We start from the raw sequence: 57,671 nt of genomic DNA, 5'->3' as shown, positions 1-57,671 counted from the left end.
TGATAAATCCGTTTCTTAATTGAGAAACTAATTTGAAAAGTCCTGGTTTTCCAGAAATTGAAATTATTTTTTCTAACAGCATAATTTTATTTTTTGTAAATTCTGCAATCAGCACTAGCTTTTTGCTTTTTATTATTTCTTTTTAATCCTTGTTTAATTATTTTGGAAATCTCATTTTGTAACCGATGTTTACGTCACCCTGAGAGATTTTCGTCAGCTTACCTTTTACCAGTTTCTTCTTCAGAGCACTCAGGTGGTCGGTAAATAAAATCCCTTCAATGTGGTCATATTCATGCTGAATTACGCGGGCTCTAATATCGGAAAAAGTTTCTGTATGTTTCACAAAATTTTCGTCATAATATTCAATAACGATTGTTCCTTTTCTTTTCACATCTTCTCTTACATCCGGAATAGAAAGGCAGCCCTCATTGAACTTCCATTCTTCACCTGATTCTTCAAGAATCTGAGCGTTGATGAATACTTTTTTGAACTCTGCCAACTCATCTTTAATATCCTCATAATCCTCATCTTCTGCAAGAGGCGTCACATCTATTACAAACAGACGGATATCCAAACCAATCTGTGGCGCTGCAAGACCTATGCCATTTGCGCTGTACATGGTTTCGAACATGTTATCTATCAGTTCCTGTAATTCGGGATAGTCTTTGTCTATATCTTTTCCTACTTTTCTCAAAACAGGATCCCCAAAAGCTCTTATCGGTAATATCATCTTAATCTTTGTTCTAAAAAATTCTGCAATATAATTGTTGCGCTTACTTTATCTATTAATCCTTTTTCCTGCCTCTTTTTCTTGTTTTTTCCACTTTGGGAAATAAAAAAAGAAGCCATTTTGGATGTAAATCTTTCATCGAAACGGTGAACTGCAATATCCGAAAATTCTTTTTTAAATTCTTCTATAAATTTTAAAATATCGGTTTCCACTTCCGAAACATTTCCTTTCAAATCTATGGGAAGTCCAATCACTACTTCATCTACCTTATTTTCACTGAAATATTTTTTCAAAAATTCCATTAAAAAGCGATTCTCCACAGTCTCCAGCCCACTGGCTATAATCTGCATATCATCGGTTGCAGCGATACCACAACGAGCCTTTCCGTAGTCTATTGCAAGGATTTGTCCCATAAGTCTGCAAATTTAGTAAAATTTACTGATTTTATTCATAACGCAGTTTTTTTATATAAATCATGTTTTATTCCATTATTTTTTTTATAATTTTAATCTTCCAAAAAACAATTATATGAAGAAACTCATCCTCGTAAGACATGCGAAAAGCGACTGGCCGGAGGAAACGGAGGACTTTGACAGACCTTTGGCAGACAAAGGTTTGGAGGATGCTATGCACATGTCCAGATTCCTGAAAAGCAATAATATTTCTATTGATCATTTTGTGTCCAGCCCTGCGGTTCGTGCACTGAATACCTGTAAGATTTTCAATCAGGCCTATCAGCTGAACTGTTCAACTGATGAAAAACTATATAACCCTTCGGAAAGAAGCTTTGAATCTGTAATTTATGATCTGGATGACAACCTGACTTCGGTGGCGTTCTTCTCTCACAATAATGGAATTTCCAATTTTGCCAATTCCATTTCTGAGGATATTTTCCATTTCCCCACTTGCGGAGTGGCGGGTTTTGAGGTAGACTGTGATTCCTGGTCAGAGTTCGACGGTGCCAAAAAGAAACTGCTATTCTTTTATGAACCGGGGAAAATATAATTTCACTTTTCTGTTTTTTTATGTTACAATAATTACCCTTCTTTTCTCTTGTCAGAAACAGAAGAAAAATTACTATGAATCTATTGCATTCAATGACATCAAACTTTCCTCTTCTCCAAAACCCGGAAGCTGGCGGTATAATCATGATGAGCAATTCCAGACATTTGAAGATTTTCAAAAATTAAAAAAGATAAAACCACAACCCGGAAAAAATATCATTTATCTTCAGCCTATAGGAACATTCGATGAACTTCAGAAAAAAGAAATAGCACTTACCCAACACTATTTAAAAACCTATTTTCAGCAGGAAACAAAGGTTCTTCCTGTTTTACCCAACACTATTTTCCCTGAAAAAGTTAAAAGAATTTCAAAGGAAGGACAGGAACAGGTTCTTGCAGGATATGTACTGGACAGTATTCTGATCAAAAGAAAACCTAAAGATGCTATTGTATTAATGGGTATTACGGAGAAAGACCTTTTTCCATTACCGGAATGGAATTACGTATTCGGACTGGCTTCATATGAGGATGGCGTGGGAATAACCTCTATATACCGATTTGCAGACGGACAATTAACAGATTCTAATTTTAACAAAAGTCTTTTAAGATTAATAAAAATCAGTTCACACGAGATCGGGCATATGTTTGGAATAAGCCATTGTCTGAATGCCAACTGCGTGATGAACGGAACCAATTCATTAAGTGAAACTGATTATCATCTTGCCAGAGCATGTTCACTCTGCCAAAGAAAACTGAATTCAAGTATTCATTATGATAATAAAAAAAGATTACTTGAACTAAAAAATTTCTTTGAAAAGCAACATCTTAACACAGAACTTTCCCTGTCACAGCAAGACCTGAATCTTGTACAATAAACCAACATTCCTGTTACCGACTGCCTATTCCCCTCCACCGGAGGGGTGGCAAAAATTCAAAGAATTTTTGACGGGGTGGTCTTTCGGCTAAAGCCATTATCGCTGTAAACATGAAAAAACGACCTTTAGCCCGTTCCTATTGAATTATTTCAGTTTTAATTTTCAATAATCATTAAAATGAGTGTTATCTGAATAAATTAGTGGCATTCGTAGTTAACAAACAAAAAAAGAACGGACCCACGCCCGTTCTCCATAGAATATTTTATAATCTCTATTTTATTTCTTCTTCAAATCCAGATCATCAAAATCAAAACTGAAATCTGTTACATCAGAAATCGCCTTTAATTTTGCAGATTCTGCTTTTCCGTTTTCGTCATAGCTGAAAATGATATAGGCATCCGCATCATAGCTTCTGTCGTCCCATTTGATAATGAAAGAATTATTGGAATAAGGAAGCAGCTCTCCTTTTAACCTTGGAGAGTTTTTGCACGAAATTCTGTAGCTATTTCCCTGTTGTGTAATTTCTACATCACCAAACCAAATATCATTGTAAGTTCCTGTAAACTGTTCTGCTTTTGGCTGCTGCGCTTTTTCTTTTTTGAAGGCTTCAGATTTTGCAAAAGCATCTTTCTTTTGTTTGCTGAATTCAGCTTCCATTTTAGACATTCTTTCGCTATAGGTTTTCAGCCAGTTTCTGTCGGCAACCCCAAGATAAGAATCTTTAACGGTATTCGTAATGGTATTGAAAGCTGCTCCGGACTGTTGGTTCGTCAATACTACAATTCCCAGTTTCATATCGGGAATTAAAGTAAATTGAGTAACTGTTCCGATCAATCCACCGGTATGCTGTACCTGTTTATGTCCTTTCACATCACTCAGAAACCATCCTAAACCGTATCCGTAGAAACTTGTATCATAAGGATTTTTCGCAGCCACTCTATCTGGAATCTGCAAGCTCCAAAGTTGTTGAACATTCTTATCCGAAACCAGTTTTTTACCATCTTTTGTGGTGAAATTATTTAGGAGACATTCTGCCCACGTGGTCATGTCTTTAATGTTACTCATAATTCCTCCTGCAGCATTACCCGTTTCGTTCCAGTCGTGGGGAACAGCAATTGCTTTTCCGTCTACCGGAGCGTGTGCATCAATTTTATTGGCAACAGCCTTTGCTCTGCTGTAGCTTCCGAAACTTGAAGTCATTCCTACAGGTTTCATAATTCGCTGTTCAATAAATTCCGCCCAGCTTAATCCGGAAATTCTGTGGATAACTTCTCCGGCTACAATAAACATGATATTGTTATAATCCAGTTTCGTTCTGAAAGGATTTTCCGGTTTCAGATATCTCACATTGTGCACAATATCATTAACGGTTAAATTTCCTCCTTCCGGAAAAAACATAAGATCTCCCTGTCCAAGTCCTAAGCCGGCTCTGTGGGTAACAAGATCCTTGATCGTAACATTTTGAGAAACGTAGGGATCGTACATTTGAAATTCAGGAATATACTTTGAAACTTTATCATCCCAGTTCAGTTTTCCTTCATCTGCTAAGATGGCTAATGCTGTACAGGTAAAGCCTTTTGAGTTAGAAGCAATCCCTACCAGCGTATTGTCATCCATTGGCTGCTTTGTTGTAAGAGAACGTACTCCAAACCCTTTGGAATAGATCATTTTACCATCTTTCACAATTCCTACCGACATTCCCGGTACATCAAAGGTTTTCAGGGTATTTTGGATCAGTTCGTCCAGTTTTTTTTCTTCAACCTGCGCATTGGCTAATCCTACGGTTAAAAGAAAAATGAAAAAAGAAAGTTTCTGTTTCATTGTTTATTTTAATTTTCCCAAATTTACTAAATATTAAGAGATGCTAATTTTAGCGTTGTTAAAACTTTACAATAAATCAGTTGTATTCATGAAAAAGCCTATTTGTATCTGTATTTTCTTTCTTTTCACAGTCAGCGGTATCAAAGCCCAGGACAGAACTGCCAATCCTTTGCTTTTGCAAACCTGGAATCTCAGTAAAATGGATACTTATATTTATACTTATGAAAAACAGGATGGTTTTGAATCGAGAAGAGAAGGAATCAGATTTCAGAAAAACGGAAAAATTACAGGGAATCTGATTAAATCAACCTTAAGATATGATACGCTGGAAGAGCCTGTTACCAAAAAAAATGAAAAGCCGGACCGTTACATCGGAAGCTGGAAAAAAGCTTCAGACTCTACAGTAACGTTAGTTTTTCCTTCTAATACTAATATGACCGGCACTTTTGTTATTTCAAAGCTTACGGAGAATCAACTGAAACTGAAAAAGGTTTTCAGTGCGGATATAGAAAAGAAACTGGATTCCATCAGGAAAACAAGAAATATTACCGATTAGGATCTCCTATAAATTGATAAAAGCTTCTTTATATTTGCACTCTTAAAAATGGCAGTACATGACAAAAATTCTTCTTCTTTCCGATTCCCATTCTTATATTGATGACCGTATCCTGGAATATGTTTCTCAGGCTGACGAAGTATGGCATTGCGGAGATTTCGGAAGTCTGGATGTCATTGAACAGCTGGAAAAAATAAAACCTCTGAAGGGCGTTTACGGAAACATTGATAATGCTAAAATTCAGGCAGAATTTCCGGAAGTGAACCGTTTCTTTTGTGAAAAACTGGAAGTTCTCATGATTCACATCGGAGGGTATCCGGGAAAATATACACCACTTACTAAAAAAGAAATGGCAGAAAAGGCTCCGAAATTATTTATTTCCGGTCATTCTCATATTTTGAAAGCGATGTATGATGAAAAAAATGAGCTCCTCCATCTGAATCCCGGAGCCTGTGGAAAACAAGGCTGGCATAAAGTGAGAACAATGATGCGCTTTGTGGTGGATGGTGAAGAAATCAGAGATCTTGAAGTGATTGAACTGGGACCGAGAGTATGACAGGCGAAAGGGTTTGAGAGTTTGAGGGTTTAAAGGTAAAGGAGTTTGTGTTCATCCATTTTACTTTCTACCTTTGCACAAATATTGGTTCATACAAACCTTTAAAAAATTATGAAGATCGGTGATAAGGTTTCGGTAGTAGACGAGGATTTAAGCGGGGTAATTACTTCCGTGAAGGTTAATATTGTCGTTTTTAAAGATGAATATGGCTTTACCCATCAATATCCCAAAGAAAAACTGGTTCCGAAAGATGCTGATCTGTATGAAAATATAAGAGTTGTAAGAAAAGCAGAACCTAAAAAAATCATTTCCAAGAAACATCAGAAAAATCATTTGGTTTTAGACCTGCATTTTCATAATTTGGTAAAGAATCCCAATGACTATGACAGCTTTGAAAGATTGTTTATACAAAAGGAAAAACTGATTGAAGTGATTGAGTTTTGCAGAAAAAACAACCTGAAGAGACTGGAAATTGTTCACGGTATTGGTGACGGTACTTTACAGAGGATGGTTCGAGATGTATTGGAAAGCCAGGTTAATATTGATTTTTATAATAAGGAAATACTTCACCATCAATCGGGTGCGGTAATGGTAGAATTTCACTAAATTTGCAGGAATTGAAATATGAACGTACTTAATTTACTTTTTACCAAAGACGGATTGATCTGCCAGATTGTTAAAAACAAAAACATTCTGGAGGAAAAGTCTTATTTCGTTACTGAAGAGACACCAGCCAATCTTATTGACCAAAAGCTGGACGAAGTTCTTATTAAGCAGCGCTACGACGAGATCCATGTGATTTCAGCATTGAATCATTTTACCCTGATGCCGGAAGGCTTCTCTGAGCATGAGGCAGGATTTGATCTGATTGCTTTCAACGCTCCGACTGACAGAGAAAAAGAAGAGCTGATGCTTTCGATCAACAAAAAATTCAATATTCAGTTTTATTATACTTTCCCGAAAAACTATTATAAGAAAATAAAAGAGCTGGCATTACCGGTTCATTTTAATTTCTCCGGGGAAAAGTTTCTAAGTTCGATCAATAATAAAACCAGTAAGGAAATTCATATTAATCTGTACCATAACCAGTGTGAATTTTTTGCGATCGATAATAAGAAAATTATTCTTTATAATAACCTGGATGTCAATTCTGAAGTAGATTTCCTTTACTTCATTATGTTTACATTGAGCAAGATAGGTTTCGGAATCAATGAAACCAGTTTTTATGCTTATGGAGAAACTACGGAAAATGAAACGTTTATTTCCGAACTTCAGAAATTTGTTAAAAACCTGAAAATTGTTTTTGACAATATTCCCAACAAAAATTTTATACTTAATTAGGTTACAGGCTGCAGGTAACAGCAATTAAAACACATTCACCTGCCTCCTATAATCTACTACCTAAACCCTAACAACAATATGTTCAGAATCATATCAGGCAAATGGAAAGCCAAAAAAATTGCCGCTCCTAAAAACTTTGAAGTAAGACCTACCACCGATTTTGCGAAAGAGGCTTTATTCAGCATTCTGGAAAATAAATACGATATGCAGTCGATTTCCGTACTTGATCTTTTTGCAGGAATTGGCTCTATCACCTTTGAATTTGCTTCCAGAGGATGTCAAAATGTAACGTCTGTAGAATTGAATCCGAAGCATACCGCCTTTATAAACACCACTGCATCTGAGCTTGACATGGCACTTCAGATCAATGTACAGCGAGGAGATGTTTTCGACTGGCTAAAAAAATTCAGAAATAAAAAATCTTTTGAGATTGTTTTTTCTGATGCTCCTTTTGAAATGGAAGAGAAAAAATACCACGAGCTGATTTCTCTTGTTTTAAACAATAAATACCTTAAGGAAAACGGAGTTCTTATTGTAGAGCACCAAAGTCGTATGAAACTTGACCATCCCAATTTAATAGATACCCGAAAATACGGAAACGTAAGTTTCAGTTTTTTTGAACCCAATAAAGAAGATAATCAGGAACTTTAATTCCTGATTATTTTTTTGGAGATAACCGGAGACTCTTCACCCCATTTTGTTATGGCTTCCAAAACAGGTAAAAGCGTCTTTCCAAAGTCCGTTAATTCATATTCTACCACTAAAGGAGGTTTTTCTGTAAAAACTTTTCTGTCAACAATTCCATCTTCCTCCAATTGCTTTAGCTGCAAACTCAATGTTCTTTCCGTAATGGTAGGAATAGACTTTCTTATCTCGTTATAGCGCTTAGCACCGCCAATAAGGTGATGTAAAATTACTGCTTTCCATTTCCCTCCGATAAATTTCATCGTAACGCTGGTACAGCAGGGATAGGATTTATTATCTATTGTATACATTTTTATACTATCATTTTTTACCGTTATTGCAAAGTTAGGAAACTTAAATTAATTTTGTAACTATAAAAATGATAGTATAAAATTATGAACTTTTTAGACCAAATGAAAAACAGGTATACTGTAAAAAAGTATAATCCACAGGGAAAAATCAGTGAAGAACAAATTGCAATGCTTCAGGAGATTTTAAACTTAAGTCCTTCCTCCATTAACAGCCAGCCATGGAATTTTATTTTCGTTAATGATCCGCAACTGAAAAAGGAATTGGGTGACAAGTCTTATTTTAATAAAGAAAAAGTACTGGATAGTAGTCATGTAATTGTTTTTCAAGTGATCAGAAATATAGAAAACTTTGAAAAGCAAATTGAAGAAAACCTTCCTGAAGGTTCTGTTAATTATTACCGAACGATGGTAAAACCTAAGGGAGAAGAAGCAATAAAATCATGGCTTGGTCATCAGGTATATTTATCATTAGGAGTTCTTTTGTCTGCATGCGCAGCAATGGGAATAGATTCTACTCCAATGGAAGGAATTGAACCGGAGGGTTATGATGCTGTTCTGAATAATGAAAAATATGAAACCTTATTTGCCGTAGCCATCGGACAGAGAGATGAAGCAGATGCTAATCAGCCGAAATTCAATCCGAAGAAAAGGCTGAATGCTGAAAAAGTAATTATAGAGGCGTAACATAAACACAAATTTCACAATCTCTTTCACAAAGGCCTAATAAAAAAGTCTGCTTCAATATGAGGCAGACTTTTTATTTATAATACTTTCAATTCTAAGTCAATGGATTTTCCGAAGAACTTCTTTGAAATTTTCTCAAAATTCTTGGTAATATCCGAAAGATAGAAATGATAATTAGGCTTTGAGTTATGATCATGTAAAAGATTATACTTATCAAGAATGATCTTCAGATGATTGGCTACAATATTCGGAGAGTCAATAACACGGACTCTGTTTCCATAATACTGTTTAATCTCATCAATTAAAAGAGGATAATGCGTACAGCCAAGAATCAGAGTTTCAATATTTTTTAATTTATTATTACTTAAATAATTATAAATAATAGCATGGGTGATGGGATGGTTTTTAAACCCTTCTTCAATAGCAGGAACCAATAATGGTGTTGCCAGTTCGTCTACTTTGATCCATTTATTATGCTTTCGGATACTCTTTTTGTAGAGCCCTGAATTTACGGTTGCTTTGGTAGCAATTACGCCTACATTATTATGGATTTCATATGATACTTTTTCGGCCACAGGATTAATAACGTCTATGACAGGAACTCTTCCTGCAACGGACTGCATCACTTCATTCAAAGCATTTGCCGTTGCCGTATTACAGGCAATTACAATCGCTTTACAGTTCTGCTCAAGCAGGAAATTGGTGATCTTTGTAGAATATTCAATAATCGCATCTTTGGATTTTTCTCCATAAGGAAGGTGCTTTGTATCTCCAAAATAGATCAGATCTTCGTTAGGAAGAAGTCTCTTGATTTCTTTGGCAACGGTAAGACCTCCTACTCCGCTGTCGAAAATTCCGATAGGCTGGTTGGGTGAAAGATGTGAATAATCTTGTTTTTTTGTTTTCAAATGAGTTGAAATTTTATACAAAAATAGTGAATTTTATGGCATGCTGTATACATACAAACATTATACAATAAACAAATCCGAAGCAATTCCGTCTGCCATAAACCAATGTTTTTCAGGAATTTTTAAATGTTCATTCTCAATGATTAAAATACCTTCCTCCATTTTAGCTTTGATTTCTCTATGAAAATGTTCTAACAATCTCTCTGAAAATTTATTTTTTAAACTTTCCAGATCTACACCCCAGATGGTTCGTAAGCCTATCATAATCATTTCATTAAACTGATCTTCCTGGGAAAGAATTTCTTCTTCTTTGGCAAGAAGTTTATCATTCAGTTTTTTGATGTACTGCTGATTATTGGCGACATTCCAGCTTCGGACATCAAATCCGTTATAGGAATGTGCTGACGGTCCTATTCCAAGATATTCATTGTATTTCCAGTAAGCAGAATTGTGGCGTGAGTAAAAGCCAGGTTTGGCAAAATTGGAAACTTCATAATGTTCAAAACCATGATCTTTTAAAAAGTCGGATAGATAATAGAATTCCCTGTTTTGCTCTTCTTCCCGGGGACTTTTTATTTTCCCTTTGGAGATCCAGTTTTCTAAAGCTGTTTTAGGCTCAACAGTTAATGCATAAGATGAAATATGAGGAACTTCTAAAGCAATTGTCTTATTCAGGTTTTCTTTCCAGATTTCAAGATTGGATGTGGGCGAACCATAGATCAGGTCAATACTCAGGTTTTCAAAACCGGAATCCTGAGCCCGTTTGATGGAGCTTTCTGCTTCTGAAGCACTGTGAGCCCTGTTCATCAGTTTCAGATCTTCTTCAAAAAAGCTTTGTGTGCCAATGGACAATCTGTTTACAGGTGTTCCGGCAAGCTGTTTTAAAAAATTTTTATCTAAATCATCGGGATTGGCTTCCAAGGTAACTTCTATATCTTTTTCAAAACTGAAATACCGTAATACTTCGTCTATTAAAGAATTAATTTCATCCACAGAAAGAATAGAAGGAGTTCCTCCTCCGAAATACAGGGATTTCAGGTTTTTGTTCTGCAATTCATCTTTTCTCAGCAGTATTTCAGTTTTCATGGCACGAAGCATTTGATCCTTGAAATTCAGGGATGTTGAAAAGTGAAAGTTGCAGTAACTGCATTTTTGTTTACAGAACGGAATGTGAATATATATCATAAAAAAAGCTCTGAAAAATTTCAGAGCTCAAATTTATTTAAATTAAATTAATTAGTATCTAAATCCTCTAGCATTAATAAAGTTGTCGAAGTTATATCCAAGACCGATCATGAAGCTGTTTCCTCCATAGCTCTGGATATCAGATAATCCAAGGTTATAAGTAGCTCCGATCATGAATTTGTTGAATCTTACCTTTACAATTGGAGAGATACTCAGGTCCTGATTGTCAAATCTGTTCTGAACCGTTCTGTAGCTTACCCCGAAAGAGAATGCGTTGATATCGTTAGAGAATGTCGCCATCAGGTTCCAGTCGATCATTCTTGTTGAATTTGTGTTAAGGTTGATCAATGCTGACGGTGCAATGGTAATATTATCAGCAATGTTCCAGTTGTATCCTAAATTTAAGAAGAATTTAATTGGAGAAGGCTCGTAGTTGTTTACGATAGAGGCATCATTACTTAATGCGATATCATTTACGGAAACACCCCCGAATAATCCTCTGTAGGTAGCGGCCAAACCGAAGTTGGCATACACCATGAAGATGTTACTTTCTTCACCTCTCAATAATGGGTCTCCTCCTTCTTCAGTATTGATTTTTGAATAATCAAAATTCATGTTATAGAAGTTAACACTTGTACCGAAAGAGAACTGGTCTTTTCTGTCTCCTTCACTACTTAGCGGAATAAAATATGAAGCACCAGCCGTGATACCACCCGCAGAGATCGGTCCGTTACTGTCTCTGAACACGGAAATACCAGCACCTACTCTATCAAAGATATTCGCATTGATCCCGATTGACTGCACATTCGGAGAATTACTAAATTTTGAAAATTGTTGTTGATAATTGGCGTTGAGCTGTACGTAATCTGTTTTTCCGTATTGAGCTGGGTTGAACAGGAACTCACCATCCAAAAGATATTGCTGATAGTATGGTAGTGATTCTTGTGCTTTGTATGCATTTGACAAAAGAGCTAAACATACGATAGCATATAGTTTTCTCATAACAAATCTTGATTTCAATTCAACAAATATAAAAAAAATCTCAATATATTTTTAGTTTTCCAAATAATTTCTCCATTTTTTTACAGCATCCGCCATATCTTTGGGCATTGGGCTCTCAAAATATAATTCCTTCTTTGTTGTTGGGTGTATAAATCCAAGGGTATGGGCATGAAGGGCATGTCTTGGCAAAATTTCAAAAACATTTTTAATAAATTGCTTGTATTTGGGAAGATTTACCCCTCTCAAAGGTGTATGTCCCTCATATCTTTCATCATTAAACAAAGTATGGCCAATATGTCTGAAATGCGCTCTGATCTGATGGGTCCTCCCCGTTTCCAGCTTACATTCTACCCAGGTCATATATTTGAATCTCTCAAGGACTTTATAATGGGTCACAGCGTGTTTCCCCTGGCTGCCGTCTTCATAAACGGACATCTGCATTCTGTTTTTAGGATGTCTTCCGATGTGGCCTCTGATGGTCCCCTCATCATCCTGCATATTTCCCCACACAAAAGCCCAGTACAGTCTCTTTGTAGTTCTGTTAAAGAACTGTTTGGCAAGGAAGCTCAATGCATATTCATTCTTGGCAATCACCAACAGTCCTGATGTATCTTTATCAATCCTGTGTACAAGCCCTACTCTGTCAAGATCGGATTTCTCACCGTTCTTTTCAAAATGGAAAGCAAGCGCATTCACCAATGTTCCGTCCCAGTTTCCGAATCCGGGGTGTACTACCATTCCTGCTTCTTTATCTACTACTACAAGATCATCATCTTCATAAACAATATTCACCGGAATATCCTGTGGAATTATGACATTTTCTCTTGGAGGGTGCGTAAGCAAAACTGAAATCTGATCTCCCGGTTTCACCCGGTAATTCTGTTTCACCGCAGTTCCGTTCACGATAACATTTCCGGCTCTGCAGGTCTGTGAAATTTTATTCCTTGAAGAATTCTGTCTGTATATTAAAAGGAACTTATCAATTCTTAATGGTTCCTGTTTACTGTCAACAGTGATATTAAGATGTTCATATAAACCTTTATTTTCCTCATCAATATCGATGTTTTCGATACTGTTGGAATCTAATAATTCTTCATCTAAAAAATCTTCGTTATCTTCTGACATTGTTTTATATTTTTTACACAAAAGGCCTCAACATTTTGCAGTTGAAGCCTGTATTTTTGATATTAATCTGATTTTATTCTACGACAACCTTCTTAGCTTTCGGCTTTTGTGAAGGCTGCTGAGTGGTTGTTGCAGCCGGCTTGGCTGTACTTCCTGCTGCAGAGGTAGTGGTGGAAGTTTTAGGCTTCTCTGTACTTTGGGCTGCAGGTTTAGAAGTGGTAGTCTGAGGTTTTGGAGTCTCAGTTTTCGGTACTTCAGGTTTTGGAGTTTCTCTTCTAGGAGCTGGTACTACCGGAGCTTCATAACTTGGCTCACTATGTACTTCTTCATATCGTACCGGAGGAAGTGAAGTATCTACTTTCATACGATAGATAGAATTCAGCTGCTCTACTTTAGCTCTTAATTCGGCAGGAGTCCTCTTACTTGCCCAAAGATCGATCTGCATTCCCTGATCACGAACATCACCGGAAGCAGGATCCTGATAATAGATAATATCAGACTCATCTTTACCTCCATCTTCATGCTCTACCAATCCTACTTCAAACATACTTTTGGTAATGACAGCTCTTGCTTCTTTTACTGTAAGTCCTACAACATTAGGAATCGAGATATTTCTCATCGGCCCGGATCCTACTACCACATCAATAGTAGAGAATCTTGGTAAACGGGTACCCGGATTTACCGCATTTCCTTTATATAATATTCTTAAAAGAGCATCTTTCTGAATACTAGGCTCATAAATCGTATCTCCGATTTTAAGGCCTACCTGATCCAATCTCTGGAATGCCAGTCCTGAATATTTATTGATCACATTCGGCACCGCAATAGGAGCCCATGTTCTCGGATTTACTTTTAGCGTTACCGTTCTTCCGTCTTTTACACGGGAACCTGGCGCAGGATATACCTGCAATACCTGGAATGGTCTGTATTTAGGATCATAATTGGCACTGTCTACTTCATATTCCAGCCCCGTATCATCTAATATTTTAACGGCATCATGCACTGATTTATTTACAACATTGGGAACAGGAATTTCCTGACCGTGATTAGTATGGTACTCCAACCAGCGAAATGTAAGCCATACAAGCCCCACGAAAACACCGATGGCTACTACTAAATTCAGTAAAACTTTCCAATTGAAAAGTGATTTAAGCATACTTAAAAATACTTTAATTATAACCGCAAATATAGCTAATAATTTTAGAATGGACTTTTTATTTAACACAATTCATTTTTGATTTTAAAATTTGCCGATTTCCCATATTGCATTGCATAAAATGATTAAATTTGCCTTAATTGATACTATATGGTTATGAATAAAAAAAGTGTTGCCGTAGTAATGGGAGGCTATTCCGATGAATATGTTGTTTCCTTAAAAAGCGGACAATTGATTTATGATTCTCTGGACAGAAATCTCTATGATGTATATAAGGTAGTAGTCCTTAAAGATAAATGGTATTTTTTAGGGGAAAATGACACAAAATATGCCATCAACAGAGGAGATTTTTCTGTGACTTTAGATAATGGTGAAAACTTAAAATTTGATGTTTGTTTCAATATCATCCACGGAACTCCGGGAGAAAACGGAGTTCTTCAGGCATATTGGGATGCTATTGGACAAAAATATACAGGCTGCGATTTTTATCAGAGTGCTCTTACTTTCAATAAAAAAGACACTCTTGCCGTATTATCAAAATACGGAATTCCTTCTGCTAAAAGTATTTATTTAAGAAAAGGGGAAGACATCAATGTGGATGAAATTGTAGCAGAATTGAATCTCCCACTATTTGTAAAACCTAACCAGTCCGGTTCTTCTCTGGGAATTTCAAAAGTAAAAGAAAAATCAGAACTTATTGCTGCCACTGAAATTGCATTCAAGGAAGATGACGAAATCCTGATCGAAAGTTTCTTAGATGGAATGGAAGTTTCCGTAGGCGTTATTGATTTTAAAGGAGAAACCATTGTTTTGGGAATCACAGAAATTGTTCCTACCAATGAGTTTTTTGATTATGAGGCAAAATATGAAGGTGCTTCTGAAGAAATTACACCGGCAAGAATTGACGAGGAAACCACAAAAAGAGTGGAAGAAATCGCTAAAAGAGCTTATAATTCATTAGGAATGAGTGGTTTTTCCAGAAGTGAATACATTCTGATGAACGGAATTCCTTATATGCTTGAAATGAATACCAACCCAGGATTCTCTCCTGCAAGTATTCTTCCTCAACAGGCAAGGCATTATGGAATTTCCATCATGGATCTGTGTGGAAATGAAGTTGAAAAAGCACTTAATAAATAAATAGAAGTTAGAAATTAGAGGTTAGAAGTTAGAGATTGAATACACTTTTAACAAATAATTCACTACTCAAAATCATAACTCGTACAACATGAAAATTGCTGTTTTCCCAGGGTCTTTTGACCCTATTACACTAGGACATTACGACATTATAGAAAGAGCGGCACCGCTATTTGATAAATTAATCATTGCTATAGGGCAAAATTCTCAGAAAAAATATATGTTCCCTCTTGAAAAAAGAATGGAATTTATCCAGAATTCTGTAGCAGAATTTCCCAATGTGGAAGTAGATTATTTTGAAGGACTTACCGTTGATTACTGTTTTGAAAAAAACGCACAATACATCATCAGAGGACTGAGGAATCCGGCTGATTTCGAGTTTGAAAAAGCAATTGCCCATACCAACAGAACTTTAGCCCATAAAAAACTGGAAACGGTATTTTTACTGACTTCTTCCGGAAAATCATTCATCAGCAGCAGTATTGTAAGAGAGATCCTTAACCATGGAGGGGAATACGAACTGCTGGTTCCTGAATCCGTGAGAGTAGAGCGATAAAAAAATATAATTGATGAGCGATAAATGATAATTGATATAATGGCCAAGAATTTGCTTAAGCAGAAATCATTCATCAATTATCATTTATCAACAATCATTTATAATTATATATGCACGAACAGTTCAATTTTGCAATAGAAGTCCTTGGGACCATTGCCTTTTCCATGTCCGGAAGTTTTGCAGCAATGCAGAAACGGCTGGATCCGTTCGGGGTGCTTATTATTGCATTTGTAACTTCTGTAGGAGGAGGAACTGTAAGAGACCTGCTGCTTGATATCCCTGTTTTCTGGATGCATGATATTCTGATGTGTACCCTGATTCTGGTGACCAGTATTTTTTCAATGATCTTCAAATCTCTTGAGAAAAACTTTAAAGTCACTTTATTTATCTTCGACAGCTTCGGGCTCGGATTATTTACCATAATTGGTGTACAAAAAGGTTTAAATGCAGGAATCCACCCCATGATCTGTATTGCATTAGGAACCATAACCGGCTGTTTTGGCGGTATCATCCGGGATATATTGCTCAACAGGATTCCTTTGATTTTCAGAAAGGAAATTTATGCTACTGCATGTATTGTGGGAGGAGCTGTATTTCTGTTGATGACCAAATATTCTGTACTTTCCTATACTTTTGTACAGATTCTCACCATTCTCCTTATTGTTGCCATACGGACACTTGCTGTAAAATACCACTGGCAGATGCCTAAATTTTACGGCTATGATCATAATAATTCGGAAATGTAATTTAAAAAGACACTTTTTATCTCCACTATAAAAAACAAAAAGTCCTGAAAAATTCAGGACTTTTATAGTATATGTTAGGATGACTAGAAGAATTTTCCTCTGTTTCTCATATTCGGGTTATGCATATGCTTCTGCATGGTTGGCATTTTCAACTGTTCTTTCATCATTTTGATCTGATCGGTCATCATTCCAGCACTGTCTAATCTCTTTGCTTCTTCCAACAGCTTCTGCCCTTCCTGTTTTCTTCCTTTGGAAATAGCGGCTGCCGCCAGATTCAAAGTAGCCATTGCTCTGTCGTGTTTCATATTCAAACCATATTCCAACGCTTTTTTCATGAAAGGTTCTACTTTCGCAGGGTGATCCTGAGCTTGTGTCAACCCTGATAAATAGTGGAAATATCCGTATTGAGTCTTATGAAGCTGTGTTTTATAGTCTGTAATTTTTGATAACCATTCTCCGGCTTTCTCCATATTCTGCTTTCTTAATTGCCAGAATGCCAAAAGGATATATTCATTTTTAAAGAATAGCAAGATCGGAAATGCAGCCAAAAGAAAAACAACAATACCCCATCCCAGATTTCTTGTGAAAATCATCATATAAAGTCCTAACAGGATAAGAAGTGCTGCTACTGCAATTTTTATGTATTTATTCATTATTAAATTTTAGAAGTGCAAAGATAATAAATTTAAGGCTTAAAGTTCAAAAAGTCAATGGTGAATGGTCAATTCGCTGTGCCTGTTAATTTTTATAGCTGTGAGAAATTCACGTTTCACTTTGCAAAGCAAAAATTGACTATTGGCTCTACGCTTCGCTTTTTATTTTTTCAAACGTCTGGAAACAGAAATCATAACCGTTCTTTTCATCTTTCTCATGGCAGATTTCGTTGGTCATTTTCCAGATTTTCGGATCTATTTCCGGAAAGAATGTATCAGCCTGAAGGTCTGCTTTCACCAAAGTAACTTCAAGTTTGTCCACTACATCCATAGTCTGCTCATAGATATTTCCGCCACCAATAACAAAAACTTCTTCATCAATCTTCCTGGCAAATTTCAATGCTTCTTTGATGCTTCCTACAATAAGAATTCCTTCCTCAAACCAATCTTTCTTTCTTGACACAACAATGTTGGTACGGTTCGGAAGAGCTTTTCCAATACTTTCATAGGTCTTTCTCCCCATAATAACCGGATGTCCGGAAGTAATATCTTTAAAATGTTTCAAATCTTTAGGAAGATGCCAAAGCAACTGGTTTTCAAAACCAATTTCATTTTTCTCTCCCATTGCCACCACTATTGTTGTCATTCAAATAATTTTTTACAAAATTAGCACATAATTTGTATATTTGGTTAGCACAAAAAATTTAAAAAAATAAACTATGAAAAATAAAGGATGTCTGGGTGCAGGAACCATTGGTATTGCCCTTCTTATTATTGTTGCAATTCTATTCTTCTGGGGAAAAAGCGGATATAACAGCTTTGTCAACAAAGAACAGACTGTGAACGCAAAATGGTCTAATGTAGAGACTGTTTATCAGAAAAGAGCCAACCTTATTCCTAACCTGGAAAGAACCGTAAAATCGTATTCAAAATTTGAGCAGGAAACTTTAACACAAGTTGTGGAAGCCCGTTCCAAAGCTACTTCCATCAATATTGATCCTACGAATATGACCGAAGCTGATCTGGCTAAATTCCAGGCAGCACAAGGAGAATTATCGGGGGCATTAAGCAGATTGATGGCCGTGGTGGAATCTTATCCTAACCTGAAAGCAGACCAGCAGTATATCAACTTCCAGAGAGAATACACTGCTATTGAAAATAGTATCAGAACTGAAACGGTTTACTATAATGATGCTGCAAAGGATTATAATACTTCCATCAAGACTTTCCCGAATAATATTCTGGCGAATTTCACCAACTTCAAAGAAAAACCTTATTTCAAAGCTGACGCAGGCGCTCAAAAAGCTCCTGAAGTATTCAAATAATAATGGGTAATTTCCTAACAAATCAACAGATCGCTTCCCTTGTGGAAGCGATTCAGTCTGCGGAAGATCATTCTACGGGAGAGATCAGAGTGCATATTGATTCCAATACGGAAAACCGCGATGCCAAGACTGCATTTGAAGTTTTCAAAAAACTGGCTATGGATAAAACAGCAGACAGAAATGCAGTACTCTTCCATGTCAATTTTGAACAGAAATATCTTACCATCATTGGAGATACCGGCATTCATGAAAAAGTAAAACAGTCTTACTGGGATCATCTTCACGATTATATCACCGCAGAATTTGCCAAAGGAAATTATTATCAGGCTCTGAAAAGTGCCATCCTGGAAACAGGACTTGAACTCAAAAAACATTTTCCTGTAGAAGGAGAAAACCCAAACCAACTTCCAAATGAAATTACGTTCTCTTAAAATAGTATTTTCATTTTTACTGCTCTGCTTTTACACTTTTGTATCAGCACAATATACCATTCCTGAAAAGCCAGCAGTGCTTTATCCTGTTTTTGATGAAGCCGGATTACTTTCCCAGCAGGAAAAAGATGCACTTAATCATAAACTGATCAAGTTTGCAGATTCTACCTCAACGGAAATTGAAGTTGTCATCATCCGTTCTACCAAAGGAGAAGATGTAAATTTTCTGGCCACCATGTTTGGTGAAAAATGGAAAATCGGAAAAAAAGGAGTAGACAACGGAGTGGTTTTCCTTATCGCAACAGAAGACAGAACGATGTCTATCCAACAGGGGCGTGCCGTAGAGCAATACCTTACCGCTTCAGTAGCTGGACAGATCTTAGATTACATCGTCACCCCAAATTTCAAAAAAGGACTTTGGTATGAAGGGATCAATGGTGGAACCTCAGCGATTATGGAGGCTGTTGAGGGAAAATTCAAACCTGTAGCTACAACGGCTCCTTCCGGTAATGGAAGTGCCTTTAAAGTTCTTATCATTGCTTTTATTATTTTCATCATCATTGCTATCCTTTTTGGAAACAGAGGTGGTGGACGTGGCGGAAATAATGACGACGATGATGATGTGATCATCACCAGAAGAGGACGCAGAAATTATCCTGGCGGTTTCTTCCCATTCCCTGGCAGCTTCGGAGGAGGTGGCTTTGGCGGTGGAAGTTCAGGTGGCGGAGGCGGATTCGGAGGCTTCGGCGGCGGTGGAAGTTTCGGAGGAGGCGGTGCATCCGGTGGATGGTAATCAAGAAATATTCAAAAATGATATAGAATCAGATCATCACGATCTGATTTTTTTTATTTAAAAACCAAAATAATACTGATTTATTAACTTTTATTAATGTTAAATTGATATTTAGCTGTTAAAAAGTTAATAAAACATCATAAAAACCACCTTTTATTCAATATTTTTTCACTATATTTACGGAAAACAGGATTATGAAGAAGACGCTGGTAGTATTTGCACACCCTTATCTGGAGCACTCCAATTCGAATGTAGAGCTCATCAATTTCTACGTTCGCCACCAGCATTATACCCTGAGAGATCTTTACGAAGAATATCCTGACTTTCATATCGCAGCTTTCCGGGAAAGGAAACGCCTTAAAAACTATGAACGTTTTATCTTCCAGTTTCCCCTGATATGGTTCGGAATGCCTCCTCTTCTCAGATTATGGATTGATGAAGTTTTCGACAGAGACTGGCTGAAAGAGGGCGAACATAATCCACTCGAAGGAAAAGAAGTCTATATTCTGGTAACCACCGGCGGAAAAGAAAGATCTTTCAGCAAAACCGGAACTTATCAATATACCATAGATGAACTCATCAGCGGGCTTATTGTTTCATTAAAAGTTTTTAAAGCGGATATCAAACATATCAAAATTGTATACGAAGCCAATAAGCTCTCTAAAAAAGAAATTATTTTACACAAAAAAGAATTTACAGAACTACTCAATCAATAGCATATGGAATCCAGCTTAGCGATGAACACATTAATTTTCCTGGGTGTAGCCATTATCATGGTTCCATTGGCCAGGAAATTAGGGCTGAGTTCTGTCATCGGTTATATTTTAGGAGGAATTATCATAGGCCCTTATGTCCTTAAACTTACAGGAAACAATGTTAACGATATTATGCATGCCAGCGAGTTTGGCGTGATCATGCTTTTATTTTTGGTAGGTTTGGAACTGGAGCCACGGAAGTTCTGGGAAATGCGAAAGAAGATAATGGGATTGGGACTGTCACAGATGGCTCTTACCATTCTGCTGCTTTTCCTGGTATTCACAAGCGTAGGCTGGAGAGTAGACAAAGCCATTGCTATTGCCATGTGTTTTGCCCTATCTTCTACAGCTATTGTTCTGCAGACTTTACAAGAAAAAAACAACCTCAAGACTACCGCTGGAGAAGCTTCATTTTCTACCCTGCTGTTTCAGGATATTTCGGTAATTCCTATTCTGGCCATATTGCCTATTCTGGCCAATTATAAAGCCAAGCATCATGACAATGAAATTCAGATTCTGATCCAGAAACTCCCGGAATGGCTTCAGGCCGGGACGGTTATTTTCGGAGTAGCATTGCTTATTTTATTGGGGCGATATGTATTTGTTCCTTTTCTGCGCTATGTTTCAAAATCGGGAATGTCAGAGCTATTGACTGCTTCTTCATTATTTCTGGTTATTGGGGTTTCGGAGCTGATGGTGGTGATCGGCCTTTCACCTGCTTTAGGTGCTTTCCTGGCAGGAGTAATGCTTGCCAACAGTGAATTCCGTCATGAGCTGGAAGCACAGATTGATCCGTTCAAAGGCTTGCTTTTAGCTGTTTTCTTTGTGAGTGTAGGGTCTACCATTAATTTTAATATTATCCAGCAAGATCCCTTATTTATCTTCAGTACTGTTTTTGCCGTGCTGGCTGTAAAATTCGTGGTTTTATACACCATTGGAAAATTCTTCAGGATAGATACTCCCCAAAGTCTTTTTTATGCATTTGCCCTTTCTCAGGTAGGAGAATTTGCATTTGTACTGCTTAATTATGCATCGGATCTTTATCTTTTAGGGCCGGAGATGAATGCACAGATGATGGCTGTTACGGCAATTACCATGTGTATCACTCCTATTCTTCTCATCATCAATGACAAATTTATTACTCCGACATTTATCAAAGAAATTCCTGAAGAGGAACATGACTATAATATTCTTGACAGCAATGTTACTCAAAAGAAAATCATCATTGTAGGTTTCGGGCATTTTGGAAGTACCGTAGGACGTCTTTTAAAAGCCAATAAAATATCAGCTACCGTTTTGGACCGGGATTCTGACCGTGTGAAGCTTCTCAGAAGCTATGGTTTTAAAGTCTATTACGGTGACGCAACGAGAATTCCTATTTTAAGAGCGGCAGGAATTGAAGATGCTGAAATTCTCGTTTTATGTCTGGATGATCCGGATGATAATAAGTTTATTGCAGAACTTGTCCGTGAACATTATCCCAATGTGAAAATTTTTGTAAGGGCAAAAAACAGGATTGATGCTTATGATTATCTGAACAGCGGAGTCAATCACATTTACCGTGAAACATTAGGAACGGCTGTGGATATGGCTGTGGATGTACTTCATGAAACGGGAATGAGAAAATACGCAGCAAGACGTCTCGGACAAAGATTTATGGCTATTGATAAAGCGTCAATCCGGAAGCTGGCAAAAATGAAGGAAAATGATGAAGACATTACCCTGTTTACCACAAAAGAAATCCTCCAGCGAGAGGAGGAATTATTAGCTTATGATAATCTTAATTTTGAAAATAAAAACTGGGAAGGTTCCTCATCCGCAGATGAAGAAGATGAGGAAGAAACCCAGGATTAATTTATTGGATGTTTACGCTTCCACCGCTGCTTTCGTCTTTTATCACGCTCTTAAGCTCTCCTTTTTTCGAGATATCCACACTTCCACCAGATGATGCCCCGGCATTTACACTGGAAACAGCACTTATATGTATACTTGCTCCACTGGAAGCATCTGCCTCTACATCATCAGCGATAACTCCTTTAGCAGAAACGCTGCTCCCTGAAGAAGCACTCACGTCTACTTTTTTTGCTTTACCGGAGAGATCAAGAGTTGATCCTGATGAAGATTCAATATCAAGGTTTACGGCCCATATTTTACCATCGAAACTACTGCTGCTGCTTACATTGATATCCATATCATTCGCTTCAAGGTCTCCGGAAATACTTCCTGCACTTGATGCTTCGATATCTGTTTTTTCCTGGGTAAATTTATCTTTTACAATAATTCTTGCTGCTGAATCGGCAAGGAGTTTTTTAAAGTCTTTTGCATAAATCTTCGCTGTCACTTTACTGATATTCATCACTCTGATCCCCGGCTTATAATGAATGTGCAGTTTCCCGCCATCATTTTCTACCAGAATTTCATCAATGATACTTTGAGGGGCTGAGATTTCAACTTTCTCAGTTTCAGATTTTATAATTTCTGCTTCAATGGCCTGTGAAACCTGAATTTCATCAAAATCACCGTTAAATTCCTTATGCTGTATCGGGCCGCTTTCTTTGCTCACTACTTTCTCTACCCAATTACTTTTGTCTCCTTCCCGGTCTCTGTTTCTGTTCTCATGTTTATCATTACATGAGGCTAAAGCCACTAAGGCTGAAAAAATAAATAAAGTACTTGTTTTCATGCTTATTTCTTTTGTTAATTTTTTTATTGATTTCTTTATTTAAATAACAACTAATTTATAAAAAATATTACATTACATTTGAAAATACTGTAAATACCACAGAGAGCTTAAAGAAATACATACGCCGAAATATGTTCTATGATACAAGTTTTTAATATCTTTATGCTTTAATAACAACTATATTTATGAAGAATATTTCATCGGTATTATTAATTTCTGCCTTGGCGTTCAATCAATCTTGTACTACAATGAAACAGACCGATATTCAACAGGAGCTACCTGCACCTGACCCCTCTTTAGCTTCCAATCCTTTTATGAAGAAGAGCAAGCTTCAGTACGAAGCTCCGGAGTTTGACAAAATCAAAAACGAACACTTCAAACCTGCTTTTAACTATGGTTTAAAGCAACATGAAGCTGAAATTATAAAAATTGCCAACAATCCGGCTGCCCCTACTTTTGAAAATACCATCGTTGCATTGGAAAAAAGTGGTGAAGTACTGAGAAGAGCACAAATTGTGTTTTCAAATCTTACCAGTGCAAATACAAACCCTACTTTACAGGCTTTGGATGAAGAATATGCCCCTATTTTTGCTGCACATTCCGATAAACTGTACCTGAATGAAAATCTTTATAAAAGAATTCAATCCATTAAAGAAGACGGTCTTGATTCCGAAAGCAAAAGACTGGTACAATATTATAAGCAGAATTTTGAAATTGCAGGAGCTAACCTTTCTGCAGCGGATAAAGAAAAATTAAAGCAGCTCAATCAGGAACTGGCTTCTCTTTCTACACAATATGCCAACAAATTACTGGAAGCAAGAAAGCAAGGTGGAGTTTTCTTCTCAGACGCCAAAGAACTGGATGGACTTTCTGCTGATGAAATTGCAGCGGCAGCAGCTGATGCCAAAACAGCAGGACAACCCGGAAAATATCTTCTGACTTTACAAAATACAACACAGCAGCCTCTTTTACAAAATTTAAAAAACAGGGCTACCAGAGAAAAGCTATTTAAAGCTTCATGGACAAGAGCTGAGAAAGGAGATGCCAACGATACGAGATCAACCATCGAGCAGCTTGCTAAACTAAGATTGAAGAAAGCACAGATTTTAGGCAAGAAAAACTTTGCAGAATGGAAACTTCAGGATCAAATGGCAAAAACCCCTGAAGCAGCAACAAAACTTATGAACCAGATTGCTACTCCTGCAGTGGAAACAGCAAGACGTGAAGCAAAAGATATTCAGGATCTTATTGATCAGCAGAAAGGAGGTTTCAAAGTAGAACCCTGGGACTGGAATTTCTATGCTGAACAGGTAAGAAAAGCTAAGTTTGACCTTGATGAAAGTGAAATTAAACCTTATTTTGAAATTACAACCGTTCTTGAAAAAGGAGTTTTCTTTGCTGCTGAAAAATTCTACGGACTTACATTCAAAAAGAGAACAGATCTTCCGGTTTATCATCCGGACGTAGTAACATATGAAGTTTTCGATCATGATGGAAAATCTATTGCCATTTACTATCTGGATTTCTATACAAGGGATTCTAAAAACGGTGGTGCATGGATGAGTAATTTTGTTGAGCAGTCTTATTTACTGGGAACAAAACCTGTAATCGTGAACTGCTACAATTATCAGAAACCTGCTCCGGGAAAACCTTCCTTAATCAGCTATGATGATGTTTCAACCATCTTCCATGAATTTGGCCACTCTATTCACGGAATGTTTGCCAGCCAAAAATATCCTTCACTTTCAGGAACGAATGTACCGAGAGACTTTGTGGAATTCCCATCCCAGATTAATGAGCACTGGGCTTTAGATCCTGTTGTTCTGAAGAATTATGCTGTACATTATGAAACAAAACAACCTATTCCACAGGCTTTGGTAGATAAGATCAAAAAGGCATCTACTTTCAACCAGGGGTATATGACTACTGAGTTGGTTTCTGCTGCTGAACTCGATATGGATTGGCATACAGTAAGCAATGAAAATCAGTTTATTCCTGTTTTAGATTTTGAAAAGCAGTCTTTAGCCAGCCATGGATTTAATCTGGCCACAGTTCCGCCAAGATATCACACGCCTTATTTTGCACACATCTGGGGAGGTGGATATTCTGCAGGATACTATGCTTATTTATGGTCTGAAACTTTGGATAATGATGCATGGGAATGGATCAGTAAAAACGGAGGATTAACCAGAGAAAACGGTGACCGTTTCAGAAAGTATATTCTGTCCGTAGGAAATTCTGTAGACCTGAATCAGGCATTCAGAGACTTTACGGGACATGATCCGGATATCAAACCTTTATTGAGAAACAGAGGGTTTATTAAATAAATCAAGGGAAGCATTCTTTAATCAGAGTGCTTCTTTTTTATACCTATCTGTGATAAATAAATTTTCTATGTTTCGGCTAAAGCCGGTGGATTTTTGTTTATTTATTTGAACGGGCTAAAGCCCGTTTCTATTGAATATATAACAATTCAACATATTAATTCCATTATAAAATTCAAATAGGCAGAACTCCTTTCTAACGAGATTCATTATTTTTGCATTTAAAATTTAAAATACAATATATGGACTGTCCATGCTGTTCAGGAAAATCATACGAAGAATGCTGCAAGCCTTATCATATGGGAGAAAAACATGCTCCTACGGCTGAAGCTCTGATGCGTTCAAGGTTCTCTGCTTTTGCCATTCCAAATGGTGAATACCTGATGGAAACTACTCTTCCGGGAAAAAGAAAATACCACAATAAAAAAGATCTGCAGGAATGGGGAGAAATCAACCAATGGACGAAACTGGAAATCATCAGAACTCCGGCTTTAAATCATGTGGAATTTAAGGCTTATTATACCGATCAGGACGGGCATCCGCAAGTTCATCATGAGTTTTCTGTTTTTCAGAAGATGCACGAACGCTGGTATTATGTTTCCGGGGAATTTTTGGATTAGTAAGTATAGAGTTATGCTTTGCGTATAGAACCACCCCGTTAAAAATTCTTTGAATTTTCGCCGCCCCTCCACCGGAGGGGAATGCCAAGCAACCAATACCTATTATCAATAAAAATGAGCCACAGGATTATCTGTGGCTCATTTTCTTATCTGAAACATGTCCGAAAAAATCGGGCATTTATATTTTTAGTGAGCTTCGTTTCCGTCAATTCCGTGAGCATGACCATGTGCCAGCTCTTCTTCAGTTGCCGGACGAGTGCTTAAAACTTCCACGTCGAAATCTAATACTTTCCCAGCCATCGGGTGGTTAAGATCTGCTACTACAACTTCCGGAGTAATTTCTACTACAAAAGCCTGGAAATTATTCCCCTGATTGTCTGATAAAGGAAGAATAGCTCCTACAGGCGGAAGTCCTGATTCTTTAAACATTTCCACTGGTAACTGTGCAATGGCATCCGGCTGTCTTTCACCGTAAGCTTCTTCAGGCTGAATTACAAAAGCCGCTTTGTCGCCAGCTTTTAAACCTAAGATATTCTGTTCAAATTTTGGAATCATCATTCCCACACCATACAAAAATGTAAGTGGATTTTCTGTTGTTGTTTCTTCTACAAGAATCTTACTTCCATCTGGTTCGATCGTGTGAAGTATATACTTTACAGCTACAACGTGATTGTTTTCGATTGTCATATTTTTTCTTTTTTTCGTGATTTTGCCTCACGATTAATCATACAAATATACTCTTTTTGAAATGATTCAATGAGCTTGAAAGATAGGAGATGGAAGATGAAGCTATGAAATGCATAAGGAAATATAATTTTCCTTTTTACTTTACATTACTTACATAATAACTCCCCGGCTTTATTTTTTTCTGTCCTCCTCCCTCTTTTTCTGTCTCAGGACAAAAAGATACAGGCTCTCTACTTTTGTTCTGGCCCACGGTGTTTTCCGCAGAAATTTAAGGGAAGAACTTATGCTTGGGTTATCTGTAAAACATTTAATATTGATCTGCTCGCCCAACCTTTCAAAACCTTTATAATATTCTACCAGTTCTTCCAGGATAGCATCAAGTCTTTTTCCGTGTAGAGGATCTTTGGACTGCTGTTCCATCTTTTTTTTACAAAATTAATTGATTATAAGTTTATATGGAAATCCACACCACTCTTCCTTTTTTGTTTCTTATTTTTGAAGAAGCTATTCCTTACCAATAAAAATTATCCGTTACAAAACATGAGCAAAAACAACGAAGCGAACAGGAAGAAAAATAAAAAGAAAATTGATCAGAAAAAACGTAAAATACAAAATGCAGAAGCTGAAAGAAAAGCAAGGTTAAAACAAATCCGGGAAGATTTCAAAGCAAGAGAAGCTGATAATAAACCATAATTGTCTTGATCCGAAGTAAGGAAACCTTAATTTTTTAAATGAAGTATTCTCTATCTTTACATTGTAATAGCTGCAAAATAATTCTCTGCGAAACAACTTGAAAATTACGCTGCATATAGTCTTTTTAATTCTCAAATTTAAATTATGAAAATCCTCCACACTGCCGACTGGCATTTGGGTAAGCGCCTCGACCGTTTTTCAAGACTTGAAGAACAGGTTTTGGTTATGAATGAAATTGTTCAGATTGCTGACGAACAAAACGTTGATATGGTTTTAATTGCCGGTGATCTTTTCGATAATTTCAATCCAGGTGTAGAGGCTGCTGAACTTTTTTATAAAACATTAAAACGTTTATCCCTGAACGGAAAACGTCCTGTGATTGCTATTTCCGGTAATCATGATTCTCCCAGCTTAATCAATGCTCCCGATCCTCTGGCAAGAGAGTGCGGAATTATTCTCATTGGCCATCCTAAAGCGGAGATTGTGCCTTTCGGTACAGAATATTTCAACATTACCAACTCAAAAGAAGGTTTCATAGAACTGAAAATTGACGGGATCAACTTTCCTGTAAGAATTCTTCATACTCCTTTTGCGAATGAGGTCCGGTTAAAGGAATATTTTGGTGAAAATAAAGAAGAAGAAATCAACAAAGTACTTGCACAGGAATGGAAAAATCTTGCAGATCAGTTCTGCGATGATACCGGAGTGAATCTTCTGACTGCTCATTTATACATGAATAAAAGAGGGGCAGAAATTCTGGAAGAACCGGAAGGAGAAAAGCCGATTAAGATAGGAAACGCAGACTTGATTTTTTCGGACAGTATTCCCGAGCAGATTCAATACACAGCCCTCGGTCACCTTCATGGTTTTCAGAATATCGGTACGAAGGAGAAACCGGTTATTTATTCATCTTCTCCCCTTTGCTACAGCTTTAGTGAAGCCGGACAAAAGAAGTATGTTTCCATTATTGATGCAGAGCCGGGAAAAACAGTTTCCTACGAGAAGAAACTCTTGAAAAGCGGCAGAGCTTTAGTCCGAAAAACATTTACCTCCATTGAGGATGCTGTTCAATGGCTGGGTGAAAATCCCAATACATTTATTGAACTTACGCTGGAAAGTGAGACTTTTTTAACGGCAGACGAAAGAAGATTAATCTACCAGTCTCACAACGGAATTGTACACCTTATCCCCAAAATAAAAAATCTGGAATTGGCAGAAAATCAAAACCAGGAGATCAATTTAAGTCAGGATATTGATATTTTATTCAAGGATTATTTTAAATCTAAAAACGGCGGGCAGGAAGCCAATGAAGAACTGATGAATTTGTTTAACGAAATTTTAAATGCATAAGCCATGATCCCTGTTCAATTAACTATCGAAGGACTTTACTCGTACCGGGAACGCCAGACCATTGATTTCAGAAATCTCACTGAGGCGGGGCTGTTTGGGATTTTCGGGGCTGTGGGTTCCGGAAAATCATCAGTTCTTGAGGCCATTTCGTTTGCTTTATATGGTGAAACGGAACGTCTGAATATGCGTGATAAAAGGGCTTATAACATGATGAATTTAAAATCAAACAGTTCATATATTGAATTTGATTTTATCAATTATGAGAATAAACTGTTCCGTGCTTCCCGTGATTTTAAGAGAAATTCAAAAAAGTTCGAAGAGGTAAAACCTAATGCGGTTACATTTTATGAAAACATCAATGGCAAATGGATTCCTTTGGATCACTCGAATGCAGAAGCTATTATTGGCTTAAGCTATTCCAACTTCAAAAGAACCATCATTATTCCGCAGGGACAGTTCAAAGAATTCCTTGAATTGGGTGCTGCAGAAAGAACGAACATGATGAAGGAAATTTTTAACCTTCAGAAATTTGACCTTCAGAACAATGTTTCTGCACTCAATGTAAAAAACAGATCTGAACTGGATCAGCTGGAAGGACAGTTAAAAGGTTTCGAAGAAATCAATGAAGAGAAAATCCGGATTCAGAAAGAGCTGCTTGCAGAGGAACAAAAAAAGCTCTCCGAATCCAATGAAAAACTGGAAAAGGTTTCCCAGACCTATCAACAGCTGAAAAACCTGAAAAGTGACTTTGACAGTTTACAGCAGAATAAAGAAAAGTTCAGTAAACTCTCTGAAGAAAAGCCTCAGATGGATGCTCTGGAAATACAGGCAGAATTATACGACAGGATTTTCAGAATTTTCAACCCTTTGATTATTGAGAAAAATAAACTCTCGAAAGAAATTGCTTCAAAACGAAACGAAAAGGAACAGCAAATCAAAGACTGGCAGGAAACTGAAAAGGGTTTTAATACTGTAAAAGAACAGCTCATGGTCCTTGAACCACAGTTTAAAGCCTTAGAGCAATCCAGAATTCAGGAAAATGATTTGAACCTTATCATTCAGATCCTGAAATTTTCTGAAGAAATCAAGATCCTGAACGAAAGAACCCGGAAAGGTTCTGAAAAAGTAAAAGAAGTAAATCTTAATAAAGAGAAAATTCAAAAGACTATTGATGAGCTTTCCGCACAGATTAAAACCTTAAAAGAGCAAAAACTGGATTCTGCCCTGCTTTCTGAAGTGGGCAACTGGTTTATTCAGCAAAAGAATTTAAAAAAATCGCTTCAGGAACAAGCTGAAAAGATCGGGAAACATCAAAAGCAGATCGGAGAAATTACAGAAGAATTAAAGCCTTTTGCTTATACCAAAAATTATAAAGAAGATTTCAGAATCAGAAAAGAAACCTTAGAGACTCAAAAAAAGGAACTTTCCCAGAAACTGGATCATCTCAAAATACAAAAAGAACTTTCCCGTTTTGCCAGTGAACTTCATGACGGAGAAAACTGCCCGCTCTGTGGTTCTAAAGAACATCCGCATATTGTGGAATTTCATGATGTAAATACTGAACTACAGGAAATTCAGGAGAAAATAGCATCGCTTGAACAGGAAGGAACAGGACTTCAAAAGCAGGAGGCTGAAATTGACAAGATTCTGGACCGTAAAAAGATCTTTGAGGAACAGCTTCTTTCGGAACAAAAGATACTTCTGCAGATTCAGAAGGATATTGAAAATCATCTGCTGAATTTCACCTGGAAACAATTTGCTTCCAACCAGGAAGAGGAATTTGAGAAAAAACGCTCAGACTCGTTTACGCTGGAGAAAAAGATTGAAGAAACGGAACGGAATATCGCTTTAGCCAGGGAAAATTTTGACAGAGAATCCAAAACACTGGAAAAATATAAGAGTGCTCTGGAAGCTTTCCGTCTGGAAGAAGTTTCGAAGCAGGAGCAAATTAATATCAGCCGTTCCGGTCTTAAAATTCTCGAATGGGATCTGTATGCTCAAAAGGAAATAAAAGAAATTGAAGAATCGTATCAGAAGCTTGCTTATTCTAATAAAGAGATTGAAGAAAATTACCTGAAAACTGTAGAACAGGAAAAAATTCTTTCTCCGAAACTGGCAGAGCAAAAGGCTATTGTGAGCCAATCTGAAAAGCAGATTACAGAGCTGGAGAAGGAAATTTCAGGGAATGAAGAAGCAGTTGTCAAAGCATTGGCTGATCAAAATTTCACAGAATTTAAAGAAGTTGAGAATATTTTACTTCAGGAAATTAATGTTGAGCTGGTGAGGACTAAAGTTCAGCTTTTCAAAGTTGAATTTGAAGCTTTAAAGAAATTCATCGGAGAGCTGGAGTTAAAACTGAAAGGCCTTTCGTTCAATAACGAACAGTTTTCTATCGCTGAACAGCAGTTCACCGAAGCACAAACCGAACAAAAGCAGATTAGTGATTCTGTAGTCACAAAAACTGCTGAAATAGATCGTCTGGAAAAGGAATTTGTAAAAAAAGAGGAACTTCTGAAAGAACTTGCACAACTTCAAAAACGCTCAGAAAATTTAAAAATCATGATGAATCTTTTTAAAGGTGCGGGTTTTGTACAATATGTTTCATCTATTTATCTGAGACAGCTTTGTGATCATGCTAATGTGCGTTTTCACCGGATGACCAGAAATCAGCTGAGCCTCCAGCTGAATGAGAATAACGATTTTGAAATTATTGATTACCTCAACGAAGGAAAAAGCAGAAGTGTCAAAACACTTTCCGGAGGCCAGGCATTTCAGGTATCTTTAAGTCTGGCTCTGGCTCTTGCAGAAAGTGTTCAGGCCAATGCGCAGGCCGATAAAAATTTCTTCTTTATTGATGAAGGTTTTGGAACTCAGGATACGGAATCTGTGAATATCGTTTTTGAAACGCTCACCAATCTGATGAAAGAAAACAGGATTGTAGGAATTATTTCGCACGTGGAAGAACTGAAAGAGAAAATTCCTACAGCACTCAATATTATTAAAGACGAAGAAAGAGGAAGTCTGATTGAGATTGTTTAATACTATATTTAAAACAACAAAAGCCACAAAAGAAACAGATCTTTCGTGGCTTTCACACCTCACAAACTTTCCTGTTACAGTCCTTTTATAACAGGCTTCACTTCATTTCCAAACAATTCTATCGATTTCATCATCACATCATGAGCAGGATCTCCTACATCCATGTGGCCGATAAATCTTGTAATTCCGAAAATTTCTTTCATATAAGCAATCTTGTCTGCTACTTCCGCCGGACTTCCGATAAATAATGCACCATCTTTACTTCTTCCACCTTCATATTGTGCTTTTGTATAAGGAGCCCAACCTCTTGAAACTCCAATTCTGTCCATCTGTGATTTATAATTATGGAAATATCCATCCACTACTTTCTGATCATCACTCACAAAAGTATGGGAGTGAATTGCGATCTGCATTTTTGAAACATCATGTCCCGCTTTTTGGTATTCCTGCTTATAAAACTCGATCAGATTTCTAAACTGGATTGGCATTCCTCCAATAATAGCTACCACTAATGGCATTCCCAATTGTGCTGCACTCAAAACAGACTGCGGCGTTCCCCCAACGGCTCTCCAGATGGAAAGTTTTCCGTCATTTTTTGCTCTTGGGTATACCGTCTGATTCTGCATCGGTGCACGAAGTTTTCCTGACCAGCTTACATTTTCTTCAGAATTGATTTTCAGTAATAATTCCAATTTTTCATCAAATAGCTGTTCATAATCATTCAGTGAATAGCCATACAAAGGAAATGACTCGATGAAACTTCCACGTCCGACAAAGATCTCTGCTCTTCCGTCTGAAATTAAATCCAGCGTTGAAAAATCCTCATACACTTTTACCGGCTCCGAAGAACTCAAAACAGTAACGCCACTGGCCAGTTTTATATTTTTTGTAATGCTTGCTGCTGCTGCCAAAACAATCTCCGGAGAGGAAACAGCATAATCCGGACGGTGATGTTCTCCCATAGCAAAAACATCAATTCCTACCTCATCCATCAATTTTACCTGATCCAGTATTTCACGGATCTTAATTCCTGCATCTCTATATTTCCCGGTTGACTGGTCAAAAGCCAGATCACCGAACATTCCTATTCCTAATTCCATATTGTTGATTTTAGTGATACAAAGTTACCACTATGGAAAATCAAAAACATTGATGTTTGTTAAGATCGGAAGGGCTGTTGAATACTGATGATTCTTTTGTTGGAAAACGCAAAGGCGCAAGGAATTTTTATTTTTATGATTTTTTAAGGCGCAAGAAAATCGAAGATTTTCAGCAAAGGCAGAATGATATTTAGATTAAATTTTATCCCAAATCAAGCAGATTACGCAGATTTCCATTGCATCTGCTTAATCTGCAAAATCAGCGTGAAATAAAATTACAAATCATAAAATTTTATCGCAGATAAAATCCTTGCGTCTTACAACATAACCTATTTAATAATCTTGCGCCCTTGCGTTTTCCAAAAAACATAATACTTGTGTAGCAAAAAAAAAAATCCAGCCTTTCCGACTGGATTGTATTATTATTTCTTCAGATACAAATCAAAATAATCTGTAATTTTCTGCATCAGGTGAACTCTGTCTTTCCCGATCACATTATGCGGATGTCCCGGATAAGTAAAGTAGTCCAGCTGAACTCCGTTATCAACAGCAGATTTGATGAATTTAATAGAATGCTGCCATACGACTACATCATCCTGTGCACCGTGAATCATCAGTAATTTTCCTTTCAGGTTCTGAACTTTATCCAATAGATTTGCAACCGCATAACCTTGTGGATTTTCCTGCGGAGTATCCATATATCTTTCTCCGTACATGATCTCGTACATGCTCCAGTCGATTACAGGTCCTCCTGCTACACCCACTTTGAATACATCCGGCTTACGAAGCATAAAACTTGTTGTCATAAATCCTCCGAAGCTCCATCCATGAATTCCCATTTTATCTCCGTCTACATAAGGAAGAGATTTTAAGTACTCTACACCTTTCATCTGGTCGTTCATTTCTGTAGTTCCCAAGTTTCTGAATACAGCCTGCTCAAACTTCATTCCACGGTTAGAAGAACCTCTTCCGTCCATTGTAAAAATAATGTATCCGTTCTGAGCCATATATTCATACCAAAGGTTTCCTGAGGCCGGAAAGCTGTTCGTGATCAGCTGTAAGTGTGGTCCGTTGTACAGATAAACAATAGTCGGATATTTTTTGTTCGGATCAAAATTGGTTGGAAGAATAATTTTTCCATACAAAGGAGTTCCGTCATCAGTCTTTAACACTACGTTTTTAATTTCCGGTCTCTGATAATTTTTTAATGGATTTTCAGAAGTAAGGATATTCGTAGTTTTTAAATTAGCTGTATTGATAATGTTGGCAACTCTCGGTGAATTCGCATTGCTGTAAGCATCATACAGATAATTCCCATCGCCGCTCAAAGTTCCGATGTGCATTCCTTCTGCATTATCAAGCTTTTGCATTTTGAAGTTGGTCCAGTTGATTCTGTATAAATGTCTTTCCAAAGGAGTCTCTTTTGTTGAGGTGAAGTAGATCTCCTTTTTCTTTTCATTGAATCCTAAAATATCTGTTACCAGCCAATCCCCTTTTGTGATTTGGGATATCAGTCCTTTTTCAAGGCTGTAGTGGAACAAGTGGTTGTATCCAGTTCTCTGGCTCTGCCAGATAAAGTCTGTATTAGAATTCGGGAAGAAAGTAAGCGGGTGCTGCGGCTCTACATATTTGCTGTCTGTTTCTTCAAATAATGTTTTTACCAATTCTCCTGTAACAGAGTCATACTGATTCATTTTCATATGATTCTGAGCTCTGTTCAAAACTCCTACAAAAATATATTTTGAGTCCGGGCTCCATGTAACCGCTGTCAGATACTGATCTTTTTCCCCTTCAATTCTTAAGAAAGTAGTAGATTGTGTTTTAATATTGAACACCCCTAATGTTACCTGATGAGAAGTCTGGCCAGCCATCGGGTATTTGATGTTGTGATTGACAGCAGGTGTTACAGACCAATCGATGATCGGGTAATCTGCTACCATGCTCTGATCCATTTTATAGAAAGCTACACTCTCAGAATTCGGGGCAGGAAAAATTCCGGTATCAATTCCGAATTCATTTCTGTGAACGGCCTGTCCGCTAATGATATTTTCATTGGTCTCGTTGGTTACAGCAATGGTCTTTCCGTTCCTGTTGACAAATAAATTATTCTTTGCTGTGAAGGCAAAAGTATGGCCGTCACCAAACATTTTAACATTGGCAGCATTCTGATCAATAGCAGCTGTGCTTTTTATTTTCCAATCGTTTCCGGATTTTTCAATCCAAGACATTTTGCCCTCTGTCGTAAAATATCCATTGGAATTCCCTGTAAATTTAATAGGAGGAACAGCTTTAAGCTTATCATTGGAAAGATTTCTGTTCAGCTGACTCAAGGAGATCAGGGTATCCTGTTTGTTGGTTTTCAAATCTGTAATCAGATAACCGCCTTTTACTGCCTGAATGTATGATTTTCCGTCTGCAGACCATGAAAATTGGGAAATATTTTTCACAGCAAGGTTGGTCCTCATTCCATTTACAGCCTCCGCCATGGTAAACTTCTGGGTCTGGGCAAATACCGAACTGCCTAAAACCAGCATCAATAAAGAAAATTTATGTAATTTCATTGTATAAAATTGAATCCTTCAAAAATAAGAAATAAAAACCATTCGTTAAGAAATGTTAAATTAAAACATTCATAAAATGGAATTCATGTATTCAATGGAAATATTCCTTAACTTAAGAGTAGAATTTTTAAAGGAGATTAGAATAAGTCAATCATGAACTGTCAATCCGCTGCGCTTGTCAATTGGATGCTGGAATCAATTCACCATTCACTTTCGAAGCAAAATTGACGATTGATGTTAAATAAGTCAATCGTGAATAGTCAATCCGCTGCGCTTGTCAATTGGATGTTGAAAGAAATTCACCATTCACTTGCGAAGCAAAATTGACAATTGACAAAAAAACTCATTTCTTATCCTATATCAATGACTTGTATAGGTACGCTGTCCTAAATTTGCATTATTAATAACAAACAAAAAATACGAAATACAATGGCAACAAAATGGATTTTAGACCCTACGCATAGTGAAATTACTTTCAAAGTAAAACACATGATGATCTCTAACGTAAAAGGAAGCTTCAGAACTTTCACTGCTGAAATTGACTCTGAAGATGAGTTTTTTGCAAATGCTAAAACTACTGCTACGATTCAGACGGATTCTGTATTCACCAACAATACGGACAGAGACAACCACTTAAAGTCGGCGGAGTTCTTCAATGCTGAAGTTCACCCTACGATCACATTTGAATCTCAGGCATTAAACAATACTGTTGTAGGTAATCTTACCATCAACGGAATTACAAAACCTGTAACACTTGATGTAGACTTCGGAGGAATCAACGTAGACCCATGGGGAAATACAAAAGCAGGTTTCTCTTTTGAAGGAAAAATCAGCAGAAAAGACTTTGGATTAAACTGGAATGCTGCTCTTGAAGCAGGAGGTGTAATGGTAAGTGATGATGTAAAAGTAGCTGGTGAATTACAGTTTGTAAAGCAAGCATAGTTAATAACATATATTTTAAAAGGTTCAGGGATTTTTCTAAAAGCCTTGAACCTTTTATTTTTTATAATCTTCAATATTTATGAACCTCAACGATCTTCAAAACATTAGCGACGGTTTTAAAAGTACACAGAGAATGCCTGTTTTATTTCTTGGACATGGTTCACCAATGAATGCCATTGAAGAGAATCAATTTGTACAGGGTTTCCGGAAAGCAGCCTCAGAAATTCCAAAGCCCAATGCAATTCTTTGTATTTCTGCCCACTGGTATACGGACGGAACTTTTGTAACGGCTATGGATATGCCGAAAACCATTCATGATTTTTACGGTTTTCCCAAAGCCCTTTTTGATGTGCAGTACCCTGCACCGGGAAATCCCGAACTGGCAAGAGAAACTGCAGAGTTACTTCTTCCTGTAGATGTGGAAGAAGATCATAGCTGGGGACTTGATCATGGGGCATGGTCTGTGATCAAACATATGTATCCTGATGCAGATATTCCGGTGATCCAGCTGAGTATTGATTATACAAAACCTCCTCAGTATCATTATGATCTGGCAAAAAGACTGAACAAACTTCGTGAAAAAGGTATCCTGATCATCGGAAGTGGAAATATTGTTCATAATCTTCGTCTTATTGACTGGAAAAACATCAATACAGTAGGAGCCGGCTGGGACTGGGCAGTGGAAGCCCGTGAAAAAACCAACAACTGGCTTCTGGATGGCAATTTTCAGAATATCATAGATTACCAGAAACAGGGTACGTTCTTACAATATGCTGTTCCTACTCCTGATCATTATCTCCCTCTATTATATACTTTAGGATTGAAAGATCAGGCTGAAGAGCTTACTTTATTCAATGATGAGCTTATCGGGGGTTCATTGAGTATGACAAGTGTAAGGATTGGATAGCCTTCTCTATATTAAAACAAAAAGGAAATACCTCAGCTGAGATATTTCCTTTTTTTTATAGGGTTATTATTTTATTGTACAGCTTTTAAAACATTGATATTTCCATAGCCATAGCTTGAATTAACATTTGGATAGTAGGTTGAAGCCTGTCTCATTTTAGTAAGAACCTGGTCTCTTGTCCATGATGGATTTTTAGCCCAAACGAGTGCCGCAATTCCCGCTGTAGCTGCTGTAGCCACTGAAGAACCACCCACATAATCTGCCTGACCATTGTAATAGCTCAATACAGGAACGGTATTTCCTGAAGATCTCTCCATCTGGAAGGTAAAATCAATCTGACTTCCCGAGTGGCACACATCACATTTCTGATTGGAAGTATTTTCTTTCACTCCCGTTATAGCATGAGTTTCCGGCATGGATGCAGGGAAAATTACTCCGACAAAGCTGGTAAAGCTGGTTGAGGTACCTCCGGCGCAGAAAATCAGTTTTCCTTTAGAATAAGCATATTTAACACCGTCTTCAATTTTTCCAACGGAAAAGATGTGTCCCATCGACATAGAAATGATTTTTACATTGGTATTGTTACCCAATTCAGTGAAAGCCGTTTTTACAGCAGTTTGCTCACTGGATGTTTCAAGAACAACATTTTCTGCGGCTCTGTAAGCGATCAGATTGGCATTATAAGCTACTCCTACAGGTAATCCTGCATTATTTCTCGGAGCTGCTATTACAGAAGCCATTTTTGTTCCATGCCCGCACTGATCTCCTGATCCATCTGAATTATACACTCCGTATTTGCTGATTGTTCTTCCTGAAGAAGCTCCATTATTAAAACTTCCACCCAATAAAGTCTGTTCAGGAGAAACACCTGTATCAATAAGCCCGATGGTTACGCCTGCTCCGGTACTATAGCCCCAGGCTTCAGGAATGCTGTGTTTAGTAAAAGCCCACGGTATTTTTGCACCTGGCGTTGTTGAGGTATAGTCTGCAGTACTTAATGTAGATGATGAAAATCCACACCCTGACGAACCGCTTCCTGAAGATTTTGCAGCTGCATTATATTGAGCTTCAAATTCAAAATAATGATAATCTGCCGGTTCTACATATCGGATGTTCTTCATTTGGCGAAGTGCGGAAACAGTTTCCTCATTTTCAATGACAACATCCATCTGATTAAGATACTGATCTGAAAGAAGAAGGAAATTTCTTTCGTCTTTTCCTTCATACTTTTTGATCACAGAAAGAACTTCTTTTTCGATATCATTGCTGTTTGGAGATTTACTTCTATCGAAATCATCTTTAGAAGTTCCAAAACCGATCGATACCATTTTATTTCCGCGGAAAATAGCACTCCATACGAAATGATCGGATTCATTCTTCCAATTGAAAGTACCGTCCGTTTTAATCGCCTGATTGATCCTTTCGTTGATTTGTTTTGCAGTCAACGGATCTTTCTGGGACATTTCGGTTTTTACATTTTCGTTCTGAAGATCTTCTCTGGTGCACGAGTTTAAGGCAAAAAATATTGCCAGTAGGAATACAGTTTTTTTCATATGTTATAATTTTGGTTGAGACCACAATATAACACTTTAACGGGAATTAAAAATTGAAAAAAAATGAATTTAGCATTACATGAATATTAAATTACAATACTTTCTCGTAGCACACACTTTGCTCTATTCCAACGTATTGACCATAATTAGGTATTTTGTAAAAACCACTTTTTTCATACACCGAGATGGCACTCTTAAGGTCCCTGGAAGTTTCCAATACAGCTTTTGTAAAGTTCAATTCTGTTGCCCAGCTTTGAAGTTCTTTCACAATAGCGGAACCTAATCCTTTTTTTCTGAAATCAGGATGGGTAAACATTCTTTTTATTTCTATGGTATCTTCTGAAAATGGTTTGAATGCTCCGCAGGCTGCTGGAATATCATCTATATAGGCTACGATACAGTTTTTGATAGTATCTATTGTATTGAACTGAGCAAAGAAGTCATCATTTTCTCCATTATGTTCGGATAAAGTAGCGTCAAGGGATTTTACAAGAGTTTGAAAATCTGTATTGGCAGAATCTGTTCTGAGTATATTCATCTAGTTGATTTAACGATTTAAAAATTGAAGGATTTAAAGATTTGTGAAAACAAAAAGCTCCCTTCCGGAAGCTTTCAAGTATTTTGTATTAGTTGACAACAAATTTTCGTTCGTTAATCAATTCTGCAATGGCCAGCATATCTTTACCGATCAGTCTGTCATCTTCAAGCTTGGCAACTTTAGAACGAAGAATTGCAAAGTTTTCTTCAATTACTTTAGAGCATTTCGCAGGTCTCCTGAATTCAAGTCCCTGAGCGGCAAACATCAGCTCAACAGACAGAATATTCACAAGATTTCCCAGAACCTGATTGAATTTTCTTCCTGAAATACTTCCCATAGAAACATGGTCTTCCTGTCCTAAACTTGTTGGAATAGAATCTGCCGACGCCGGGAAGCATAATGTTTTATTTTCTGTAACCAAGGCTGCTGAAGTGTACTGAGGGATCATAAATCCGGAATTCAATCCTGAGCTTTCCGTTAATAATCTTGGAAGTCCATATTTTCCTTCTAATAATAAGTAGCTTCTTCTGTCTGAAATATTCCCTAGCTCTGCAGCTGCTAATGTAGCATAATCTAAAGGTAATGCCATCAGCTGTCCATGGAAGTTTCCACCTGAAATAGATTCTTCAGCACTTAATACGATCGGATTATCCGTAACGGAATTCAATTCTGTTTCTGCCATTCCTCTAAGATGCTCAAAAGCATTTCTGCTGGCTCCGTGAACCTGTGGTACACATCGCATGGAATAAGGATCCTGCACTCTTTCACAGTCTTCGTGAGCTTTCAAGTTTTCTGATCCCTTTAAGAACTTAAGCATTCTTGCCGCTACTTTTTTACTGCCTTCAAACGGTCTGATATCGTGAAGTTCTTTTTTGAAAGGGCTTGCAGAACCTCTGTACGCTTCAATACTCATAGCTGCCGTCATATCCGCCAGATCCAGTAAGTATTCAAATTTTTCAAGTCCTTTGATGGCATGGGCAAGGATAAACTGTGTTCCGTTGATCAGCCCTAATCCTTCTTTCGGACCTAAAGCCAGTGGTTCAAGGTCATGCTTTTTCAACACTTCCATGGTATCGGAAACCATATCTCCTTCCCAAACCTGTCCTAAGCCAAGTAAAGGCAATACGAGATGCGCTAATGGAGCAAGGTCTCCGGAAGCTCCTACAGATCCCTGTTCAGGAACCACAGGAATGATATCTTTCTCAAGCATGAGAATCATTCTTTCAATAACCTCCAGGGAAACTCCCGAAAATCCTTTAGAAAGAGCATGTACTTTAGCAATCATCATGATCTTGGAAAGTTCTTTATCAATCGGTTTTCCTACACCTACCGCATGAGAAATGATCAGGTTATATTGTAACTGAGCGGTTTCATCCGCTGAAATTTTAGTATCACATAATGGTCCGAATCCTGTATTGATTCCATATACGCATCTGTCTGACTCTACTATTTTCTGTACGTTTTTCTGAGATTTTAAAATTTGTTCTTTTGCAGCTTTGTTCAGCTTCGCTTTATTTGGTTTTTTACATATTTCCAGAACATCATGGAAAGTAAAAACATCTACCCCGTATATCATTTCTAAAAAATTTCCTTAAAATTACGCATTTAACAATAATTGGAAAAGCTAAATTTCAATCTTCTATATTTTTATAAAACAAGCGAATTAATTTACTACATTTAGCCCCGAAAATTAAAAACAATAACACATGAGACTGAAAACTCTACTCCTTGCTTTATGTGTAGCAAGCACAGCTGCTTTCGCCCAGAAAGTAAAATATTCAAAAGAAGAAAGAAAAGAAATGAACCGCTATCTGTTTAACGAAGGTTTCAATACTGCAACAGATAAAAAAGTTTCCACCATTATTTTAAAAGATAATACAGAACATCAGGGTTACAGTAAATCCTGGGAAAAACAGAGGGGACAGATTCTTTCCATCACCATTGAGGATGTTGATACCAGAAAGCCAATAAAATTTGAGGCAACCGATATTGCTGAAATGTATTTATATGCTACAGAGACTGAAAAGTCGATGAAAGCGGCAAAGTTTATTTCAAACATGAGAAATTACAGCACAAAAAAATATAGCAAATCTGTTACCGACGATGCCATTCCTTACGAAAACCAGATTGTTTCTTTAAAAAACAAGAAAGAGCCCAGAGCTTTTTTAATGCAGGTGATCAATCCTGAATTTAATGAGCTTATTACGGTTTATCATGATCCGTTTGCTTCAGAAACAGTGAGTACCGGGTTTGCCGGTGCCCCTGCATTTGGCGGAGGTGTTATTAAATCTTATTATATAAAGAAAGGCAATAAAGTAATGTGGCTTCACAAAGATGATTTTGAAGACAACTATGACTTTTTGTTTGGTGACAATCCTGAATTCATGAAAAAATATCCAAAAAATTCTGTAGAATGGAATTATTTAAGCTTTCTCATCTATCAGTATACCGAAATGAACCACGGATAGGATACACTATCAAAATACCGGAACCTGTAGAATTATCTGCAGGTTTTTCTTTTTTTAAATAGGGAAAGTTTCCTTAATTTTGTTATATGAATCCTTCTTTAGAATTACAGCTCAAAACCTTACCATCTGAACCCGGCGTTTATCGTTATTATGATAAAAACGAACAGCTTTTGTATGTGGGAAAAGCTAAAAATCTGAAAAAGAGGGTACTATCCTATTTCAATAAAAACCTTTCAGGATACAGGATCAAAATAATGGTCAGCAAAATCCAGCGATTGGAAACGACAATTGTAAACAGCGAGTATGATGCACTTTTATTGGAAAATAATCTGATTAAAGAGTACCAGCCGTTTTATAATGTTATGTTGAAGGATGACAAGACTTATCCATGGATCTGCATCAAAAATGAAGATTTTCCAAGAATTTTTCTGACCAGAAATATGATTAAAGATGGATCCGAATATTACGGTCCGTATGCCAAAGTGCGCCCTGCAAAGATATTGCTGGATACTATAAAACATATTTATAAGCTTAGAACCTGCAATCTGAATCTTTCCCCATCCAAAATTGCGGAAGGCAAATATAAAGTCTGCCTGGAATACCATATCAAAAACTGTGAAGGGCCCTGTGAAGATCTTGAAAGCAAGGAAGATTATGACGAAAAAATAGATGCTATCCGCGGAATTATCAAAGGGGATTTCCGTAAGGCAAAGGATTATCTAGTGAATCAGATGATGAAGCTGGCTTCCAATCTTAAATTTGAAGAAGCTCAGATCATTAAGGAAAGACTGGATATTCTTGAGGATTATCAGGCTAAAAACACCGTTGTAAATCCGAATATTGATGATGTAGATGTTTTCGGAATGACCAGTGATGAGACCGCTGCTTATGTCAATTTCTTTAAAATCAGAAACGGAAATATCATCCAGAGTTTTACCACCGAGATTAAAAAGATTCTTGAGGAAACGGATGAAGATATTATGGAAGAAGCTTTGATTGAGATCCGTCAGAAGTTTTCTTCAGATTCTAAGGAAGTTCTTTTACCGTTTCATTTGTCTGTAGAAATCCCAAATGTAAAACTGATTGTTCCCAAGGTAGGAGATAAAAAAAGAATTGTAGAGCTTTCTGAAAAGAATGCTAAAGAATACCGTCTTGAAAAGCTGAAGCAGGTTCAGATTGTAGATCCTGAAAGGCATACTAACAGAATTATGGCCGAAATGCAGAAACTACTGAGAATGCCTGTAGAACCAAGACATATTGAAGGTTTTGATAACTCCAACATTCAGGGAACGAATCCTGTGTCTGCATGTGTTGTTTTCAAAGATGGAAAACCGAGTAAAGCAGATTACCGAATTTTTCATCCTAAAACGGTAGAAGGGCCAAACGACTTTGCAACGATGGAAGAGGTCATCTACCGCCGTTACAAAAGAATGCTTGATGAAGGAGAAAGCCTTCCTCAATTAATTCTGATTGATGGTGGAAAAGGACAACTTTCTTCTGCTGTTAAAAGCCTGAGGTTATTAGGACTTTATGGAAAAATTACCATTGTAGGGATCGCCAAGAGACTGGAAGAAATATTTTTCCCGGAAGATCCTATTCCTTTATATCTCGATAAAAAATCTGAAACGTTGAAAATCCTTCAGCGTGTTCGTGATGAAGCCCACCGGTTTGGGGTAAAACATCACAGAACGAGAAGAAAAAACTCTACGATAAAATCTGAACTTGAAGAAATTCCTGGAGTTGGAGAAAAAACAATCGAATTGCTTTTGTCTAAACTGAAGTCTGTAAAACGAATCAAAGAAGCCAATTTTGAAACTCTTGAAGAAATTCTGGGGAAAAGTAAAGCGAAAGTGATTTGGGAATTTTTTAATGCTAATTGATAAACTAATGCAGTACAGCAGCTAATTTGTCACAAACAAAATGAAGTTTTAATGCAAAAACTCATATACTTTTTTCATTTACTCAATAAGAGACAAAAACCAACAATCCCCAGTACAAAAAGGAAATTTATCAATAAAAAACACAAACAAATAAATATTTTATTAAATATTAGTATTATTTATATTTTTTCCATAAATTAGTAATATCAACTAATGACAATAATGCTATGAAAATTCTTCTCTTTTTATAAATCCAATCACATTTCATTTGACATCCAATTGCTTTTATATCTATAAGACTCTTGTAAAATGCTAAAAGAATGAAAAACACATCAACATATATATTATAAAGGCTCTTTTTAAGAGCCTTTTACATGTATTATTTTTTTATAATCTTACCCATATATTCCCCTTTATTTGTTTTTAACTTAATAAAATATATTCCTGATGGAAGTTCTGCTACATCAATATTTTTATTATTGTAGATAATATTCTTCACAAGTTTTCCGGAGGCATCAAAAATTTTCACGATTTCTATTTTAGAATTTTCGTTCAGTCTTATTGAAAAATATTCTGAAACAGGATTAGGATAAATCTGCAGATCTGAATTTCCTTTTTTACTTTCTGCGCCTGATATTTCATGGGTTGCCAGATAAACAGGCAGTGGATCAGTCACTACATACAATTCACTTCCATGTTCTTTGGTATTAATGGTCAGAAATAATTTCTCACCATCTGTTCCCATTTTCTGAATATTTTCATTAACCAACAGCTGATTATCATCGTTTGTCACAAAAATATCCATCGGAGAGGTTGAAACACCGTCACTTTTCCATACCTTTTGGGAATCCCCATTAAGAAAGTAAAGATAATTGTTGGCACACGTCATATCTTTCACTGAAGAAAAATTTTGGGATAAATCAGATGTGCCATTCGCTGTTCCATCTGTTTTCCACAACTGTGTACTATTGTTATTGGTAAAAAATAACTGATTTCCACATTTTTTAAATTTTACATCACCAAAAAAGTTTCCCGCTAGTATCTGTTCTGTCCCTGCCACTGTTCCATCTGTAGAATGCAGCGCTGGAGAAGGATAACCTGAAGTGACATAAAAAAGCTTATTATTAAATATTATTGTTTCTCTCGCAATACTTGAAGAGCCATAAGGAGCAGCGTAAGATTTCAGTAATGTAGCAGATGCCTGATCGCCGTTTGAAATCCAAAGCTCGTTTTGCCCGGAGCTGTAATTCGCAGGAGTATTTTCCTGTTGTTTTGTAAAGAATAATTTATTATTAAAAGCATTCAGTACCTTAATATCTCCATTTGTCCCATCCTGATAGGAAAACTGTATTACCTTTTGGGTATTGGCTTCAGTAGCATCTGTTTTCCAGATCCCAAGTTTTCCATTATCTTTTGCCACAAAATAAGCAAAACCATTCAGTATTGCAGTTTTTGAATCTACGGAATAAAGACTTCCCATATTATCCTGGGAAATATCTTTGACCATACTAACAGTATTGGATGTATTATCAATCTTCCAAAGTTCAGTTCCTACCACATTATTGTATCCGGCAAAAAGTAATGTATTATCGTTCAAGCTGGTATACGGTACCCTGCTGGTAATATTCGGGGATGATATTGACAAAGTATTGGCTTCTGTACCATCTGTTCTGTAAGCTGCTTCTGGAGTGTAAAGATAGTTTCCTACTTTAATGAAATTGTCATTAAAGTCACTGCCCATACCTATAAACGAATTTCCTCCAAAGCTGGATATTCTCTCAATCTGCTGTGTATTTTTATTTCTCTTATAAATCTGGCTGTTATACTGTCTGTCTGTCGCAATGAAAATAAGATCATCATTCAGTACCTGAAATGCATGAGGCAAAGAACTTTCAAATCTACTGATGTCCGAAGCTATTGTAGTCTGATGGGTCACCGGATTTAGTGAAAATAGTTCAGTGCCATATTTGGGGGTATTTCCGGTAAGATAAATTTTAGAATTCAGGTCTACAAAACTATTATTATTTGGCATTCCAAGGCCTGTAATCTCAAAACTCTGTGAAGAATTTCCATTCACTATCCAATATCTGTTTCCATAATTAGCCATCGTAAGAATCAAATGATTATTATCTGAGCTGTTCCCATAAATCAAAGCTCCTGCGTGCGTATTGAAGAGAACAGTTCCGGCTTCTGTACCATCTGTTTCCCAGATATAATTACCATACACAGAGTTAACACCGTTGGCACTACTTTCAAAGAATATTTTGTTATTATATTTTACAAATTTTTTCATTGCCATAGAACTTGTAGCTCCAGGCATTAGATTTTTCAACAGATAAGTTCCTGCCGTTGTCCCATCAGAAACCCATGGTTCATAGCCATTTGCTGCATCAAAGCCTGTAAAAACAAAATAATTATCAGCGGCAGCTCCTTCCAGCTGCGGATAACCTACAGATTTTATGGATACTGTTCCCGCTTCTGTTCCATCTGATGAATATAATTCATATCCCGCTGTTCCTGTTCCAAGATTAACCACGAAGTATAGTTTATTTTTAAAAATCAGTGCTTTAAAATCGCCATTAATACTTCCACCTGCATTGGGAACGATATCCTTTAATAAAGATGTTCCGGCAACGGTTCCATCTGATTTCCATATCTCTTTTCCATGTGTGCCATCATCTGCTGCCAGGAACAAAGTATTGTTCAAGGTATACATTTTTACATCACCGGAATATTGAAATGTTTTTAATAGCTGCAGACTATCTGTAACGGTATTGTAAGACCAAAGTTCATTGTGGTGGTAGAAAAAGATATTATTTCCGACCGCAGCAGTTGCAGCCACCGAAAACTCAAAATTCAGATCTTTTACCTTGGATGTTCCTACCGTGGTTCCGTCTGTGACCCAAAGCTGATTATTGGACGAACTATTGCTTTGTACAGCAATAAAGTAAATTTTATTATTGAGCCTCATAAAAGACGGATCTCCAGTCATCCCAATGCTGTACCCCGGAAAAACATTCTTCAGCAGAATTGATTTTTGAGTACCCGGATCAAAACTCCACAGTTCCCTTCCTTCCTCTGTAGACTTGGTGGCTGTGAAAAGAATATGATTATTGAATTTTATAAAATTATCAGGATCACTGGAAGCCCCAAAATTAATTTCGTTTAACTGGGTATTAAATACACTTTGTGCACTCGAAAATACTGACAGTATTGCCAATATAGAAATGTAAACTTTTTTCATATCTATGTAGTTAAAATAAATCCTTAATTCTAAAAAGTTATGAATTAAGGATGATATTTTTCTTATTATTGATGTAAATTATTTTGCTGTAAAGACTTCTTTGGAGAATCTTCCGTCAGTCTGTGGAATATCTATTACAATATTCCCGTTTTCAAAATATCCGATGGTAGTATTTCCATCAGCCATTTTTACAAGGAAAACAGCACTCTTAGAAGTCGTTTTGAAAACAGCAAATGGTACGGAACTTCCGGATTTTGCCAAGATAAACTGATTAGAATCAATCTGTATTTTCTGAAGATCAAGTTTCCCGTTCGAGTAATTATTTGCTTCCGGAGTTCCTGCAGATACAACGGTTTCAGAAACTGTATTCTGTACGTTTTCAGCAGCATCTGATATTTTAGCAGGCTTCATTTCTACCGGGCTGGAAAGTGGAACATGTGTCAGAGCCTGCTTTAAAGCATCAGGAAACCCTTCTTCAAATTCCTTTATATCTGAGCGCCCTTTGGATTCTAAAATGACCTTTTTATTGCAGTCTTTGAACTGCAAAATCACTTTATTTGTAAATAAGCTCTTATCATTCAGCACTTCAGCATTAATTACATTACAGGAATTATTTCTAGCCTCAGATGGCCATTTGTCCATTGCCTCAGTTAAAATTTCATACTTTTTTCCCTGTAGCCCTTTAGCCAGATAAGCTTCCAATCCAAAACTGCTGTTTTTAAAGGTTTTAAATTTTTCCGGAATTACTACATATTTATAATCTGAAACCTTCTGCGTAAAAGCCATTGTTGAGCTTATTACCAACATCAGCATTAATAACTTTTTCATTTTTATAATTTTAATCGTTTCTAAATGCTCCCATATCCAGTTTTAAGGAGAAGAAATTGGAATAAAAATTAGATCCGCCAATCCCTGAATTTGTAATGGCATAATCCAGTGTAAGCCCTCTGTATCTTATTCCAAGACCTGCACTTGGCTGGAAAGAAACTTTTCTTTTAAGATCTTCTATATCTGTAATTGACTGGAATCTGTTGATCCCCAATCTCACAAAAATCATTTTCTGGTATCCCAGCTCAGCTCCTGCGTAAGGACTGATACTGGCAAAGTCTGTAGAAATTAAGGATGCTGTTTTAGCAAAATCCACATTTATACCTGCTTCCGGCAATACATATACGCTGCTGTTGATTTCAAATAATTTGCTGGCCCCTACATTCAGTTTAGGCATTGTAAGTTCCAGTTTATCTTTGGGAGCAGGGTTAAATTCTTCCCCGTTTACAACAGTAGAAAGTTCTTTCTGATTGACCGTCCAGAAGTTGACAGTAGTTGTAATATCTCTTACCATCCCCCCGAACTTCCATCCGTTATCTGCTTTATAAATCGCCCCAACATCGAAACCAAAACCATAACCATTAGCAAATTTACCCACATTTCTATATACAATCTTAGCATTGATCCCGACATCTAATTTCGGATTTCCTCCTGGTCTGAAAGCATAAGAAAGAATTGCAGCATAATCGGATTGAGAGAACTTTGTGATTTTATCATAATCAATATTCCCTTCAGAATCGATCATCTGGGTTGTATTTAAAATATTATCTACTCCCAGTCTTACTACGGAAACCCCAAAAACACCTTCCTCAAGTACTTTTGCATAAGCCAGATAGTCATATTTCGCAATAGACTCAAAGTATTCTGCATGCATTGCTGCTCCCTGCCAGTCTCTTTCAATGGACATCAAACCTGCGGGATTCCACATAGGAGAATATACATCATCCTGGTTGGTAATTACCGCTCCTCCCATTGCAAGGCCTCTTGCTCCGGCTCCGATATTTAAAAATTCATTGGAATATTTTCTGATAATCTGAGATTGAGAAAGCCCAAACAACATTGAAAATGCAAGTAAAAAATATTTTTTCATCATATAAATTTGATGCTTAGTTTAAGTTTTTAGTTTTTCTGGCTTTTATTAATCCGTTTGCAATGATTGCCAGTATCATAACACCTGAAGCGACATAAAATATAGGGCTCATATGTTCTGATTCTCCAAAGATAAAAAAAGCTAGTATAATTCCGTAGACAGGTTCTAAATTAACTGTTAAAATTAAAGTAAAAGGTGATATATATTTCATTAAATTCACAGATTCCAGCATGGGAAAAGCAGTAAAAACACTGGCTAACAAGCATATTAACGCCAAATCCCTGTAGTTTATTTCATTCATCTGAAAAATTTGTCCCGAAAGCAGATAAAATATCATTAAAATGAACCAACCACAGAAGATTTCATAAAAAATAATGTTTCCCGAACTTGTTTTCCCAAACATTTTACCATTAAAAACAGAAAAAACAGTCCCGAATATAGCACACAAAATTCCATAAATAATACCTTCTTTAAAATGAAATTCTGTTTTAAAAATCAATAATATACAGGCCACAATAACAGTTCCCATTACTACTTCAGATATATCAATTTTCCTTTTGAAAATAATGGGTTCCAGAATCGAAGCAAAAAGTGTTGATAAGGAAAGGCAGCTTAAGGCAATTGAAACATTGGAAACTTTAATAGAATAAAAGAAACAATACCAGTGAAGTGCCATTGCAAAGCCTATAGCAGCCAGCTGAAAGAATATTTTCCTGGACACCTTAATGCTTTCCTTTTTAAAGAATCTGATAAATACATACAAAAAGATTGAGGCAAACAACATTCTGTAAAACACAAGAATCTGAGCATTGGCCTGAATCAGTTTTCCTAAAATTGCGGTGAATCCCCATAAAAAAACTATTAAATGTAACCTGAAAAGCGCCAATTTATGCATAACCTATCCCCTTTTGATTTTAACGTGCAAATTTACAAATACGCTTTTATAAATCTTACAAAAAAACATAAATTTATATTAATAAAAAGATGATAAATAAAGTTTTTAATAGTTTTTACTCTTAATTCAGGACGTTTTCTAATAATTTAGTAAAAATCAAAACCAATATGATATCAAGTCAGGATTGAAATCAACAACATGGTCTCTTAAATATCATATAGAAAGTATTACTGGCAAACCCATATAGATATAAAAAAACCCTGAAAATTTGTTAAACTTTCAGGGCCTTCAAATAATAAACTATTAAAAAAATAAACTAGGAACTTAGAGTATTTTGCAGAGAATATCACCTCTGTTACTCTAGTGTAAAGTTAGAAAAAATATAAATTATTTAAAAATATTTTTTAGTTAAAAATTTCACAATTTACTATAAACCAAATAATTAAACATCTGTTTTACTTCCAATTTATATTCCTCATAAAAATAGTATCTTTAAGCGTAAAAAATTGAAAATTTTATGGACATCGAATTCAATAAACGAGAGGATCAGAACAGATTAAAATTATCTGAAATAAATCGCTTACTCACTGAGATTAAAAAAGGAGGTGGTGAGAAAAGGCTTCAAAAGCTTCGTGATGAAGGAAAAATGACAGCAAGAGAAAGAATAGATTATCTCCTCGATAAAGATTCAGATTCCATAGAAATTGGAGCATTTGCAGGATATGAAATGTATCAGGAGCATGGAGGATGCCCTAGCGGAGGTGTTGTAGTTGTTATTGGCTACGTTTCCGGAAGACAGTGTATTATTGTCGCTAATGATGCATCTGTAAAAGCTGGTGCATGGTTTCCTATCACAGGAAAGAAAAACCTGAGAGCACAGGAAATTGCTATGGAAAACAAGCTTCCCATCATTTATTTAGTAGATTCTGCAGGTGTTTATCTTCCTATGCAGGATGAGATCTTCCCGGATAAGGAACATTTTGGACGAATTTTCAGAAATAATGCTAAAATGAGTTCTATGGGAATCATCCAGATCTCAGCCGTTATGGGGAGTTGTGTAGCTGGAGGAGCTTACTTACCCATCATGAGTGATGAAGCTATGATTGTGGATAAAACAGGCTCTATTTTCCTTGCAGGAAGTTATCTGGTAAAAGCAGCTATCGGAGAAAGTATTGATAATGAAACATTGGGTGGAGCAACCACTCACTGCTCTATTTCAGGAGTAACGGATTATAAAGCTAAAGATGATAAAGATGCTCTGAACAGAATCAAAAACATCATGAAATCTGTCGGAACTACTGAAAAAGCGGGCTTTGACAGAATAGAAAGTTTCCCACCAAAAGAAAATCCTGAGAATATTTTCGGAATTATGCCGGTCTCAAGAGCTGAGCAATACGATACCTACGAAATTATCAAATGTATTGTGGATAACTCAGAATACGAAGAATATAAACCAGACTATGGTAAAAGTATTATCTGTGCAACAGCAAGAGTTGACGGCTGGTCCGTAGGGATTGTTGCCAATCAGAGAAAGCTGGTTAAAAGCGGTAAAGGAGAAATGCAGTTCGGAGGAGTGATCTACTCTGATTCTGCAGATAAAGCAACCCGTTTTATTGCCAATTGTAATCAGAGAAAAATACCATTAATTTTCTTACAGGATGTCACCGGATTCATGGTGGGTTCAAAATCAGAACATGGCGGGATTATTAAAGATGGTGCTAAAATGGTAAATGCGGTTTCCAATTCCGTAGTTCCTAAATTCACTATTATAACAGGAAATTCTTATGGAGCAGGAAATTATGCGATGTGTGGAAAAGCTTATGATCCCAGATTAATTGTTGCATGGCCTTGGGCAGATTTAGCGGTAATGGGTGGCGCACAGGCAGCAAAAGTACTCACTCAGATTCAGGAGTCTACCTTAAAGAAACAAGGAAAAAATATCTCAGAAGAAGAGCATAACGAAATTCTGGATACCATCTCAAAGAAATATCAGAAACAAACTGAATCTACCTATGCAGCAGCAAGATTATGGACAGATGCCATCATCAATCCTGCTGATACGAGAAAATGGATTTCTATGGGGATTGAAGCTGCAAACCACTCTCCTATCACGGAGAAGTTCAATCTTGGAGTAATACAGGTCTGATATTATTGTTATACTTTTCAATAAATTAATCCCTTATCGCATTGATAAGGGATTTTTTATACCCATTCTAGAAATTGACAATAAAAACACTTTAAAATCCTTTATTTAACAGGCAAAAAGCTTATATAATATAAAAAAAGCAAAAAAAATAAAATTCACAGATAAGTAATATATAATCATTTTTTATATTTTCAATATTATCAATTACAGAATATTATACATTAAAATCAACATTAAACAATAAAACACAAAACATTAAACATTGATAACCAACACTTTATATTTCAATTTATAACATTCGTGCCATATTTTTTTTTAATATTGCAGTAATAAGCAAATGATGAACAAAATGAAACAATTAAGTACAAGACTTCCCTTGGCTGTTGGTGTTTTTTGTTTTCTATTGAGTACAAACCACCTAAGTGGTCAAAAGTCAAAGAAGGATTCTATAAAGAATAAACAAATTGATGAAGTTGTTGTTACTGCACTTGGGATAAAAAGAGATCAGAGAAAACTAGGCTATGCCATTACCAAGGTTGAGACCAAAGACATTACTCAGGCTGGGGTCGTTAACCCTATGGAGGCTCTTCAGGGAAAACTGCCGGGGGTAGAAATAACGGCAGGATCCGGAGGCCCGCAGTCCAGTGCAAGGATCCAGATCCGTGGAAATACATCATTAGGCAACAATAACCAGCCGCTGATAGTAGTTGATGGAGTAATTATTGACAATGGAGTAACCGGTGCGGATTCCTGGGGTTCCGGTTACGATTTCGGTAATGAAATGAAAAACCTTAACTCAGATGTTTTTGAGTCCGTTTCCATATTAAGAGGTGCTGCAGCATCTGCACTTTATGGTTCACGGGCTGCTAATGGGGTTATTGTCATTACAACCAAGAAAGGAAAAGGTACGAATGGATTAGGTGTCAGGATAAATTCTTCTCTTACTACACAGCACGTCTATAGCAGCCCCAGGTTTCAGAATGAATTTGGTGCCGGTTTTGGATCCAACTTTTCAACGGATACTAATGGAAACCGTTTTATAGATCCCAACAATTTTTTTTACAGCTACGGGCCAAAATTTGACGGAAAATCTGTACAGGATATTGATGGAAGAACAATTCTATGGAATCCTCAGCCGGATAATTATAAGGATATTTATCAGGTAGGATTTGATCGTAAAAATTCATTCGAACTCTCCGGAGGAAATGATAAATCTACTATTCTGTTGAGTTATACCAATCAGGAAGCTGAAGGTATTCTTCCCCGTAATAAGTTTATAAAAAACGCTTATTTTATCCGTGCAACCCATCAGTTTAGTAAATATTTGCAGGTAGATGCAAGTTTCAACTATAACCGGTCTTTCGGGCAGAACCCCGTACCTCAGGGAGGAAATGAAAGTCCCCTCTTCAGTTTTATATATGGCACTCCAAGAAGTTTTGATGCTGTTTATTGGAAAAACAATTATCTGGATCCTGTAAATGGGGGAAGGAAACAAGACAGTGCGGATCCTTATGGTATGACGTCTACTTATTTTAACATTTTCCAGAACACAAGAACCCAGAAAGAAAACAATTATATAGGCAGGCTTGAGCTCAGATCCCAGCTAACAGACTGGTTAAACTTAATGATATCAGGCAACTTCAATAATTATGATTTCCTGAATGAATTTAAAATACTTGGAGAAAACCCCGGATTTAATGGCGGTGGCTATAGTATTTTGGAAGGTAGAAAAGAACAATATACTACAAAATTTTTATTGAATGCCAACTTCAAATTGTCGGAAAATATTACTCTTAATGCATCTGTTGGTGGAGAAGACTTCAGATCCAAATACAAAGCCACAAGGCAATGGACTAATGGAGGGCTTAATTCTCCTGGCGTTTTCCAGATCCAGAACTCAATAGATCCGGCAGGAAGCGAGGTCTATTATACCGATGGTAATCAGTCGCCGAAAAGAATTCAGGGACTGTATGCTTTTGCTAATTTCGCCTGGAAAGATCAGCTATTCATTGACATTACAGGTCGAAACGACTGGTCTTCCACATTGGCATACCCTGATGGACATGGAAGTATAAGCTATTTTTATCCTTCATTTGTTGGAAACTGGATATTTTCTAATTCTTTTAAACTTCCAAAATGGATCAATTCCGGAAGTCTGAGAGGAAGTCTGGCATGGGTGGGAAGAGATACTTCGCCATACAACACAAGTTCCGGTCTCTATTACAGACCCGACCCTTCTGCTTATAATTCCCCTGATGGCGTGCGCATTCCGTTAGTGGGTTTCAATAGTAATTCTCTTGCGAATTTAAATTTAAAAAATGAATTGAGCAGATCCATAGAATTTGGATTAAATATGGCCTTTTTCAATAACCGGCTGGATTTTGATGTTTCTTTTTATAAGACCAATACTACCAATCAGCTGTTAACACTTCCTTTGCCACAAGAATCAGGACTCAGTCAGCAGCAGATTAATGCCGGAAATCTGCAAAATCAAGGCATAGAGGTAATTGTCAACGCAATTCCGGTGAAACTACCTAACTTCAAATGGAATACCACAGTTACATTTTCTCAAAACAGGGATAAACTTATTGAGCTCTATCCAGGAGTTACGGAATATGTCCTGAACTGGGCCATGGGCACTGACGTAAAAAGTATAGCAATACCTGGCCAGCAATACGGTTTGATACAGACCAAATATGCCTATGCAAGATATCAGGCATTGGATGCGAATGGTAATAAAATTGATGATCCCAGAAACGGAATGAAAGTGCTGAAAGCTGATGGCTCTTACCTGAGATCAGATTCTTACCAAAACCAGGGATATACTACGGTAGGAAAGTTAACTCCTGATTTTTTAGCCAGTTTCAGAAATACTTTCAGGTATAAAAATTTATCTTTAAGTCTACTGATTGATGCAAGAGTAGGGGGTGATATTCTTTCTGCCACATACAATTATGGTGTTCAGTTTGGCAACCTTTCATCCACATTAAGGTACAGGGATGAAGAAAGAGGTGGAATCAAATATATTGATTCGCAGGGCAACACTCAATACGGGGTAATTCCCGATGGAGTATTTGGCCAGAATTCCATCATAAAGGATAAACAAGGAGTCACCAGAGATGTAAGCGGTATGACTTATCAGGAAGCTTATGAAAAAGGGTGGATCAATCCCGTAAAAACATCTTCCTACTACAACAGATTAGCTTCATGGGGAAATGGTATCCGGGAGCAGGCTGTGTTTGAAAATACATGGGTCTCCCTACGTGAAGCACGCCTGACCTATTCCTTTAAACCAGAAATCATCAAATCTCTTGGAGTCAATACTCTCAACCTCTCCCTTATCGGTAGAAACTTATTCTATATCTACAATAAATTACCAGATGGAATAAATCCTGAAGGAAAATATTCCAACAGCGCAGGTAGCTTTGCTGAATATGGAGGTGCACCTATGTCGAGGTATATAGGATTTAATCTGGATTTCTCATTCTAGTTATTTCTTATTCTAAAAATTATCAAAAATGAAAAAAATACTTATACTTACGCTATCGTTTTCTCTGTTTGTATCTTGTACCAGTGATTTTGCTGAGATTAACACCAATCCGGTAGATAAAATAAAAGCTACACCTGAAGAACTTTTGCCTTTGGCAATTATGAAAGGATTTGATGGCAGCTTTGAATACTACTATGATTACTACCGCAGAATTATGCCCTGGACTCAGACGTTGGTTCCCAGCACAGGCAATTCTCCTCAGTTTATGGCTGACGGCTCCAATATGAATCAAAGAAAAGATATCTTTTATGGAGATCATGGTGCTTTACTTACAGACATTATATACAAAATTGATCATATGCCGGCTGAAGATCAAAAAAAATACGTGAACATTAAAAGTATTGCCACGATTTTAAAAGTTTATTATGCATGGTATGTAACAGATGTGAATGGAAGTATAGCTTATACAGAAGCATTCCAGGCCCGCTACGGGGGAACACAAACTCCTAAATATGAAACACAGGAACAATTGTATGATGTTTTTGACAAGCAGTTAAACGATGTATATACTGCAATTCAAAGTGCTGATCAATCTGTACAGGTAGATCCGGGAGATAAAGACTTATTCTTTAAGGGTGATATAAGCAAATGGAAACGGGTAGCTAATTCACTCAGATTAAAAATTGCGTCAAGACTCATGAAAAGAAATCCTGCCAAACTAACTGCCATTGCTGTACAGGTTTTATCAAGGGATGAAATTAACGGTACGGCACAGAGCTTCATGTTACGGACTAAAAGGCTGACAGAGCATGGTAATTTCAATCCTGTAGGTATGTCTGCTGCAAAACCTATGGTTGACTTTATGAATGAAAGCAAAGATCCCAGAATATCTATATTTTTCCAGCAAAATGATTATTCCCAGGAAAACATAGATAAGCTGGTAGCAGCCGGTAAAATGAAAAAAGCTACGGAAAGCCAGCGTTATGTTGGTGGTTTTGTCAGCCCTAACATGGTTTCAGCGGATATGAGCCGTTACTATACTTCAGCAAAAAGATTATTAAATGGAGTGAATTATGATACCATTTCAAGATTACAGTATAGAATATGGAGGCCGGAAAATATTTCAAAAGGTATTATTGGGACAGGAAATGCTATATTCCCAATTCTTACTTATGCTGATTATTCACTGTTGAAAGCAGAACTGGCTGCAAGAAATCTTATTCCTGGCAATGTAAAAGATCTTTATGAACAAGGAATCAGAGCTTCTATTGAAACCTATAATTATATTGCCAAAGAAGCATTGGTAGATGATTATAAAACAGCCTATGATACCGATATTTTAGCTTATCTAAACCAGCCTCAAATCAAATTTGATCCATCATTAGCCCTGGAACAGATTATCATTCAGGAATATTTAAACTATTTCAAGCAACCCAATGAAGTATGGGCATTGATTAAAAGAACAGGATTGCCTAATGTATCGACTGCGCTTAAGCTGGAAAATCCATTCAGTGAATCCGGAGTTCTGTTAATAATGCCAAGAAGAATTGTTCTTCCCACTCCTTCAAAAGACAATCTAAATTATCAAAATCAAAAGGAAGCACTGGACCAAATGAAGCAGGATCCTGAATTTGGAGCCAGTGAAAGCGATATAAAAGGTCGAATTTGGTGGGATAAGAAATAAATTACATCAATGTTATTTACTTTTATTGTTTAATACAGAAAAGTGCAACATCTCCATAGCTATTTAATTAATCGAAAGGCCATTTAAACAAATAATAAATTATCTATTAGCATTAGAATCTTTACAGCCTTTAAGTCATCCTTAGGGTCTAAGCGCCATACTTTGCAATCTTCATTATTTTAGGCTCTTGGATCCTTAGAGGATGATAATTTGAATTATGGAGATTAACAAAATAAGTGAAAGATGATTTCAGGAGCTGTTTCCCGCTATCCATTCATACTCCTCGCGCCTGCGCTCCCGCCCTGAGCAAAGCCGCAGGGTCCCACGCTCCAATCCATTCACCCTCCAACCCAGCTGCGGGGTAACCATTCCTATCGGGGCTAGGATGGTGAATGAATCATCAATGATAAATTATAAAATGATGTAACGAAGTCCGGGATACCGATTCCATGGTTATCTTTCAATGGAGTTATTGGTTGCAATGGCGCCTTTCTTTTTATTTGGTCTGCTTCTTTCCTACTGTGTCATTCCGCAGGAATCCAGCCTCCTTTATTAGAGTCTTTATGATTTTTTTAACTCAGACGGTTTGATACTGTAAAATTGTTTGATGATACT

General features: G+C 36.9%; 52 protein-coding genes (1 of these 52 running past the window's edge). 28 read left to right on the top strand and 24 right to left on the bottom strand.

The genetic code is table 11. The annotated features are described in order from the left end of the window. The 3 genes from ACLI50_RS19345 to ruvX form a co-directional block, all read right to left on the bottom strand. On the bottom strand, positions 1-82 hold the beginning of the coding sequence (locus ACLI50_RS19345) for a DUF5606 family protein (protein ID WP_202843709.1). The gene continues 473 nt to the left of window position 1, outside the view; 82 of the gene's 555 nt are visible here — the first part of the coding sequence; it begins with the start codon at positions 80-82; the stop codon falls past the left edge of the window. A 75-nt stretch (positions 83-157) separates the two neighbouring features. Then, complete coding sequence (gene def / locus ACLI50_RS19340; RefSeq protein ID WP_110009647.1) at positions 158-730, bottom strand: peptide deformylase; 573 nt, start codon at positions 728-730, stop codon at positions 158-160. Further along, a complete protein-coding gene (ruvX, locus tag ACLI50_RS19335) occupies positions 727-1,143 on the bottom strand; it encodes a Holliday junction resolvase RuvX (RefSeq protein WP_202843711.1) in 417 nt (138 codons plus the stop codon). The genes def and ruvX overlap by 4 nt, the downstream gene beginning before the upstream one ends. A gap of 115 nt (positions 1,144-1,258) precedes the next feature. Here ruvX and ACLI50_RS19330 point away from each other — a divergent pair, with 115 nt between their 5' ends. Both ACLI50_RS19330 and ACLI50_RS19325 read left to right on the top strand, forming a co-directional pair. Then, entirely contained in the window at positions 1,259-1,735 is a 477-nt protein-coding gene (locus ACLI50_RS19330; protein ID WP_330745260.1) for a SixA phosphatase family protein, read from the top strand. After that, on the top strand, positions 1,716-2,609 hold the full coding sequence (locus ACLI50_RS19325; protein WP_411414444.1) for a Zn-dependent protease: 894 nt from the start codon (positions 1,716-1,718) through the stop codon (positions 2,607-2,609). The genes ACLI50_RS19330 and ACLI50_RS19325 overlap by 20 nt, the downstream gene beginning before the upstream one ends. Before the next feature lie 276 nt (positions 2,610-2,885). On the opposite strand, the gene ACLI50_RS19320 is transcribed toward ACLI50_RS19325, so the two are convergent. Next, positions 2,886-4,430, bottom strand: coding sequence for a serine hydrolase (locus ACLI50_RS19320; protein ID WP_330745258.1), 1,545 nt, complete (start codon positions 4,428-4,430; stop codon positions 2,886-2,888). A gap of 88 nt (positions 4,431-4,518) precedes the next feature. Between ACLI50_RS19320 and ACLI50_RS19315 the strand changes: the two genes are divergently transcribed. The 5 genes from ACLI50_RS19315 to ACLI50_RS19295 all read left to right on the top strand — a co-directional run bounded on the left by ACLI50_RS19315 (position 4,519) and on the right by ACLI50_RS19295 (position 7,534). Next, on the top strand, positions 4,519-4,986 hold the full coding sequence (locus ACLI50_RS19315) for a hypothetical protein (protein WP_202843717.1): 468 nt from the start codon (positions 4,519-4,521) through the stop codon (positions 4,984-4,986). Between the two features lie 58 nt (positions 4,987-5,044). Further along, positions 5,045-5,542, top strand: coding sequence for a metallophosphoesterase family protein (locus ACLI50_RS19310; RefSeq protein WP_411414443.1), 498 nt, complete (start codon positions 5,045-5,047; stop codon positions 5,540-5,542). 111 nt (positions 5,543-5,653) lie between these two features. After that, on the top strand, positions 5,654-6,148 hold the full coding sequence (locus ACLI50_RS19305; RefSeq protein WP_343643531.1) for a DUF8465 domain-containing protein: 495 nt from the start codon (positions 5,654-5,656) through the stop codon (positions 6,146-6,148). Between the two features lie 18 nt (positions 6,149-6,166). Beyond that, on the top strand, positions 6,167-6,883 hold the full coding sequence (locus ACLI50_RS19300) for a DUF3822 family protein (RefSeq protein ID WP_110011729.1): 717 nt from the start codon (positions 6,167-6,169) through the stop codon (positions 6,881-6,883). A 78-nt stretch (positions 6,884-6,961) separates the two neighbouring features. Further along, positions 6,962-7,534 (top strand): RsmD family RNA methyltransferase, encoded by a 573-nt coding sequence (locus ACLI50_RS19295; protein WP_062675611.1) that lies wholly within the window; start codon positions 6,962-6,964, stop codon positions 7,532-7,534. Here ACLI50_RS19295 and ACLI50_RS19290 read toward each other — a convergent pair. After that, positions 7,531-7,878, bottom strand: a complete 348-nt coding sequence (locus tag ACLI50_RS19290) for a winged helix-turn-helix transcriptional regulator (protein WP_034693356.1) — start codon at positions 7,876-7,878, stop codon at positions 7,531-7,533. The genes ACLI50_RS19295 and ACLI50_RS19290 overlap by 4 nt on opposite strands. Positions 7,879-7,962: 84 nt before the next feature. On the opposite strand from ACLI50_RS19290, the gene ACLI50_RS19285 reads away from it, so the two are divergent. Continuing rightward, positions 7,963-8,562 (top strand): nitroreductase family protein, encoded by a 600-nt coding sequence (locus tag ACLI50_RS19285; protein WP_202843725.1) that lies wholly within the window; start codon positions 7,963-7,965, stop codon positions 8,560-8,562. A 77-nt stretch (positions 8,563-8,639) separates the two neighbouring features. Here the strand turns inward: ACLI50_RS19285 and murI are convergent, their stop codons facing one another. The 5 genes from murI to ACLI50_RS19260 form a co-directional block, all read right to left on the bottom strand. Then, a complete protein-coding gene (gene murI / locus ACLI50_RS19280) occupies positions 8,640-9,470 on the bottom strand; it encodes a glutamate racemase (RefSeq protein WP_137905466.1) in 831 nt (276 codons plus the stop codon). 60 nt (positions 9,471-9,530) lie between these two features. After that, entirely contained in the window at positions 9,531-10,655 is a 1,125-nt protein-coding gene (hemW, locus tag ACLI50_RS19275; protein ID WP_411414442.1) for a radical SAM family heme chaperone HemW, read from the bottom strand. 51 nt (positions 10,656-10,706) lie between these two features. Next, complete coding sequence (locus tag ACLI50_RS19270; protein ID WP_110011724.1) at positions 10,707-11,657, bottom strand: PorP/SprF family type IX secretion system membrane protein; 951 nt, start codon at positions 11,655-11,657, stop codon at positions 10,707-10,709. A 51-nt stretch (positions 11,658-11,708) separates the two neighbouring features. Then, on the bottom strand, positions 11,709-12,782 hold the full coding sequence (locus ACLI50_RS19265) for an RluA family pseudouridine synthase (RefSeq protein ID WP_171006329.1): 1,074 nt from the start codon (positions 12,780-12,782) through the stop codon (positions 11,709-11,711). A gap of 73 nt (positions 12,783-12,855) precedes the next feature. Then, positions 12,856-13,938 carry a PASTA domain-containing protein gene (locus tag ACLI50_RS19260; protein ID WP_411414441.1) on the bottom strand — a complete coding sequence of 361 codons (1,083 nt, stop codon included), beginning with the start codon at positions 13,936-13,938 and terminating at the stop codon, positions 12,856-12,858. Between the two features lie 156 nt (positions 13,939-14,094). Here ACLI50_RS19260 and ACLI50_RS19255 point away from each other — a divergent pair, with 156 nt between their 5' ends. The 3 genes from ACLI50_RS19255 to ACLI50_RS19245 all read left to right on the top strand — a co-directional run bounded on the left by ACLI50_RS19255 (position 14,095) and on the right by ACLI50_RS19245 (position 16,377). After that, a complete protein-coding gene (locus ACLI50_RS19255) occupies positions 14,095-15,078 on the top strand; it encodes a D-alanine--D-alanine ligase (RefSeq protein ID WP_411414440.1) in 984 nt (327 codons plus the stop codon). Between the two features lie 88 nt (positions 15,079-15,166). Further along, entirely contained in the window at positions 15,167-15,631 is a 465-nt protein-coding gene (coaD, locus tag ACLI50_RS19250) for a pantetheine-phosphate adenylyltransferase (RefSeq protein WP_047428484.1), read from the top strand. A 110-nt stretch (positions 15,632-15,741) separates the two neighbouring features. Then, on the top strand, positions 15,742-16,377 hold the full coding sequence (locus ACLI50_RS19245; RefSeq protein WP_047428487.1) for a trimeric intracellular cation channel family protein: 636 nt from the start codon (positions 15,742-15,744) through the stop codon (positions 16,375-16,377). Between the two features lie 83 nt (positions 16,378-16,460). Here the strand turns inward: ACLI50_RS19245 and ACLI50_RS19240 are convergent, their stop codons facing one another. Both ACLI50_RS19240 and ACLI50_RS19235 read right to left on the bottom strand, forming a co-directional pair. Then, positions 16,461-17,030 (bottom strand): hypothetical protein, encoded by a 570-nt coding sequence (locus tag ACLI50_RS19240; protein ID WP_110011721.1) that lies wholly within the window; start codon positions 17,028-17,030, stop codon positions 16,461-16,463. Between the two features lie 148 nt (positions 17,031-17,178). Beyond that, the gene (locus ACLI50_RS19235; RefSeq protein ID WP_343643034.1) at positions 17,179-17,676 is read right to left on the bottom strand and encodes a dihydrofolate reductase; all 498 of its coding nucleotides are present in this window, start codon (positions 17,674-17,676) and stop codon (positions 17,179-17,181) included. Between the two features lie 73 nt (positions 17,677-17,749). Between ACLI50_RS19235 and ACLI50_RS19230 the strand changes: the two genes are divergently transcribed. From ACLI50_RS19230 to ACLI50_RS19210, 5 genes are all read left to right on the top strand, one after another. Further along, the gene (locus tag ACLI50_RS19230; protein ID WP_034693337.1) at positions 17,750-18,355 is read left to right on the top strand and encodes a LemA family protein; all 606 of its coding nucleotides are present in this window, start codon (positions 17,750-17,752) and stop codon (positions 18,353-18,355) included. A gap of 2 nt (positions 18,356-18,357) precedes the next feature. Next, the gene (locus ACLI50_RS19225) at positions 18,358-18,786 is read left to right on the top strand and encodes a TPM domain-containing protein (protein WP_227942397.1); all 429 of its coding nucleotides are present in this window, start codon (positions 18,358-18,360) and stop codon (positions 18,784-18,786) included. Beyond that, positions 18,767-19,579: a TPM domain-containing protein gene (locus ACLI50_RS19220; protein WP_062675618.1), complete on the top strand. Its 813-nt coding sequence runs from the start codon at positions 18,767-18,769 to the stop codon at positions 19,577-19,579. The genes ACLI50_RS19225 and ACLI50_RS19220 overlap by 20 nt, the downstream gene beginning before the upstream one ends. Positions 19,580-19,773: 194 nt before the next feature. After that, the gene (locus tag ACLI50_RS19215; RefSeq protein ID WP_110011719.1) at positions 19,774-20,295 is read left to right on the top strand and encodes an NAD(P)H-dependent oxidoreductase; all 522 of its coding nucleotides are present in this window, start codon (positions 19,774-19,776) and stop codon (positions 20,293-20,295) included. 3 nt (positions 20,296-20,298) lie between these two features. Then, on the top strand, positions 20,299-22,188 hold the full coding sequence (locus ACLI50_RS19210) for a monovalent cation:proton antiporter-2 (CPA2) family protein (RefSeq protein ID WP_202843736.1): 1,890 nt from the start codon (positions 20,299-20,301) through the stop codon (positions 22,186-22,188). A 1-nt stretch (position 22,189) separates the two neighbouring features. On the opposite strand, the gene ACLI50_RS19205 is transcribed toward ACLI50_RS19210, so the two are convergent. Further along, positions 22,190-23,017 (bottom strand): GIN domain-containing protein, encoded by an 828-nt coding sequence (locus ACLI50_RS19205; RefSeq protein ID WP_202843737.1) that lies wholly within the window; start codon positions 23,015-23,017, stop codon positions 22,190-22,192. Positions 23,018-23,202: 185 nt separating this feature from the next. Here ACLI50_RS19205 and ACLI50_RS19200 point away from each other — a divergent pair, with 185 nt between their 5' ends. Both ACLI50_RS19200 and ACLI50_RS19195 read left to right on the top strand, forming a co-directional pair. Beyond that, positions 23,203-25,344, top strand: coding sequence for a M3 family metallopeptidase (locus tag ACLI50_RS19200; protein WP_395972451.1), 2,142 nt, complete (start codon positions 23,203-23,205; stop codon positions 25,342-25,344). Between the two features lie 239 nt (positions 25,345-25,583). After that, the gene (locus ACLI50_RS19195; RefSeq protein WP_411414439.1) at positions 25,584-25,961 is read left to right on the top strand and encodes a YchJ family protein; all 378 of its coding nucleotides are present in this window, start codon (positions 25,584-25,586) and stop codon (positions 25,959-25,961) included. A gap of 186 nt (positions 25,962-26,147) precedes the next feature. Here the strand turns inward: ACLI50_RS19195 and ACLI50_RS19190 are convergent, their stop codons facing one another. Together ACLI50_RS19190 and ACLI50_RS19185 are read right to left on the bottom strand one after the other, a co-directional pair. Beyond that, positions 26,148-26,648, bottom strand: a complete 501-nt coding sequence (locus ACLI50_RS19190) for an FKBP-type peptidyl-prolyl cis-trans isomerase (protein ID WP_062675624.1) — start codon at positions 26,646-26,648, stop codon at positions 26,148-26,150. A 171-nt stretch (positions 26,649-26,819) separates the two neighbouring features. Next, on the bottom strand, positions 26,820-27,068 hold the full coding sequence (locus tag ACLI50_RS19185) for a VF530 family protein (RefSeq protein ID WP_411414438.1): 249 nt from the start codon (positions 27,066-27,068) through the stop codon (positions 26,820-26,822). A 120-nt stretch (positions 27,069-27,188) separates the two neighbouring features. On the opposite strand from ACLI50_RS19185, the gene ACLI50_RS19180 reads away from it, so the two are divergent. From ACLI50_RS19180 to ACLI50_RS19170, 3 genes are all read left to right on the top strand, one after another. Further along, on the top strand, positions 27,189-27,341 hold the full coding sequence (locus tag ACLI50_RS19180) for a hypothetical protein (RefSeq protein ID WP_002983641.1): 153 nt from the start codon (positions 27,189-27,191) through the stop codon (positions 27,339-27,341). Positions 27,342-27,485: 144 nt separating this feature from the next. After that, complete coding sequence (locus ACLI50_RS19175; protein WP_411414437.1) at positions 27,486-28,691, top strand: metallophosphoesterase family protein; 1,206 nt, start codon at positions 27,486-27,488, stop codon at positions 28,689-28,691. Positions 28,692-28,694: 3 nt separating this feature from the next. Next, positions 28,695-31,730, top strand: coding sequence for an SbcC/MukB-like Walker B domain-containing protein (locus ACLI50_RS19170; RefSeq protein WP_411414436.1), 3,036 nt, complete (start codon positions 28,695-28,697; stop codon positions 31,728-31,730). A 74-nt stretch (positions 31,731-31,804) separates the two neighbouring features. Here the strand turns inward: ACLI50_RS19170 and ACLI50_RS19165 are convergent, their stop codons facing one another. Both ACLI50_RS19165 and ACLI50_RS19160 read right to left on the bottom strand, forming a co-directional pair. Further along, a complete protein-coding gene (locus tag ACLI50_RS19165) occupies positions 31,805-32,830 on the bottom strand; it encodes an LLM class flavin-dependent oxidoreductase (protein ID WP_411414435.1) in 1,026 nt (341 codons plus the stop codon). 422 nt (positions 32,831-33,252) lie between these two features. Then, a complete protein-coding gene (locus ACLI50_RS19160; RefSeq protein ID WP_411414434.1) occupies positions 33,253-35,391 on the bottom strand; it encodes a S9 family peptidase in 2,139 nt (712 codons plus the stop codon). Between the two features lie 429 nt (positions 35,392-35,820). On the opposite strand from ACLI50_RS19160, the gene ACLI50_RS19155 reads away from it, so the two are divergent. After that, positions 35,821-36,333: a YceI family protein gene (locus ACLI50_RS19155; RefSeq protein WP_002983653.1), complete on the top strand. Its 513-nt coding sequence runs from the start codon at positions 35,821-35,823 to the stop codon at positions 36,331-36,333. A gap of 79 nt (positions 36,334-36,412) precedes the next feature. Continuing rightward, the gene (ygiD, locus tag ACLI50_RS19150) at positions 36,413-37,240 is read left to right on the top strand and encodes a 4,5-DOPA-extradiol-dioxygenase (RefSeq protein WP_202843754.1); all 828 of its coding nucleotides are present in this window, start codon (positions 36,413-36,415) and stop codon (positions 37,238-37,240) included. 71 nt (positions 37,241-37,311) lie between these two features. Here ygiD and ACLI50_RS19145 read toward each other — a convergent pair whose 3' ends face one another. The 3 genes from ACLI50_RS19145 to hutH form a co-directional block, all read right to left on the bottom strand. After that, positions 37,312-38,793, bottom strand: a complete 1,482-nt coding sequence (locus ACLI50_RS19145) for a S8 family peptidase (RefSeq protein WP_411414433.1) — start codon at positions 38,791-38,793, stop codon at positions 37,312-37,314. 91 nt (positions 38,794-38,884) lie between these two features. Then, a complete protein-coding gene (locus ACLI50_RS19140) occupies positions 38,885-39,331 on the bottom strand; it encodes a GNAT family N-acetyltransferase (RefSeq protein ID WP_202843757.1) in 447 nt (148 codons plus the stop codon). A gap of 88 nt (positions 39,332-39,419) precedes the next feature. Further along, complete coding sequence (gene hutH, locus ACLI50_RS19135; RefSeq protein ID WP_411414432.1) at positions 39,420-40,907, bottom strand: histidine ammonia-lyase; 1,488 nt, start codon at positions 40,905-40,907, stop codon at positions 39,420-39,422. Positions 40,908-41,037: 130 nt separating this feature from the next. Between hutH and ACLI50_RS19130 the strand changes: the two genes are divergently transcribed. Together ACLI50_RS19130 and uvrC are read left to right on the top strand one after the other, a co-directional pair. Continuing rightward, positions 41,038-41,799 (top strand): hypothetical protein, encoded by a 762-nt coding sequence (locus tag ACLI50_RS19130; protein ID WP_411414431.1) that lies wholly within the window; start codon positions 41,038-41,040, stop codon positions 41,797-41,799. Between the two features lie 86 nt (positions 41,800-41,885). Continuing rightward, on the top strand, positions 41,886-43,679 hold the full coding sequence (gene uvrC, locus ACLI50_RS19125) for an excinuclease ABC subunit UvrC (RefSeq protein WP_110011808.1): 1,794 nt from the start codon (positions 41,886-41,888) through the stop codon (positions 43,677-43,679). A 379-nt stretch (positions 43,680-44,058) separates the two neighbouring features. On the opposite strand, the gene ACLI50_RS19120 is transcribed toward uvrC, so the two are convergent. From ACLI50_RS19120 to ACLI50_RS19105, 4 genes are all read right to left on the bottom strand, one after another. After that, entirely contained in the window at positions 44,059-46,923 is a 2,865-nt protein-coding gene (locus tag ACLI50_RS19120) for a T9SS type A sorting domain-containing protein (RefSeq protein ID WP_411414430.1), read from the bottom strand. 78 nt (positions 46,924-47,001) lie between these two features. Continuing rightward, positions 47,002-47,751, bottom strand: a complete 750-nt coding sequence (locus ACLI50_RS19115) for a hypothetical protein (RefSeq protein ID WP_343643069.1) — start codon at positions 47,749-47,751, stop codon at positions 47,002-47,004. A 10-nt stretch (positions 47,752-47,761) separates the two neighbouring features. Further along, positions 47,762-48,844 carry a putative type IX sorting system protein PorV2 gene (locus ACLI50_RS19110; RefSeq protein WP_411414429.1) on the bottom strand — a complete coding sequence of 361 codons (1,083 nt, stop codon included), beginning with the start codon at positions 48,842-48,844 and terminating at the stop codon, positions 47,762-47,764. Positions 48,845-48,857: 13 nt separating this feature from the next. Further along, positions 48,858-49,736 (bottom strand): DMT family transporter, encoded by an 879-nt coding sequence (locus tag ACLI50_RS19105; RefSeq protein WP_110011811.1) that lies wholly within the window; start codon positions 49,734-49,736, stop codon positions 48,858-48,860. Between the two features lie 517 nt (positions 49,737-50,253). Between ACLI50_RS19105 and ACLI50_RS19100 the strand changes: the two genes are divergently transcribed. The 3 genes from ACLI50_RS19100 (at position 50,254) to ACLI50_RS19090 (ending at position 57,056) form a co-directional block, all read left to right on the top strand. After that, positions 50,254-51,882, top strand: coding sequence for an acyl-CoA carboxylase subunit beta (locus ACLI50_RS19100; protein ID WP_411414428.1), 1,629 nt, complete (start codon positions 50,254-50,256; stop codon positions 51,880-51,882). Positions 51,883-52,231: 349 nt separating this feature from the next. Then, positions 52,232-55,372, top strand: a complete 3,141-nt coding sequence (locus ACLI50_RS19095; RefSeq protein WP_343643074.1) for a SusC/RagA family TonB-linked outer membrane protein — start codon at positions 52,232-52,234, stop codon at positions 55,370-55,372. Between the two features lie 28 nt (positions 55,373-55,400). Next, on the top strand, positions 55,401-57,056 hold the full coding sequence (locus ACLI50_RS19090) for a SusD/RagB family nutrient-binding outer membrane lipoprotein (protein WP_411414427.1): 1,656 nt from the start codon (positions 55,401-55,403) through the stop codon (positions 57,054-57,056). The last annotated feature ends 615 nt before the right edge of the window (positions 57,057-57,671 follow it).

The organism is Chryseobacterium cupriresistens (assembly GCF_046614675.1).
Taxonomy (GTDB): Bacteria; Bacteroidota; Bacteroidia; order Flavobacteriales; family Weeksellaceae; genus Chryseobacterium; species Chryseobacterium cupriresistens.
The sequence above is the reverse complement of the archived record's forward strand: the minus strand, read 5'-3'. Positions and strand labels throughout refer to the sequence as shown.

Coding starts and splice junctions, on each gene's coding strand:
- def (WP_110009647.1), bottom strand. CDS start 730: ATGATATTACCGATAAGAGCTTTTGGGGATCCTGTTTTGAGAAAAGTA.
- ruvX (WP_202843711.1), bottom strand. CDS start 1,143: ATGGGACAAATCCTTGCAATAGACTACGGAAAGGCTCGTTGTGGTATC.
- ACLI50_RS19330 (WP_330745260.1), top strand. CDS start 1,259: ATGAAGAAACTCATCCTCGTAAGACATGCGAAAAGCGACTGGCCGGAG.
- ACLI50_RS19325 (WP_411414444.1), top strand. CDS start 1,716: ATGAACCGGGGAAAATATAATTTCACTTTTCTGTTTTTTTATGTTACA.
- ACLI50_RS19320 (WP_330745258.1), bottom strand. CDS start 4,430: ATGAAACAGAAACTTTCTTTTTTCATTTTTCTTTTAACCGTAGGATTA.
- ACLI50_RS19315 (WP_202843717.1), top strand. CDS start 4,519: ATGAAAAAGCCTATTTGTATCTGTATTTTCTTTCTTTTCACAGTCAGC.
- ACLI50_RS19310 (WP_411414443.1), top strand. CDS start 5,045: ATGACAAAAATTCTTCTTCTTTCCGATTCCCATTCTTATATTGATGAC.
- ACLI50_RS19305 (WP_343643531.1), top strand. CDS start 5,654: ATGAAGATCGGTGATAAGGTTTCGGTAGTAGACGAGGATTTAAGCGGG.
- ACLI50_RS19300 (WP_110011729.1), top strand. CDS start 6,167: ATGAACGTACTTAATTTACTTTTTACCAAAGACGGATTGATCTGCCAG.
- ACLI50_RS19295 (WP_062675611.1), top strand. CDS start 6,962: ATGTTCAGAATCATATCAGGCAAATGGAAAGCCAAAAAAATTGCCGCT.
- ACLI50_RS19290 (WP_034693356.1), bottom strand. CDS start 7,878: ATGTATACAATAGATAATAAATCCTATCCCTGCTGTACCAGCGTTACG.
- ACLI50_RS19285 (WP_202843725.1), top strand. CDS start 7,963: ATGAACTTTTTAGACCAAATGAAAAACAGGTATACTGTAAAAAAGTAT.
- hemW (WP_411414442.1), bottom strand. CDS start 10,655: ATGATATATATTCACATTCCGTTCTGTAAACAAAAATGCAGTTACTGC.
- ACLI50_RS19270 (WP_110011724.1), bottom strand. CDS start 11,657: ATGAGAAAACTATATGCTATCGTATGTTTAGCTCTTTTGTCAAATGCA.
- ACLI50_RS19265 (WP_171006329.1), bottom strand. CDS start 12,782: ATGTCAGAAGATAACGAAGATTTTTTAGATGAAGAATTATTAGATTCC.
- ACLI50_RS19260 (WP_411414441.1), bottom strand. CDS start 13,938: ATGCTTAAATCACTTTTCAATTGGAAAGTTTTACTGAATTTAGTAGTA.
- ACLI50_RS19255 (WP_411414440.1), top strand. CDS start 14,095: ATGAATAAAAAAAGTGTTGCCGTAGTAATGGGAGGCTATTCCGATGAA.
- coaD (WP_047428484.1), top strand. CDS start 15,167: ATGAAAATTGCTGTTTTCCCAGGGTCTTTTGACCCTATTACACTAGGA.
- ACLI50_RS19245 (WP_047428487.1), top strand. CDS start 15,742: ATGCACGAACAGTTCAATTTTGCAATAGAAGTCCTTGGGACCATTGCC.
- ACLI50_RS19240 (WP_110011721.1), bottom strand. CDS start 17,030: ATGAATAAATACATAAAAATTGCAGTAGCAGCACTTCTTATCCTGTTA.
- ACLI50_RS19235 (WP_343643034.1), bottom strand. CDS start 17,676: ATGACAACAATAGTGGTGGCAATGGGAGAGAAAAATGAAATTGGTTTT.
- ACLI50_RS19230 (WP_034693337.1), top strand. CDS start 17,750: ATGAAAAATAAAGGATGTCTGGGTGCAGGAACCATTGGTATTGCCCTT.
- ACLI50_RS19225 (WP_227942397.1), top strand. CDS start 18,358: ATGGGTAATTTCCTAACAAATCAACAGATCGCTTCCCTTGTGGAAGCG.
- ACLI50_RS19220 (WP_062675618.1), top strand. CDS start 18,767: ATGAAATTACGTTCTCTTAAAATAGTATTTTCATTTTTACTGCTCTGC.
- ACLI50_RS19215 (WP_110011719.1), top strand. CDS start 19,774: ATGAAGAAGACGCTGGTAGTATTTGCACACCCTTATCTGGAGCACTCC.
- ACLI50_RS19210 (WP_202843736.1), top strand. CDS start 20,299: ATGGAATCCAGCTTAGCGATGAACACATTAATTTTCCTGGGTGTAGCC.
- ACLI50_RS19205 (WP_202843737.1), bottom strand. CDS start 23,017: ATGAAAACAAGTACTTTATTTATTTTTTCAGCCTTAGTGGCTTTAGCC.
- ACLI50_RS19200 (WP_395972451.1), top strand. CDS start 23,203: ATGAAGAATATTTCATCGGTATTATTAATTTCTGCCTTGGCGTTCAAT.
- ACLI50_RS19195 (WP_411414439.1), top strand. CDS start 25,584: ATGGACTGTCCATGCTGTTCAGGAAAATCATACGAAGAATGCTGCAAG.
- ACLI50_RS19190 (WP_062675624.1), bottom strand. CDS start 26,648: ATGACAATCGAAAACAATCACGTTGTAGCTGTAAAGTATATACTTCAC.
- ACLI50_RS19185 (WP_411414438.1), bottom strand. CDS start 27,068: ATGGAACAGCAGTCCAAAGATCCTCTACACGGAAAAAGACTTGATGCT.
- ACLI50_RS19180 (WP_002983641.1), top strand. CDS start 27,189: ATGAGCAAAAACAACGAAGCGAACAGGAAGAAAAATAAAAAGAAAATT.
- ACLI50_RS19175 (WP_411414437.1), top strand. CDS start 27,486: ATGAAAATCCTCCACACTGCCGACTGGCATTTGGGTAAGCGCCTCGAC.
- ACLI50_RS19170 (WP_411414436.1), top strand. CDS start 28,695: ATGATCCCTGTTCAATTAACTATCGAAGGACTTTACTCGTACCGGGAA.
- ACLI50_RS19165 (WP_411414435.1), bottom strand. CDS start 32,830: ATGGAATTAGGAATAGGAATGTTCGGTGATCTGGCTTTTGACCAGTCA.
- ACLI50_RS19160 (WP_411414434.1), bottom strand. CDS start 35,391: ATGAAATTACATAAATTTTCTTTATTGATGCTGGTTTTAGGCAGTTCG.
- ACLI50_RS19155 (WP_002983653.1), top strand. CDS start 35,821: ATGGCAACAAAATGGATTTTAGACCCTACGCATAGTGAAATTACTTTC.
- ygiD (WP_202843754.1), top strand. CDS start 36,413: ATGAACCTCAACGATCTTCAAAACATTAGCGACGGTTTTAAAAGTACA.
- ACLI50_RS19145 (WP_411414433.1), bottom strand. CDS start 38,793: ATGAAAAAAACTGTATTCCTACTGGCAATATTTTTTGCCTTAAACTCG.
- ACLI50_RS19140 (WP_202843757.1), bottom strand. CDS start 39,331: ATGAATATACTCAGAACAGATTCTGCCAATACAGATTTTCAAACTCTT.
- hutH (WP_411414432.1), bottom strand. CDS start 40,907: ATGATATACGGGGTAGATGTTTTTACTTTCCATGATGTTCTGGAAATA.
- ACLI50_RS19130 (WP_411414431.1), top strand. CDS start 41,038: ATGAGACTGAAAACTCTACTCCTTGCTTTATGTGTAGCAAGCACAGCT.
- uvrC (WP_110011808.1), top strand. CDS start 41,886: ATGAATCCTTCTTTAGAATTACAGCTCAAAACCTTACCATCTGAACCC.
- ACLI50_RS19120 (WP_411414430.1), bottom strand. CDS start 46,923: ATGAAAAAAGTTTACATTTCTATATTGGCAATACTGTCAGTATTTTCG.
- ACLI50_RS19115 (WP_343643069.1), bottom strand. CDS start 47,751: ATGAAAAAGTTATTAATGCTGATGTTGGTAATAAGCTCAACAATGGCT.
- ACLI50_RS19110 (WP_411414429.1), bottom strand. CDS start 48,844: ATGATGAAAAAATATTTTTTACTTGCATTTTCAATGTTGTTTGGGCTT.
- ACLI50_RS19105 (WP_110011811.1), bottom strand. CDS start 49,736: ATGCATAAATTGGCGCTTTTCAGGTTACATTTAATAGTTTTTTTATGG.
- ACLI50_RS19100 (WP_411414428.1), top strand. CDS start 50,254: ATGGACATCGAATTCAATAAACGAGAGGATCAGAACAGATTAAAATTA.
- ACLI50_RS19095 (WP_343643074.1), top strand. CDS start 52,232: ATGAAACAATTAAGTACAAGACTTCCCTTGGCTGTTGGTGTTTTTTGT.
- ACLI50_RS19090 (WP_411414427.1), top strand. CDS start 55,401: ATGAAAAAAATACTTATACTTACGCTATCGTTTTCTCTGTTTGTATCT.